Annotated in this window: 46 protein-coding genes and 2 pseudogenes (1 of these 48 only partly in view); 21 read left to right on the forward strand and 27 right to left on the reverse strand. The window is 42.4% G+C overall.

The genetic code is table 11. The features are described from left to right. Positions 1 to 1,882, reverse strand: partial view of a polyribonucleotide nucleotidyltransferase gene (locus AC2VE5_RS05145; RefSeq protein WP_486886702.1) — the 5' portion only. 278 nt of this gene lie to the left of the window's left edge; 1,882 of the gene's 2,160 nt are visible here — the first part of the coding sequence; its start codon is at positions 1,880 to 1,882; its stop codon lies off the left edge, out of view. Between the two features lie 341 nt (positions 1,883 to 2,223). Here AC2VE5_RS05145 and AC2VE5_RS05150 point away from each other — a divergent pair, with 341 nt between their 5' ends. Together AC2VE5_RS05150 and AC2VE5_RS05155 are read left to right on the forward strand one after the other, a co-directional pair. Continuing rightward, positions 2,224 to 5,421, forward strand: coding sequence for a DEAD/DEAH box helicase (locus tag AC2VE5_RS05150; protein ID WP_486886703.1), 3,198 nt, complete (start codon positions 2,224 to 2,226; stop codon positions 5,419 to 5,421). Next, positions 5,421 to 5,942 (forward strand): GrpB family protein, encoded by a 522-nt coding sequence (locus AC2VE5_RS05155; RefSeq protein ID WP_486886704.1) that lies wholly within the window; start codon positions 5,421 to 5,423, stop codon positions 5,940 to 5,942. The genes AC2VE5_RS05150 and AC2VE5_RS05155 overlap by 1 nt, the downstream gene beginning before the upstream one ends. 17 nt (positions 5,943 to 5,959) lie before the next feature. Here AC2VE5_RS05155 and AC2VE5_RS05160 read toward each other — a convergent pair whose 3' ends face one another. The 5 genes from AC2VE5_RS05160 to AC2VE5_RS05180 form a co-directional block, all read right to left on the reverse strand. Continuing rightward, a complete protein-coding gene (locus AC2VE5_RS05160) occupies positions 5,960 to 6,817 on the reverse strand; it encodes an SDR family oxidoreductase (RefSeq protein WP_486886705.1) in 858 nt (285 codons plus the stop codon). Positions 6,818 to 6,873: 56 nt separating this feature from the next. Further along, positions 6,874 to 7,350 carry a zinc-binding dehydrogenase gene (locus tag AC2VE5_RS05165; RefSeq protein ID WP_486886744.1) on the reverse strand — a complete coding sequence of 159 codons (477 nt, stop codon included), beginning with the start codon at positions 7,348 to 7,350 and terminating at the stop codon, positions 6,874 to 6,876. Between the two features lie 210 nt (positions 7,351 to 7,560). Then, positions 7,561 to 8,361, reverse strand: a complete 801-nt coding sequence (locus tag AC2VE5_RS05170) for a cation:proton antiporter domain-containing protein (RefSeq protein WP_486886706.1) — start codon at positions 8,359 to 8,361, stop codon at positions 7,561 to 7,563. A gap of 53 nt (positions 8,362 to 8,414) precedes the next feature. Continuing rightward, positions 8,415 to 9,245 carry a cation:proton antiporter domain-containing protein gene (locus AC2VE5_RS05175; protein ID WP_486886707.1) on the reverse strand — a complete coding sequence of 277 codons (831 nt, stop codon included), beginning with the start codon at positions 9,243 to 9,245 and terminating at the stop codon, positions 8,415 to 8,417. 4 nt (positions 9,246 to 9,249) lie between these two features. After that, the gene (locus AC2VE5_RS05180; protein WP_486886708.1) at positions 9,250 to 9,438 is read right to left on the reverse strand and encodes a hypothetical protein; all 189 of its coding nucleotides are present in this window, start codon (positions 9,436 to 9,438) and stop codon (positions 9,250 to 9,252) included. Between the two features lie 355 nt (positions 9,439 to 9,793). Here AC2VE5_RS05180 and AC2VE5_RS05185 point away from each other — a divergent pair, with 355 nt between their 5' ends. After that, entirely contained in the window at positions 9,794 to 10,336 is a 543-nt protein-coding gene (locus tag AC2VE5_RS05185) for a hypothetical protein (RefSeq protein WP_486886709.1), read from the forward strand. Between the two features lie 236 nt (positions 10,337 to 10,572). Beyond that, a complete protein-coding gene (locus AC2VE5_RS05190; RefSeq protein ID WP_486886745.1) occupies positions 10,573 to 10,710 on the forward strand; it encodes a pentapeptide repeat-containing protein in 138 nt (45 codons plus the stop codon). Between the two features lie 4 nt (positions 10,711 to 10,714). On the opposite strand, the pseudogene AC2VE5_RS05195 reads toward AC2VE5_RS05190, so the two are convergent. The 8 genes and pseudogenes from AC2VE5_RS05195 to AC2VE5_RS05230 form a co-directional block, all read right to left on the reverse strand. Next, positions 10,715 to 11,484 (reverse strand): annotated as a pseudogene (locus AC2VE5_RS05195) (IS1 family transposase). A gap of 15 nt (positions 11,485 to 11,499) precedes the next feature. Then, a complete protein-coding gene (locus AC2VE5_RS05200) occupies positions 11,500 to 11,796 on the reverse strand; it encodes a hypothetical protein (RefSeq protein ID WP_486886710.1) in 297 nt (98 codons plus the stop codon). 2 nt (positions 11,797 to 11,798) lie between these two features. Further along, positions 11,799 to 12,245 (reverse strand): VOC family protein, encoded by a 447-nt coding sequence (locus AC2VE5_RS05205; RefSeq protein WP_486886711.1) that lies wholly within the window; start codon positions 12,243 to 12,245, stop codon positions 11,799 to 11,801. Between the two features lie 4 nt (positions 12,246 to 12,249). Further along, the gene (locus tag AC2VE5_RS05210; protein WP_486886712.1) at positions 12,250 to 12,687 is read right to left on the reverse strand and encodes a DoxX family protein; all 438 of its coding nucleotides are present in this window, start codon (positions 12,685 to 12,687) and stop codon (positions 12,250 to 12,252) included. A 95-nt stretch (positions 12,688 to 12,782) separates the two neighbouring features. Beyond that, the gene (locus AC2VE5_RS05215) at positions 12,783 to 13,265 is read right to left on the reverse strand and encodes a MarR family winged helix-turn-helix transcriptional regulator (protein WP_486886713.1); all 483 of its coding nucleotides are present in this window, start codon (positions 13,263 to 13,265) and stop codon (positions 12,783 to 12,785) included. Between the two features lie 6 nt (positions 13,266 to 13,271). Next, entirely contained in the window at positions 13,272 to 13,703 is a 432-nt protein-coding gene (locus AC2VE5_RS05220) for a salt stress protein, Slr1339 family (RefSeq protein WP_486886714.1), read from the reverse strand. A gap of 96 nt (positions 13,704 to 13,799) precedes the next feature. Beyond that, positions 13,800 to 14,402 (reverse strand): vWA domain-containing protein, encoded by a 603-nt coding sequence (locus tag AC2VE5_RS05225; RefSeq protein WP_486886715.1) that lies wholly within the window; start codon positions 14,400 to 14,402, stop codon positions 13,800 to 13,802. Positions 14,403 to 14,531: 129 nt separating this feature from the next. Next, complete coding sequence (locus AC2VE5_RS05230) at positions 14,532 to 15,653, reverse strand: site-2 protease family protein (RefSeq protein ID WP_486886716.1); 1,122 nt, start codon at positions 15,651 to 15,653, stop codon at positions 14,532 to 14,534. Between the two features lie 175 nt (positions 15,654 to 15,828). On the opposite strand from AC2VE5_RS05230, the gene AC2VE5_RS05235 reads away from it, so the two are divergent. Next, the gene (locus AC2VE5_RS05235; RefSeq protein ID WP_486886717.1) at positions 15,829 to 16,308 is read left to right on the forward strand and encodes a hypothetical protein; all 480 of its coding nucleotides are present in this window, start codon (positions 15,829 to 15,831) and stop codon (positions 16,306 to 16,308) included. 122 nt (positions 16,309 to 16,430) lie between these two features. Here the strand turns inward: AC2VE5_RS05235 and AC2VE5_RS05240 are convergent, their stop codons facing one another. Together AC2VE5_RS05240 and pbpC are read right to left on the reverse strand one after the other, a co-directional pair. Next, the gene (locus tag AC2VE5_RS05240; protein WP_486886718.1) at positions 16,431 to 18,740 is read right to left on the reverse strand and encodes a DEAD/DEAH box helicase family protein; all 2,310 of its coding nucleotides are present in this window, start codon (positions 18,738 to 18,740) and stop codon (positions 16,431 to 16,433) included. Positions 18,741 to 18,820: 80 nt separating this feature from the next. Then, positions 18,821 to 21,130, reverse strand: coding sequence for a penicillin-binding protein 1C (gene pbpC, locus AC2VE5_RS05245; RefSeq protein WP_486886719.1), 2,310 nt, complete (start codon positions 21,128 to 21,130; stop codon positions 18,821 to 18,823). Between the two features lie 214 nt (positions 21,131 to 21,344). Between pbpC and AC2VE5_RS05250 the strand changes: the two genes are divergently transcribed. The 7 genes from AC2VE5_RS05250 (at position 21,345) to AC2VE5_RS05280 (ending at position 28,368) form a co-directional block, all read left to right on the forward strand. Then, on the forward strand, positions 21,345 to 23,591 hold the full coding sequence (locus AC2VE5_RS05250) for a PP2C family protein-serine/threonine phosphatase (protein WP_486886720.1): 2,247 nt from the start codon (positions 21,345 to 21,347) through the stop codon (positions 23,589 to 23,591). Between the two features lie 91 nt (positions 23,592 to 23,682). Beyond that, the gene (locus AC2VE5_RS05255) at positions 23,683 to 24,291 is read left to right on the forward strand and encodes a cytochrome b/b6 domain-containing protein (RefSeq protein ID WP_486886721.1); all 609 of its coding nucleotides are present in this window, start codon (positions 23,683 to 23,685) and stop codon (positions 24,289 to 24,291) included. Positions 24,292 to 24,297: 6 nt separating this feature from the next. Next, positions 24,298 to 25,017 (forward strand): molybdopterin-dependent oxidoreductase, encoded by a 720-nt coding sequence (locus tag AC2VE5_RS05260; protein ID WP_486886722.1) that lies wholly within the window; start codon positions 24,298 to 24,300, stop codon positions 25,015 to 25,017. A 37-nt stretch (positions 25,018 to 25,054) separates the two neighbouring features. After that, positions 25,055 to 25,288 (forward strand): ssr2422 family thylakoid membrane protein, encoded by a 234-nt coding sequence (locus AC2VE5_RS05265; RefSeq protein ID WP_486886723.1) that lies wholly within the window; start codon positions 25,055 to 25,057, stop codon positions 25,286 to 25,288. Between the two features lie 75 nt (positions 25,289 to 25,363). Next, positions 25,364 to 26,470 (forward strand): saccharopine dehydrogenase family protein, encoded by a 1,107-nt coding sequence (locus AC2VE5_RS05270; protein WP_486886724.1) that lies wholly within the window; start codon positions 25,364 to 25,366, stop codon positions 26,468 to 26,470. An 85-nt stretch (positions 26,471 to 26,555) separates the two neighbouring features. Continuing rightward, the gene (locus AC2VE5_RS05275; protein WP_486886725.1) at positions 26,556 to 26,885 is read left to right on the forward strand and encodes a hypothetical protein; all 330 of its coding nucleotides are present in this window, start codon (positions 26,556 to 26,558) and stop codon (positions 26,883 to 26,885) included. Positions 26,886 to 27,015: 130 nt separating this feature from the next. Next, on the forward strand, positions 27,016 to 28,368 hold the full coding sequence (locus tag AC2VE5_RS05280; RefSeq protein WP_486886726.1) for a four-carbon acid sugar kinase family protein: 1,353 nt from the start codon (positions 27,016 to 27,018) through the stop codon (positions 28,366 to 28,368). A 123-nt stretch (positions 28,369 to 28,491) separates the two neighbouring features. On the opposite strand, the gene ctpB is transcribed toward AC2VE5_RS05280, so the two are convergent. The 6 genes from ctpB to AC2VE5_RS05310 form a co-directional block, all read right to left on the reverse strand. Next, a complete protein-coding gene (gene ctpB, locus AC2VE5_RS05285) occupies positions 28,492 to 29,787 on the reverse strand; it encodes a carboxyl-terminal processing protease CtpB (protein WP_486886746.1) in 1,296 nt (431 codons plus the stop codon). Between the two features lie 263 nt (positions 29,788 to 30,050). Continuing rightward, the gene (locus AC2VE5_RS05290) at positions 30,051 to 30,182 is read right to left on the reverse strand and encodes a hypothetical protein (protein ID WP_486886727.1); all 132 of its coding nucleotides are present in this window, start codon (positions 30,180 to 30,182) and stop codon (positions 30,051 to 30,053) included. Then, positions 30,163 to 31,062, reverse strand: a complete 900-nt coding sequence (locus tag AC2VE5_RS05295; RefSeq protein ID WP_486886728.1) for a DMT family transporter — start codon at positions 31,060 to 31,062, stop codon at positions 30,163 to 30,165. The genes AC2VE5_RS05290 and AC2VE5_RS05295 overlap by 20 nt, the downstream gene beginning before the upstream one ends. 154 nt (positions 31,063 to 31,216) lie before the next feature. Beyond that, positions 31,217 to 32,959: an FAD-dependent oxidoreductase gene (locus AC2VE5_RS05300; protein ID WP_486886729.1), complete on the reverse strand. Its 1,743-nt coding sequence runs from the start codon at positions 32,957 to 32,959 to the stop codon at positions 31,217 to 31,219. Beyond that, a complete protein-coding gene (locus AC2VE5_RS05305; RefSeq protein ID WP_486886730.1) occupies positions 32,946 to 34,277 on the reverse strand; it encodes an aminopeptidase P family protein in 1,332 nt (443 codons plus the stop codon). Before AC2VE5_RS05305 ends, AC2VE5_RS05300 begins: the two co-directional genes overlap by 14 nt. 214 nt (positions 34,278 to 34,491) lie before the next feature. Then, complete coding sequence (locus AC2VE5_RS05310) at positions 34,492 to 35,106, reverse strand: TetR/AcrR family transcriptional regulator (protein ID WP_486886731.1); 615 nt, start codon at positions 35,104 to 35,106, stop codon at positions 34,492 to 34,494. A 117-nt stretch (positions 35,107 to 35,223) separates the two neighbouring features. On the opposite strand from AC2VE5_RS05310, the gene AC2VE5_RS05315 reads away from it, so the two are divergent. After that, positions 35,224 to 36,801, forward strand: coding sequence for a M16 family metallopeptidase (locus AC2VE5_RS05315; protein WP_486886732.1), 1,578 nt, complete (start codon positions 35,224 to 35,226; stop codon positions 36,799 to 36,801). A gap of 8 nt (positions 36,802 to 36,809) precedes the next feature. Further along, positions 36,810 to 38,273 carry a M16 family metallopeptidase gene (locus tag AC2VE5_RS05320; protein WP_486886733.1) on the forward strand — a complete coding sequence of 488 codons (1,464 nt, stop codon included), beginning with the start codon at positions 36,810 to 36,812 and terminating at the stop codon, positions 38,271 to 38,273. Here AC2VE5_RS05320 and AC2VE5_RS05325 read toward each other — a convergent pair. From AC2VE5_RS05325 to AC2VE5_RS05335, 3 genes are all read right to left on the reverse strand, one after another. After that, positions 38,245 to 39,135 (reverse strand): SDR family oxidoreductase, encoded by an 891-nt coding sequence (locus AC2VE5_RS05325; RefSeq protein WP_486886734.1) that lies wholly within the window; start codon positions 39,133 to 39,135, stop codon positions 38,245 to 38,247. The two genes, AC2VE5_RS05320 and AC2VE5_RS05325, sit on opposite strands and share 29 nt — an antisense overlap. 80 nt (positions 39,136 to 39,215) lie before the next feature. Next, the gene (locus AC2VE5_RS05330) at positions 39,216 to 39,743 is read right to left on the reverse strand and encodes a DNA-binding protein (protein WP_486886735.1); all 528 of its coding nucleotides are present in this window, start codon (positions 39,741 to 39,743) and stop codon (positions 39,216 to 39,218) included. A 30-nt stretch (positions 39,744 to 39,773) separates the two neighbouring features. Further along, positions 39,774 to 40,031 (reverse strand): hypothetical protein, encoded by a 258-nt coding sequence (locus AC2VE5_RS05335; protein WP_486886747.1) that lies wholly within the window; start codon positions 40,029 to 40,031, stop codon positions 39,774 to 39,776. 302 nt (positions 40,032 to 40,333) lie between these two features. Here AC2VE5_RS05335 and AC2VE5_RS05340 point away from each other — a divergent pair, with 302 nt between their 5' ends. Together AC2VE5_RS05340 and AC2VE5_RS05345 are read left to right on the forward strand one after the other, a co-directional pair. Further along, entirely contained in the window at positions 40,334 to 40,819 is a 486-nt protein-coding gene (locus AC2VE5_RS05340; protein WP_486886736.1) for a YbjN domain-containing protein, read from the forward strand. Next, the gene (locus AC2VE5_RS05345; RefSeq protein ID WP_486886737.1) at positions 40,776 to 41,531 is read left to right on the forward strand and encodes a lipoate--protein ligase family protein; all 756 of its coding nucleotides are present in this window, start codon (positions 40,776 to 40,778) and stop codon (positions 41,529 to 41,531) included. Before AC2VE5_RS05340 ends, AC2VE5_RS05345 begins: the two co-directional genes overlap by 44 nt. On the opposite strand, the gene AC2VE5_RS05350 is transcribed toward AC2VE5_RS05345, so the two are convergent. Together AC2VE5_RS05350 and psaK are read right to left on the reverse strand one after the other, a co-directional pair. Beyond that, positions 41,518 to 42,714, reverse strand: coding sequence for a site-2 protease family protein (locus tag AC2VE5_RS05350; protein WP_486886738.1), 1,197 nt, complete (start codon positions 42,712 to 42,714; stop codon positions 41,518 to 41,520). The genes AC2VE5_RS05345 and AC2VE5_RS05350 overlap by 14 nt on opposite strands. A gap of 205 nt (positions 42,715 to 42,919) precedes the next feature. After that, a complete protein-coding gene (gene psaK, locus AC2VE5_RS05355; protein ID WP_486886748.1) occupies positions 42,920 to 43,189 on the reverse strand; it encodes a photosystem I reaction center subunit PsaK in 270 nt (89 codons plus the stop codon). 122 nt (positions 43,190 to 43,311) lie between these two features. On the opposite strand from psaK, the gene AC2VE5_RS05360 reads away from it, so the two are divergent. From AC2VE5_RS05360 to AC2VE5_RS05380, 5 genes and pseudogenes are all read left to right on the forward strand, one after another. Beyond that, positions 43,312 to 43,950 (forward strand): phosphoribosylanthranilate isomerase, encoded by a 639-nt coding sequence (locus AC2VE5_RS05360; protein ID WP_486886739.1) that lies wholly within the window; start codon positions 43,312 to 43,314, stop codon positions 43,948 to 43,950. 143 nt (positions 43,951 to 44,093) lie between these two features. Then, positions 44,094 to 46,631, forward strand: coding sequence for a nitrite reductase large subunit NirB (gene nirB, locus AC2VE5_RS05365; protein WP_486886740.1), 2,538 nt, complete (start codon positions 44,094 to 44,096; stop codon positions 46,629 to 46,631). 32 nt (positions 46,632 to 46,663) lie between these two features. Continuing rightward, positions 46,664 to 47,011 carry a nitrite reductase small subunit NirD gene (gene nirD / locus AC2VE5_RS05370; protein WP_486886741.1) on the forward strand — a complete coding sequence of 116 codons (348 nt, stop codon included), beginning with the start codon at positions 46,664 to 46,666 and terminating at the stop codon, positions 47,009 to 47,011. 45 nt (positions 47,012 to 47,056) lie between these two features. Further along, positions 47,057 to 47,473, forward strand: a pseudogene (locus tag AC2VE5_RS05375) (Uma2 family endonuclease); the annotation flags it as partial. Positions 47,474 to 47,489: 16 nt separating this feature from the next. Next, positions 47,490 to 47,610: IS1/IS1595 family N-terminal zinc-binding domain-containing protein (locus AC2VE5_RS05380; RefSeq protein WP_486886749.1), on the forward strand; the 121-nt coding region annotated here is incomplete at its 3' end.

A 47,610-nucleotide genomic window follows, 5' to 3' on the forward strand; every position in this document is an offset into this window, starting at 1 on the left:
GCGTCATGCCTTGAATGATATTACGGGCTTTTTTGGCTTTGCTTTCATCGATAGCAGAAATTGTTACCGTACCATCATCTTCGATATCAACTTTTGCGCCTGTTTCCTCGGTAATGCCTTTGATGGTTTTACCGCCAGGTCCAATAATTAAGCCAATTAACTCTGAATCGATCTTAATTGTGAGTAAACGAGGGGCAAAAGGTGAGGTTTCTGTGCGAGGTTTATCAATAACCTCCAGCATTTTTTCAAGAATATGCTGCCGCGCTGGACGTGCTTGTTCGATGGCTTTGGCAATGGTTGCTATTGGTAAGCCAGAAATCTTCATGTCCATTTGCAAGGCGGTAATTCCGGCATCTGTCCCAGCAACTTTGAAGTCCATATCGCCTAAAAAGTCTTCAATGCCTTGAATGTCTGTAAGGACGCGCACTTCGTCACCTTCTTTGATTAAACCCATAGCTGCACCGCTTACAGGTTTAGAAATTGGTACGCCCGCATCCATAAGTGCTAGGGTAGAACCGCAGACTGAACCCATAGAAGTTGAACCGTTAGAAGAAAGAATTTCTGAAACTACGCGAATAACGTAGGGGAAATCTTCTTTGGATGGTAGTACGGGTAAAATCGACCTTTCAGCTAAAGCTCCGTGACCGATTTCGCGCCGACCTGGAGCGCGTAAGGGCTTGGTTTCGCCGACAGAAAAAGGTGGGAAATTGTAGTGATGCAAGTAGCGTTTCTTTTGCAAGTCTGGCTGCAAGTCATCTAACAGAGTTTGGGCATCTCCGGGCGTACCGAGAGTACAAGCTGATAATACCTGCGTTAGTCCCCGGTTGAACAAGCCGCTACCATGCACCCGCTTTGGTAAGAGGTCGATACGACAAGAAACTGGGCGCACTTCGTCAAGTTTGCGTCCGTCAACTCGAACTCCGTCTTCAATAATTTGACGGCGCATGAGTTTTTTGGTTAGGGCTTTGAAATTATTGCCTAAAGCTTTACTGTTTGTCTGCGTTGCAACGCGGATAGAGTCGTCTTCTGGCAATTGCGCGATTTCATATACTACAGACTTTTTGACTTCATCTAGGGCGGCATCGCGGACATTTTTGTCTTTTTCAAATCGCCCAAGAATCTGTTTAACTGAATCAGTGGCGCGATCGCTAATAAAGTTTAGCAAGGTTTGGTCTTCTTCTGGTGGCTCTTCCGTCACCATTTCAATGCCCATTTCAGCAATTAAGTCTAGTTGCGCTTGAATCAAGTCTCGCACTGCTTCGTAGCCAAAATCAATTGCTTCGATAATATCTCGCTCTGGCAACTGGTTAGCTCCAGCTTCTACCATAATTACGCCATCGGGAGAGCCTGCTACGACTAAATCTAGTTCTCCTGCTTCGATCTCTGCGTAAGTAGGATTGATGATAAAATCGTCTCCTACTAACCCAACTCTGACTGCTGCCATTGGACCTTTGAAAGGAATTTTAGCCAGTAGCGTTGCTAAAGAGGCACCAGTTACCGCTAATATGTCTGGCGGTACTAATTCATCCATCGATAAAGTAGTGGCGACTATTTGCAAGTCATCCCGCAACCAAGAGGGAAACAAGGGACGCAAAGGACGGTCAATTAGACGGCTAGCAAGAATTGATTTTTCTGGGGGACGACCTTCGCGCCGCAAATATCCCCCCGGAATTCGCCCTACAGCATAAAGTCTTTCTTCGTAATCTACAGTTAATGGTAAAAAATCAATGCCTTCTCTGGCGGTGGAGCGAGTAGCAGTTACAAGGACTGCGGTATCTCCAGATTGCATTAGAACTGACCCACCAGCTTGAGGAGCTAATAGACCAACCTTCAGTCTAATATCCCGTCCATCAAAGGATATTGACCTATCAATCTCTATCATTCAGTTTTTCTTCCTTCTCTTTTTTCTCTGTCGCAATCCTAGCATCGATGGAGGGGACAAGGGGAGGGCAGGGGATATGTAGGGATTTTAGCGGCGAAATTAAAAATGCGATCGCACTAGGGATTGTGTTATGTGTAAATACTGCAAATATTCGGCAATTTTTAACTGATATTCAAATTAATTGTAGAGCGGTTTATCAAAAGCTTATTAATATTAATATGGAACAAGTCCTGGGCTAGAAACAAGATATTTTCCTAACAAATGTATAAATAATTACTATAAAAATTTAAAAGTAAGTATTTTTTTTAACAGTTTGCGTAAGTCGGAAGTTTTGGAAAAAGATGGCAATTTTACACGGTAGTTGGTTACTGCAAAAGCAAGGTAGTTGCTTATTTATTTGGGGAGAAACTTGGCGCAGTTCAGTAGGGTTATCAGACTTGACAGCGTTGCCCAATCACCCGTTGGCGATGACACCGGAGGAATTGATAGCTTGGGTATCTTTGCAAAACTCCGAAGTCGCTAAATTACTTCCTGCTTCTTTGGTGGCGGTGGCAAATAAACGCCCCCGCAAAGGGACAAGCGCTCAAAAGCTAGATGTTAGCAATAATCGAGTACCTTCTGCTCAGATAATTGCTCTCCCGACATATATCGATAATAATTTGCTTTATCCAGTACATTCTGTTGCCATAGAATTAGAAAATAATAAGTCTTATTTGTTATACCCGTGGCAAGTTGAGGGTTTTTGCTTTAGCCCGTTAGAAGCAATGAAATTACTCACTTCTCTACCTCTAGGTATTGAAGAAAATTCTTATTTGGGTGGAGATTTGCGTTTTTGGGCGCAAGTTGCCCGATGGAGTTGGGATGTAATGAGTAGGGCTAAGTTTTTGCCTACTTTAGAAAGACTTGAAGATAATACGCTAACGACTAAGTGGCGCAGTCTATTGGATAGTTATGTCGATTCGGGGCGCTTGGAACAATTTGCCCAAACTATGCCTTTAGCTTGCCTGTGCTATCAGCAGGGAACCACCCAAACAATAGATTTACCTCTACCACCACAAAAACTAATCCAAGACTTCCTTAGCACTACTATAGACGCACAAGTGCGGACTGTTGTTAGTAGCGATTTGCCTACCTTACCCCCTTTATGGAAAGAGTGGCTGCACAGTCTAACTCGTGCCGATAATACCGTTAAATCGGAACCAGGGCAGCTAGAGCGGCTAGAATCGTCGTTAAATGCTTGGATTGCACCTTTACAGTATCAATTAACGTCGGCTCAAAATCGTTTCCGTACCTGTTTTCAATTAGTACCTCCAACTTCTAGCAATAATGAGTGGATTTTGGCGTACTTTCTGCAAGCTGTAGATGAAGCAGAATTTTTAGTAGAAGCGGCGGCTATTTGGCAGCATCCAGTAGAAAGCTGGGTGTACCAAAATCGAGAGATAGAAAACCCCCAAGAAACTTTTTTGCGCGGGTTGGGTTTAGCGTCCAGATTATACGACCCAATTGCTCCTAGTTTAGAAGATCCTTATCCTGAAAGTTGTACTTTGACTCCGTTGCAGGCTTATGAATTTATTAAGTCTGTAGCTTGGCGGTTTGAAGATAACGGCTTAGGAGTAGTTTTACCGCCAAGTCTCAGCAGTAGCGGGGGCTGGGCGAATCGATTGGGCTTAAAAATTAGTAATGCTGCGCCCCAACAGCAACAACGTTTGGGATTGCACAGTTTACTGACCTTGCAGTGGCAATTGGTCATTGGGGGACAGACAGTATCAAAAACCGAGTTTGACCGCCTTGTAGCGCTTGGTAGCCCCCTTGTAGAGATAAATGGGGAGTGGGTAGAACTGAAGCCGCCAGATATCAAAACTGCCCAAAACTTTTTTGCCGCTCGGAAAAATAGCTTGACATTAACGCTAGAAGATGCGCTGCGCCTCAGTACGGGCGATACGATGGCGATTGAAAAGTTGCCTGTAGTTAGCTTTGAAGCGTCAGGAGTACTTCAGGAGTTGATGACTACTTTACAAGATAATAATGCGATCGCAGTTCTACCGACACCGAGCAAGTTTCAAGGAGAGTTGCGCCCTTACCAACAACGGGGTTTTAGCTGGCTGGCGTTTTTAGAACGTTGGGGTTTGGGTGCGTGTTTAGCTGATGATATGGGTTTGGGAAAAACAGCGCAATTAATCGCCTTTTTGCTACATCTGCAAGAACAAAAAGCCTTGACACAGCCAACTTTGGTAGTTTGCCCAACTTCAGTATTAGGAAACTGGGAGAGGGAAGTTAAAAAGTTTGCACCCAGCTTAAAAGTTATGCTTCATCATGGTGATAAACGCTCTAAGGGTGAGGTTTTTGGCAAAGCAGTACAGAAGCATGAAATTGTCATTACAAGTTATGCGTTAATTTACCGGGATCTGAAGTTATTTGAAAGCGTTAATTGGCAAGGAGTTGTATTAGATGAAGCGCAAAACGTCAAAAACCCCGAAGCAAAACAATCCCAAGCAGTAAGACAATTAAAGGCTAATTTTAAAATTGCTTTAACTGGTACGCCTGTAGAGAATAGATTGGGGGAATTGTGGTCAATTTTAGACTTTCTCAACCCAGGTTATTTGGGCGCTAAACAATTTTTTCAAAGGCGATTTGCGATGCCGATTGAAAAGTATGGCGATGCAGCTTCTTTAAACACTTTGCGATCGCTCGTACAACCGTTTATTCTTCGGCGTTTGAAAAGCGATCGCACTATTATTCAAGATTTGCCTGAAAAGCAAGAAATGACTGTGTTTTGCGGACTTTCTGTAGAGCAAGCAACGCTTTACCAGCAAGTAGTTGAGGAATCTTTAGCACAAATTGAATCGGCGGAAGGGGTACAACGTCGCGGAATGATTTTGGCGTTGCTGGTGAAGTTAAAACAAATCTGCAATCATCCGGCGATGGTAGGAGAAAAAGCAGAGAAAGGCAAGAAGCAAGAGAATTTATTACCTAGCGACTTTGATAAAAAATCAGGCAAATTGCAGCGTTTGCAGGAAATGTTAGAAGAAGTTATCGCAGAAGGCGATCGCGCTTTGATTTTTACGCAATTTGCCGAGTGGGGAAAGTTACTAAAAGCACATTTGGAAAAACAGTTTAATAGAGAAGTGTTGTTTTTATATGGCAGCACTACAAAGACGCAAAGAGAAGAAATGATCGATCGATTTCAGCACGATCCGCAAGCGCCTCCAATCTTTATTCTTTCCCTTAAAGCTGGGGGTGTAGGATTGAATTTGACCAGAGCAAATCATGTTTTTCACTTCGATCGTTGGTGGAATCCCGCCGTAGAAAATCAAGCAACCGATCGCGTATTTAGAATCGGGCAAAAGCGCAATGTTTTAGTACATAAATTTGTCTGTACTGGCACTTTGGAGGAAAAAATTAATGCCATGATTGAAAGCAAAAAAGAACTAGCCGAGCAAGTAGTAGGTGCAGGGGAACAATGGTTGACTGAACTAGATACTAATGGCTTGCGTGACTTATTGATTCTAGATCGAGATGCAGCGATTGAAGACGAATAATGAGTAGTGAAGATCCGATTATAGTAGTCGATTACAATGCTAATTGGTCTAATCAGTACGAGCAGGAAAAACAGCAAATTTTGCTTGCTTTAGGCGATATGATGACAAATATTCAACATATTGGTAGCACCGCCGTACCAGGATTAGCAGCTAAACCTGTAATTGATATGCTCTTAGGTTTAAAGCAAATACCACCTCTACCAATGCAAGTTTCTCGTCTGGAAGCGATTGGCTACAGCTATCACGGCGAGTTTGGTATTCCTGGAAGACACTATTTTCGTAAGGGAATACCTCGAAGTCATCAAATCCATGCAGTGCTAGTAAATAGCGAGTTTTGGGAAAGACATATTTTGTTTCGGGATTTTTTGAGAAACAATCCCCAAGCGGCGCAGAGATATGAAACATTAAAGCGGAAATTGGCTCAAGAATTTGCGGGCGATCGCACTAGCTACACTAATAATAAAACTCCCCTAATTGAGCAGCTACTTATAGACGCTCAATTGTGGCAGCAAACATTGTAAGTGCGATCGCTTTTTACTTATTGCCAAACATCTGCATAATCTTTGACAAACTGCTCAAAACTTATCGGTTGCTTTCCTGTAACTTGCTCTACCACGGGTGATACCACCGCCGCTTGTCCTGCTTTGTAACTAGCATATAATTCCAGCAAGGCATTGACTATTGATTCGGGCATCCCTGCGCCTTGCATTCCTTGACGCACGGCATCGTCAGGAACATCTACATAGTTAATAGTTCTGCCCAAAACTTGAGACAAAATAGAGGCAGCTTGAGCGTGAGACAAAGCTTCCGAGCCTGTAATAGTATAAGCTTGTCCTTCATGACCGCTAGTTGTTAAAGCCGCTACCGCTACCGAGGCAATATCGCGAGTATCGACGAAGCTAACTTTACCGTCTCCGGCATTTAGATAAAAAGCATTGTCAGCTTTAATCGTACCTGCCATTGCCGTAACAAAGTTCTGCATAAATCCATTAGGACGCAAAAAAGTAAAAGGAACACCGGAAGATGCGATCGCATTTTCCATTTCAGAATGCCACTTACTCAGGGCAATTCCTGGCTGTGCTAAGGCAGAGAGTTTGACAATTTGCTGAACATTTGCTCTTTTTGCAGCCTCGATCATCATAGCTGTTAGTTCAACCATATTCGGCACAAAAGGACTGACTAAGAAAACTTTATCCACTCCTGCAAAGGCAGATTGAACCGTCTCAGGGCGATCTAAATCCATCTCAACAGGTTCAGCACCAGCTTTTTTGAGTAATTCTGCTTTATTCATTGAACGCACTGCTACTTTTGGCGTTATCCCAGAAGCAATTAACTGTTGGACAACTTGACTACCTACATTCCCTGTCGCACCAGTAACAAAAATTGTGTTGCTCATTACTTGCTCCTTATTTAGTAAATTTGGGCTGCTACAACTAGCTCCTCGTCACAAGTCTACATATCGGTAATTACGGCTCTAAATCTTACTTCACCGTTTGCTACGCGATCGTAGACGCGGCTGATATCGTCTAAAGAGTAGGTTTCGGCAATTACTTTTACTTTCCCTTTGGCAACATAATCTAAAGCTTCATAAAGATATTCGCTGCCATTTTGAGTTGAACCGATAATGCGGCTGCAATTGGTAACAATGTCTCCAGTTACTTCTAATGGTTCCTCAGAAATTCCCATTAATACCATGCGTCCACCAGGGCGTAAACCTTTCAAGGCGGCGCTGGCAGATTTATAGGAATTACCTGTGACGAGAATTACATCTGCGCCTCCCATTTTCTGTAAAGCTTCACTATCAGATACTACTTCATCAGCGCCCAAATCTCGCACTAGCTTTTCTTTATCTTTAGAGGGAGTAATTGCGATAGTTTCAAACCCGGCAGCTTTAGAATATTGCAGCGCTAAATGACCTAAACCACCAATTGGGTGCGGTCAAAACCTGTTGGTAGAGAGTAGGGGGATCTAACCAATGTAAGGTTTTGCGATTCAGCTTTGTAAGCACATAGAGTAAACGCCTACCCAGCACAACACTTGCACCCTGCGCATAAAGAAATCGGGCGATGCCTCGCCCAAACCGCCGCTCGCGCCCGTGATGAAGACTTTTCCTTCGGTGTTGTTGCTCATCATTTCTCCTTACTCGGTGCCGGGTTCCTGCAAACCTATCTCGCGGACTTTGAATTCTTCCACATCGGTCAATAAAAAATACTTCCTGATCAACGCTTCATCAAACTCGGCACGGCGATTTATTGTGTTCAGTAACTCTCGTCGTCGCTCCAGCACTTCCAGGTAAATGGATTGATAGCCTTTTAATGAGTTTTGCCAAACGAAATTTGATTCTTCGAGTTCGCGATCAAAAAACTTCAGATCGATTTCGAGCTTCGAGAATAGATTATCCAAATGTTCGTTTCGCGGACGCTCCCCGCCGTATTTTTCTTGCAGGAATCGGAGCGAAGCCTGCGCTAATTTCTTCTGAATGATGATCTCCTGCTGTTGTTCGGGGATGAGGGTAAACCTATCTCTGAGGTGTACTTTGCGGATCAGCCAAGGCAGCGTTAATCCTTGAAAAACCAGGGTGATTAGAATGATGATGAACGTGATAAAGAGAATGAGGTCACGGTACGGAAACGGCTGTCCTGCTTGAGTAAGTATCGGGACGGAAAGTGCAGATGCCAACGATACCACGCCGCGCATTCCCGCCCAGCCGAAAATCAGCGGACCTCTCCATCCTGGATTCGGGCCTGAACCCGTGATAAAACGGCTCATGAATCTCATCAAAACAGAAGTTCCTAACGTCGTGCAAAGCAGCCTGGTTCCAATCAGCACGAAAGCGATGATTAATCCATACCAAACGGCACTGCCTAAACTAATATTGCCAAGCTGCCGAATGACAAACGGCAATTCGAGTCCAATGAGCAGAAAAATCAACCCGTTCAAGACAAAGACTAGATTCGTCCATACATTTACGCCTTCAATCCGGCTCCGGTAACTCAGCAAGCGCGATCGCGCTTGCTGGATAAGAGCAGTCCACCAGTAACGACCGCTAGCACGCCCGAATAATGGAAGTGTTCAGCAAAATAATACATACAGTAGGGCGTGACCAGTGTTAAAACGATTTCAATGCTGGGCGTTGTGGGTAATAAACGATGAATGCCGTAGAAAATCAATCCAACCACGAGTCCGCTCAGAATTCCGATTAAAATAACGAGAACAAAGTTGACGGCGGCTGCTGGATACTTGCTCATTCGAGCCACGTAAGTCCGTTTTTCCTTGTCGCTCACTGGACGGACTAAATTTACTCTGACTTCTTTCCAGTCTGATTCACGCTTACGTTTTAGCAATCGACGTTTCTTGGTAACTTCGGCTTTTTCTACTGGCAGCAGAATGCCAGTCCGAATATGGCAACTATCTAGTTCCACAAGTAACTGCTCAATATTTGGTTTAGTAGTGAGAGATTTTAAAGCTCTTAGTCTAGCTATAAATAGTTTGACTTCCACGAATTTCTGTACTTTTTGCGCTGTCTCCTCTACTTCTCGGCGCACAGTAGCACGGTTTATTTCCCAACCATAATGTTCTTCAAATCTCTTAGCTGCTTGTCCAAAAGACTCTTCTGCACCAAAATCCGTTAAAGCTCTTTGCACGGCAAGAGATAGATCACCATGTTCAATCCTCAACTGGTCTTTAACTGGACGCGCTCCTTTCCCCATATTTTTATCCCACAGATAGGGAGAAGGAATTTCAATCGCGCCAAATAATGATAAGTATTTTATCCGCTTGCAGCGATGTACAGTTAAACCTGTTGCTTTAGCCTTTTTGGTCACAACGTTAGCCAATGAGCGTTAAAAGCAGCGATTCTACCAACAATCCTATTCTACGTAGCAGTTGGTTAATTATATTATCAAGCTCACGCACCTTTTTATCCTTATCTGGTTCTTGGTCCCACAGTGCTTGAAACAGTATTTGTCCGACTTTCTGGACAACATCAGTGTATTCAGGATTTTTAACTTTCGTCATAGCAGTGTTAGCAGTTGCTCAAGCTTCATAATTGTCACACTGACATATAAAGAGCCTCTAAGCTTTCCTAAGAGCAACTTAACCTACAACCAACTACTTTTTTTTGACCACACCCTAACTCACATCTTGCACCAATTGATTACCAACTACTGACAAAGACATACTGAACGTTTTAGGGGTAGCGTTAAACTACTACGTGTGATGCCACACTCAGTAATTTTACATGGCAGGACTGCTCCAACCCTAGTTTGTATAATGACCTTCCCGCTACCATTTATTTGGTAAACCGACCATTCTCTGCTGAAACCAAAATGCCATAAATGTTGTTAATAATCTCATGAAAGAATTGATTATTATGAAGAGACTAATTTCAACTATTGCTTTATTGGCAATCGGACTTCTTACATCTTCATGTGAGAGGCAAGCCGAAGCCCAAAACAGCCAGCCAGGTTCTCAACCTTCTCTTATGAATTCTCTTCCTATAGAACCAGCACCAAATCCTGAAGACGCTAAACGCCAACTACCTCCTGCAAACACCGATCCGTTACCAGGGTTTCCACCTCCAACCAACCCGGGTGCTGATATCGGTGAGCAAGTTGCAGCAGAGAAAGCACTCAAATTAGCAGTAATTGACTTTAAAGCAACTAACCCAAAAGTCATTAAGTCTAGTTTAATGAGCTATAAAGAAGCTCGGCAACAACTATCAGAGCCTATAGAAGAAGACCATCCACTTTTTAATACTCCGGTTCGGGTAATAGAAATTTCTGGGACTTTTAAGCGGAGAAGTCATCGACCATCCCAGAAAGAATTACCAACATCTACTCCTACTTTCACAAAAGGGTACATTATTTTAAGGGCAGCAGATGGTTTCCTACTACTTACTAAAGTTGTTAGATAAACGTAAGTTCGACGGAAGCTGTCAAAAACAGTTCATTAGGCGGAGTAAGTGATTAACAGCACTACCTTTAGTTGAACGCGCGCCAGGCAGGTGACAGTCTGGCTTAGCTACCAATAGGTGCAAGATCTGAGCTAATAAAAGTGGGAGCGAGCGTGCAGATCAATTTAGTAACAACTAAAGACTTTAGGAGGCAACCCTTGCGTCCTATGAATCTTAACGGAGTGGATTGGAGTTAGATAGACTTAACTGATGCAGACTTGAATGAGGCAAGCTTGGTTGGAGCTACTTTACTCGGAGCAAAATTGACCCGCGCCAAGCTAAGAAATGCCAATTTGAGGGATCCAAATTTATGGCGTTGCATAACGAAAAGATGAGGAACTAAAAATTAGGAACAGACCAGTATTTTAGATAGTAAGTCAAGAGGTGAATTGAGGCTGCCAGCATTTCAAGAGATTTGGAATAACAGAAAGTTTGACGATGCAAACGCCCTAAATAATCGCGTAAACGAGAACTTTCTCCTTCTACTCGTGTCATGGCTGTTTTGCTAACTAGATGGTCACAATCATCAATAAAGCAAGGATAAACCGGATAGCCGTCGGTAATGTAGAGAAAACAACACCAACCTCGAACAATCCACCACAAGGGAAGAAAGGTTTTACTACTGCGACGATCGCCAATAATCCATTTTAAGATACCTGCTTGATGGGAGTTTACTACTGTCCAGAGAAGGCAAAACCGGGGGAAGATTCCTCCCTTTTATTGCCGCCCAGAAACGGTTTTTTTTTGAGCCAACGAAAGTTTGCAATTCATCAGAGAGTTTTGGGGGGAATTATTCCTCCCAAAATCTCTCCTCTATTTGAGCCGTTTGAGGGATTTCATAATTTTCCTCAGGTATTTGTTGTGCCGCTTGTCTTACCCAATTAATTACTGTGTTGTGACAGACTCCTGTTGAGCGCTCAATCCCTTTAAATCCCATTCTATGACAAATACAAAGTCAAACAGTGTTTTTTAACTTGAGGAGCATAACCTTTAGGTTCATGAGTAGCAATAAACTGGCGACGACAATTGCGACAAAGATAATTTTGTTTTTCCTTGCGCCAGCTATTTTTTACTACATGATTTGATTTACATCTTGGACAAAGCCTCATTCCTCTATCATACTTTTATTGTGCAACGCCAGAAAATTCCCAGCCATTTTCGCCAATTACCGGATCGACAATGGAAAAGCTAATAACATCTTCTAATCCTTGCAATTTCCAAATAATAGCTGTTCGATGCGCCCAAAGCCACCCCAAAGAAACGTACAAATGGTAGCGATTTGCTTCGGCTTTAAAGCCACTAGAACCATCAGTTGTAATCCAGTGGCGGAAATGGGTAGGCATCCGGTTAAACTTGCCTTGTGCATCTCTTTCTGTCCAATCTGTTACCCATTTGCCTTCTACCAACATTCCTAGAGTCATAATTACCTTTGATTTGTTAAGGAATACGCGACATCTCTACTAAACGGCGCGGCTAAATGCGCCCATTCTGCTTGGGGGACATCTACACCTAATTCAATTACGTGGCGATCGGGATCGAGTACATAAAACGATCGCATAATAGTATGGTCAACCGCGCCTAATACCGTCACTCCCGCAGATTTACAACGCTCGTGTAATTTAGCCAAAGCTGGTTCATCGCTGACATTAAAATATAAATGAAATAATCCGGTTTGCTGCCTTTGGGGCGCTGTTGCATGGCTGCCAACTTCTGCTAAAGCTAGGTCGTGATGATGGTTTCCGGCGCTGTAAAACCACATCCCCGTTCGTTCGCCTACTCGTTGCATCCCTAAAATTTCGCGGTAAAAGTAGTCGCTAATTTCTAAGTTTTTGACTTTCAGAACAACGTGGTTAATTCCTTGTAAAGCCATTGTTTTAGTGCTTATCTAAACTAATTCGCCCTGCGCCATACTGAACCAGCATCAGCAAACCGCCAAAAATAGCGAGATTTTTCATAAACATAATTTGCTGAATTTGGTCGGCAAAATTGGTGTGGAAAATTAAAGTTGCTGGGACTAGAAAAATAGCTAAAGCGATCGCGCCAATGCGCGTTTTGTACCCCAGCAGTACCGACAATCCGCCCCCTAACTCAACTACTACGGTGGCGAGGTAAAGTAATCCTACAAGCGGTATGCCATTTGCTGCCATGTACTGCTGCGTACTCGCCGGATTCAATATTTTATTTACCGCCGACCACAGAAAAAGTGCCGATAATAAAATTCGCGCTATTAAAGAAATTACGTTCTTTGAAGTATATAGACCTTGCTCTCGATTGCGCCCATTAATTGTGTTTTCTGGTTCTGAGGTTTTCATAATCGCGGTTTTAATCCTCTTGTAAATGTACTAACACGTACTAATTATTAGATAGCACAAAATTTGTTCGTATGCAAACAGTCGGAGGGAATTTTTTAAAACAAATTCTTCAGTTTTGCCAAAGCAGCCTGAATTTGCTGCAATTCATCACAACTTAAGCTATCAAATCGCTGTTTGAGATGGGCGATATGAGCGGGAAAAGTTTCGCTAAATACTTTTTCTCCAGCCGGGGTTAGCACCGCAAGAAAACTGCGCCTGTCTTCTTTTGGTACTTCTCGCCGTACTAAGCCTTTTTTCTCTAAACGGTCAATAATACCTGTAAGTTCGCCTTTAGTAGTGAGGGTTTTTTCTGCCAGCTTGTTGAAAGTCATGCCGGGAGTGTTGCCCAAAGTGCTGATAATATCAAATTGAGAAGAAGTCAAGCCCATTTGACGAATTTGAGCATCAGAGTAACTTCTAAAACCTTGATAAGCCCAGACTAATTCCCGCACTGTTGCCATAAATGATTCTTTAGCGGCGGCATGAGTTTCAGAATTGCTATTAAATCCTAATAGATGTTTTTCTTGGGGTTGATTCACTTAATTTTAAGATTCTTGGAGGTAATTAATTGCAGCTTCCAGTTTTGTTGGATAGCCTTCAGCAAAGCGTTCAAACCACAACCCTTCTGTTGATAATGGATCTAGTTGTTTTAACCAAGATTTGGCATGAAGCTTTAAGGTTTCAATTTGCTTTAGTTCTTCTGCTTGTAATTGTTGCTGCTTTAATTGCGATCGCGCTTGGTCTTGTTCGTCGTAATTAGCTTTGACTTTGGATAAAATGTTATCAATTGATGATGAATTGTTTGTTGAGGATTTGGATTCTGGTAGATTGGAAAAGTCAGTTTTGACTTCTGCTAAAAGATTATCTATGTCAGCATTGGATTGAAGCGGAGTAGCTTTTGGTTGTTGTTTAGGCAGGCTTGCGGGTTGGCTATTGCTGGCTTTAATTTGAGACAACAGTTCATCAATTGAGTCCATATTTTGCTAGTTCAAAAGGTTTAACGCTGCTATTATAACAGCGTCAAATTAGTTACTGCTAAATCTACTAAGCAAACAAAATTACTTTAATTATAATTAATCATTGATAGCATTGAGTAGAACATCAGCAAGACTCATGTCTTCCATATCGTCAAGAGTAATTGCGTCGCAAATATCAAATTTTGCGCCTACTCCTTGCAATTGATCGTCTAAGGCTTTAAGAAACTTAGTTGCTTGGGGATCGCTACCAACTTGAACCATAGAAATTGCTAATTCTTCATCGATTTCCATTTGTCTTGAAGCGGTAACAATTACTTCCATAACTGCTCGGCGATCGTCGGGTTCGCCATCAGTTATTACCAAAATTGTTTCGCCTGCGGGCTTCGTTTGTCCGCTACTTTTGCGCTTGAAATAATTATTAGTCGCGTCTTGAAGTACCGAAGCCAAATTAGTTGTTCCTGACGGATCGTTTTCTTGAAATACTTGCGCGACTTTGGCAGCAGTTACATCGTCATAACGCTTAAACCGTCCAGAAAATACATAAACGGTAATTCCATCTGGGTCGAATTGCTCGCATTTTCTAGCTAAAGCGAGAGTAGATTCTTGTGCTATTTCCCATCTAGTTCTACCACCTTGCTGATCGGGAGTAGACATACTGCCACTTTTGTCAATGACTAAAGTATAGTCGCGGTCTTGCATATAAATACCTATGAGGTAGTTCGCTTTGAGTCTAGTTTAGCTTTTTGGCGCTAGTAAGTCACGGGCGCAAAAATCAAAGGAGAAAGAGATAATCTTCTCCTTCTCCTTTTTAGGTTTATTTAAGAATAATTAAGCAGGATTTACTTGAGTTTTGTGCTGAAGTAAGTGCAGAACTGCTGCTTTTTCTAATATTCCTAGTAATACGCCATTTTCTTTGACTACAGGTAATGCGGACTTTTGTTGTTGTTCAAGCTGCATTACCGCCTCTAATAGCGACTGATTTGAATGCAAAACTGCTGTATCTGTGGGTTGCATCAAATCTCTGACTTGCATTTCTAACCAGCGAGACTTGGGAAACTTATCTAGGTCACTTGCAGAAATCGCACCAACCAAGAATCCTTGTTCGTCTGTGACTAAAAACTTGCGCCAATGACTACCATTGATAATCAATTCGTCTGCAAAGTCTCTTAGAGACAAAGATGCAGAAACTATCGGGCTATTAGCCGTTACCGCATCCGCCGCCGTCAAGCCTTGAAACTTCTCTTGTACGGTGGCGCTTTGAGCCGACTTACCCGCATTTTGCAGCAAAAATGAACCAATTAACAAGTTCCAAAAGTTAGCAAAGCTACCAGATACTACTAAGGGAATTAAACCACTAGCGATCGCAATCCAACCGACAACCTGACCTGCACGACTGGCAAAGACTACACCTTTGTAAGGATTTCCGGTAATTTTCCAAACTAAAGCTTTTAAAATATTACCGCCATCAAGAGGTAAACCAGGAATCAAGTTAAATAAGGCTAAGGCTAGGTTGACGTAAGCAAGTACACCCAAGATTGCCGCCACAGGGGCAGCAAGGGGAATATTTGTATTAATAGCAGTAACCAGCCCAAATAGTACCAAGCTAACTAATGGTCCAGCGATCGCCACCCAAAATGCTTCTGCGGGAGTTTTTGACTCTTTTTCTAAACTAGCCAAACCACCAAACAAAAACAAAGTAATTGATTTAACGCCAATTCCTTGACGCAAAGCTACAAAACTATGTCCTAATTCGTGCGCCAGTACCGAAGCAAACAACAACAATGCTGCGACCAATCCCAGCAACAATGGTATGGGGTTACTAAGGCTTGGAAACTGCGCCGCCAAAGCGCTACCATAACTCCAGCTTACTAAAGCTAAGACCAAAAACCAAGACTTGGCTATATAAAAAGGAATCCCAAATAAACTACCAACTCGAATAGTGCCGTTCATTTGCACTGCCTCTAATTTCAGCGATGTATCGATCGTAACGAAATATAAAGTAGTTTTAATCTTTTAGACTAGAGTGGTATCCGTCCTAGAAAAGTGCGGTTGTGAGAATAATTTGAGCTTGATTTGCTCACCCCCTTACCAGAGTAAAATTAGTTAGTAGTTATATCTATAAAATATGGTTAAGTACAGCCTTGCTCAAAGTCCTGAAGTTATTTTAGAGGTTCCTGGTAAAGATTCCGCCAAAGCCCGCGAAAAAGCCATGGATCAACTGATGGAACTCATGGATGATGGTTCATTGGCAACAGAATTAGAAGAAGGTTTTAGTCCGCAGCAGCTAATTGAAGTTAAAGATTTACCGCCAGGCGATCGCAGTGATGAAGATGGAATTACACAAGCTGTACAGGTACTAAATAATCTTGCCACTTTAAAATTAAAGGTTCAGGAGTCTCGCAGTGAGGCGCTGGCGGTAAGAGCGGCGGTAGATATATTGTTTACCGATAAGTCTGTAAGTGAGGAAGAAATTGTTAGTTTGAAGGAAGGGTTTAAGGTGCTAAAAACCTTTGCTCAAGCAAATTTGCGCTATCAAGAAGCTAGAGCCAAAGCAGAAGATGCCCGTGCGGTACTCGATCGCGCTCTAAAATCCCCCGGAGGTTGATTTTTTATTTTGTTGCCAGAAAAGGTAACTTTCTTCAGGACTGAATAATTAGACGGAAGCGCGATCGCACGACTTAAAGCAAGGATAAATTTATAGTTCCGAAAAATACGCTCGAAAAAATTTTATTTACTAACAAGATTCTGTTGACGGGTTTTCTCGGTATGAGTTTGTCGTGATAGCACTTGTAAGTTGTCAAAAGTTGATAAGCCACCCTCAGCCATAGGCTTAATGTGGTCAATTTGAAAGTCTATTCTTCTTTTACTTCTAAATCCACTAATGGCACAAGTTATATATCCATTACTATCTGTACGGCTTGCATAGATAGAGTCTTTTAGTCTTCTGTAATAATCAAAATCTCTCTCTTTAATTTCCGACAAAGGTAAACGGTGTATGTCTACGCTATCATGGCCTATTCTTGCTTTTGTAGTGGCTTGTGCATACATTTTAGGCTCCTCTATTTTACAAGTTTCAATGTGAAGTTGGTGTTTAAAATATCTTTTCTCGTAACCAAACAATACTTGCCAGAAAGTTTGTTTATCTTCCCATAGTGAATTTACATACTCAGCTTTTGCGGCTCCACCCAAAGAATTGTCATAAATATAACTTGCTACTTTTGCCAAGTCGCAATCCTTACGATTTTTGAAAGCTAAAAAATCGGGCTTGTTTTCGTTTTGAGCATAATAACGGAGGATATTTGCAATGTCTTCATCTCGATAACCAATTAAATTATTGCAATTTGCAAAGTATTCTATTTTAACTTTAGTCAATAACTTATTCAACTCCTGAGAATTTAGCTCCTCTCTATCACCTATAGTTAACAGTTCAAATAAAAATGGTAAATCGTTAATAAAGTCTTTATAAGCCTGCTCAGTCTCATCATATAGCAGAACCTCGTAATTTCTACTCACCCGATCTTCTGGTGTTTCTACATATTCAAGAATAGAAAACTTATAAATACCCAAAGGCATTCTCTTCAAAAAGTCTAGTTTCTCTAATTCAAAGGTATCAATTGCTATATCCATCATTACGGCAAATTCTTCCATTTTTTCAATAGAAATTAATCGCACAGCGCAAGCCTCGCTTTCTCTGGCATCGTCAATAAAAGTGCCTTCAATGTCAATTAGCTTTTCAGGATTTACCCAACTAATTTTGTTCTTCCATTCATCAAGAAAACTTACAATAAAAGCTCTTTCTGTACCACCAGCTTTTTCACCACGTAATGCTCTACCAATCATTTGTGTCATGAAAATTGTAGAGGTAGTTGGACGAGTTAGAAAAACAGTCTGTAATTCTGGTAAATCTACACCCTCTGTCAAAATATTGACGTTTACTAATACATTAGTTTCACCATTTCTAAAGCGTTGAATTTTTTTAGGATTATCTCTTGCAGAAATTGTAACGCCTGTATCGGCATCTTTAATATTAGATAATACAAACTCCGACTTGATACCTTTAGCTAGTCCTTTTGCATTAAAAAGTTTATTTAAGGCAATTGCATGATCTATATCAATCGCAAATACTACTAGCTGCTTATATTTATCTATGTTGTTTAGGTACTGCTCAACAATCTGATTATTTCGCTGACAACTTGTAGCAATTTTTCTAGCTATATCTTCAGGGATATTATCGAAAGCTTGAATTGCTTTAATGTGTCTTGGTAGTAGGTCGTTGTATATTTCTAACTTAGTAGGCAATTCTTCAAATATAGGATCGGCTAAAATACCTATGGTAATTAAGCTTCTCAAATCTTCCTTAAAAATAATATCGTTAGGAAAAACTTGCTTTAACAAACCGCCCTCGTCTACAGCCGTTCTAAAAGGTGTAGCTGTTAAACCTAACATTTTAAAAGTGTTGGGCTTGCTTTCTTCTAAAGCATGAATAACCTTACGATAGGTTTTAGCAGTAGCATGATGAGCCTCATCTACAACTAAAAGCACCTCATCTAAATTTTTTGCCCATTTGTTTAGCAGATAATCTATGCCACTGTTGAGACTATCTTTGCTGGCAATAATAATGTCATCAGTAGCTTCAATGTTTACAGGTCTGTCATGTTCGTTGCTACCTGATATGATGCGATATCTAAAATCAGTGCGATCGCTCAATAACTCAGAGTAAGAACTATCCACAATTGTATTGAATGCTTGATTCAGTAATTCATGACGGTGGGCAATCCAAAGCACTTTTTTATGCTTATTTGTAAAATTCTTTAATAGCCATTGAACAGCCGTTAAAGTCTTACCGCCTCCTGTAGGCAAGACAAGTAAACCTTTAAAAGGAGCGTGATTTTTGCTATTTAATTCTTGAATTGCTCTATTTTGGTGCTGATATAGGGATTTAGGTAAACTTCCCGAACTTACTTGGATTGTCCCCGAAGCTTTAAATTTAACAGTTTTATCTTCAGCGATCGCCATATTCTTCACCAAAATAGCCACGAATTTGTTAGATCCTAAGCTGGTTTATAGTAAAGAAACGTCAGAGATTCTACGGATCTAGTCTTTTCTTTGGTGGTTCGTTACTTAGGCGCAACAGAAAAACCTCGCCGAGTAGGTGTATTCCCAGGTAACTCTACTTGAAAATTAACGCGATCGCTTTTTTCTCCACTTTTTACTTCTAATGTCCAATTTCCCGGACGCATCACCCAATAAACCGTTCCCGCCGCACCGCTTGCTAATTTTTCACCATTTATCCACCACTCCACAGGCGATTGTTGCAAAGCAGCCAACTTTAATTCCAACCTCTGCGGCGAATTTGGGTAGACCAAAAAAGAGTCGCCATTCCCAGGGGAGACTATTTTTAAACTATCTGGATTGATGACCTGGGGTTGCATTGCCAGCCATTGGTCGTACTCCCCAGGCAAATCAAGCCGAGACTCTCCATTAACAAGGCGGTAAAAAGTATCGTAGTTGCGATCGTACTCGCCCAAATCTTTAGGGAAAAAATACTCTTGTACTACCGTAGGACAAGCCGTTGTAGGTTTCAACCCGGAAATAGCGCAGATAGGACGCTGCACCAATCCTACGGGCGGCACAAACGTCCCTGGATCTTTATGTTCGTGGAGGTGTAACATAATTCGATTCCACAAAGGCGCTGCACCCATTACCCCAGAAACCTGTTTCATTGGTTCGCCATTGAAATTGCCTACCCAAGTAGCAACGGTATAATCGGTCGTAAAACCCACCGTCCAAGTATCTCGAAAATCGGAGGAAGTACCAGTTTTTACCGCCGCCGGAAACGGCAAACTCAATACGGAATCTACGCCAAAAGCTTTAGCACGAGCATAGCGATCGCTTAATATATCAGTAACTAGCCCCCAAGTCGGCGACGCAGCAGAGGCGATCGGGGGAGCAGCTTCAGCAAAGGTAGTAACTAAGGGAATAGCTTGCCCCTGTCTAGCCATCGTTACATAAGCGCGGGCTAGTTCCCAAAGACTTACTTCCCCACTACCCAAAGTCAGCCCCAACCCATAATAATCCGCCGGACGATTCAACTGGTTGAAACCTAGCTGATGCAGGCGGTTTAGAAAAGCAGGTACGCCTACTTTTTCCAATACCTTGATAGCAGGAATATTCAAAGAATTAGCCAACGCTAAACGGACTCTTACAGCCCCTTGAAAATCGCTATAGTCTCTGGGACTATAAAGCTTCGCGCCATCAATAGCATAATGAGCCGGAACATCGGCAAGGACAGTATTTGGGCGAATTACGCCTTCTTCTAGCGCCAACTGATATAAAAACGGTTTCAAAGTCGAACCGGGCTGCCGCAATGCCTGTACGCCGTCATTACGCCCCGCAGCCGCCAAATCAAAGTAGTCTGGGGAACCAACATAAGCCAAAACTTCACCTGTGTGATTATCAACGACTAGCGCCGCAGCGTGATGAGCATTATGGGAGGCAAGATTGCGAACAACTTGGCGTACTTGCGCCTCAACAAACTGCTGCAAAGCAAAATCTATAGTTGTCCGAATCTGGGCAGGATGGTTTTTGGGCAATTGACTTCCTACCCAAAATAAAAAATGCGGTGCGGCGATAATTCCTTGCTGGCGAGGTTGGAGGGCAATTTTTTCTGTGTAAGCGCGATCGCCTTGAACCCGGCTAATGTAACCATCTTTAACCATACGATTGAGAACATACGCTTGCCGCTTTTTTAGCTTTTGCCACTGCGTGTAAGGATTTAGATCGGTAGGATCGTTCGGCAGTGCCGCCAAGATACTAGCTTGAGCAAGATTGAGATCGCTAGATGGAACAGCAAAATAAACTTGAGAAGCTGCTTCAACACCGTAAATATTCCCCCCCATTGGTAGGCGATTAATATAGGCGTGCAAAATTTCATCTTTGTTCATCCCTGCGGCGATGCGCCAAGCCAACCAAATTTCCTGGCTTTTTCCCCACAAATTGCGCGGATGCGGCTCTAACATCCGTGCCAGTTGCATTGTAATTGTCGAAGCCCCAGAAACAAGTTTGCGGGCGCGAATTGCCTCCACCATACTGCGTCCAATTGCCCGGACTTCCAAAGCCCCGTGTTGATAATACTGCCCATCTTCTGCGGCTATAATGGCATGAATAAAGTGTGAGGAAACGTGGTTTAGAGACACAACCGCCGTCTGTTCTTGACTTTGCGTCAGCAAAGTTCCTAAAGGCAACATCTGCCGACTTTTTAGTTCGATTGCTTGGCGATCTTGAGTTAGATTAGTCGCATAAATAGGAAAGATATAAGGTATAAATCGCCCTATTAGAGAAGCCGCTATTAGAACCAATGCCGCCTGCTTTAGTCTCCGAAAAACCTGCCTTGGTCTATGCCTACTCAGTTGTTTGCCTGCTCCCATGCGACTTTACTTAAGATTATCGTTGCTAATAAAGACAAAGTAACAGCTAAAACTGTTGCCAAAAAGCAAAAACTAAAGATTTTGAGGCAAGTCTAGCTCTCGCTACCGCATCCAGGTAGCAAATATAATAAATGTAAATTAGGCAAAGAAAACTGGAGCAATAAAAAGCGATTTTTAACTTAATGTTTTGTTTTTTCCGATCGATGCGAAACCTATGCAAGATGATGTGGCAGCAACAATCCAATGTTCCAACGAAGCCTGCAATGCAACTAATAATGACACCGACAAATATTGTCAGCAATGCGGTATGCCCATAAATAAACGATACTTGTGGGCGGTGGGTGAAGGAATCTCTACCCTTGAAGTTGGCGACATTGTACAATCGCGCTATTTGCTTTTGGGCGATCGCATTTTTTTGGATACCAAACCAGGGATTGAACCAACTCCTCGCTCTACAGAAATTCCTTACGAAATTAAGCCTTATCTAAGACTTGTCCCCTATCGCCTGCAAATACCTCAAGTTTATGCTTGGCTGCCAAGCCAAGAACTAGACACAGCAAAAATTTTGCTTTTAGAAAACGCGGCTATTTATAGTGGCGCGCAAATGGAAGGGCAGCTAATGCCGCAATTAACCGCGCTCTGGGAAGATGCTACTTCTTTGCGCCAATTGCACTGGCTGTGGCAAATTGCCGGATTATGGCAACCCCTCAGCGCGGAAGGTGTGGCTTCGAGCCTACTTGACAACCAATTAATTCGAGTAGAACAATCTATCGTTCGCCTCTTGCAACTCCAACTCGATGTTGCTGGCGTACCGCCCAAACTTTCCCAACTAGGAGAATTGTGGCATTCGCTGTTACCCGCAGCCAAACCAGCAATTAGCGAGTATTTAGACCAAGTTTGTTACGGGTTGATCACGGGAGAAATCAGCCACCCAGACGACCTAGTTGCCTGTTTAGAAAAAGCTCTAACTGAGTGCGGAAAGTTCCTCTCTTACACCATCACTACCAGCACCCTCTCCGATCGAGGTCCCAGTCGCCAGCGAAATGAAGATGCCTGCTACCCTCCTAGCGGTAGCACAAAAACCACAACAAACTCCGCTAATATTATCTCTACGTTAACAATTGTCTGCGACGGCATCGGCGGACACGAAGGTGGAAACGTTGCTTCAAACCTAGCCATTGAAACCATCACCGAGCAAGTAGAGCAACTACAATTGGCAGATATGAGCAACCTCAATAACCCGCTTGTGGGCGCTCTAGAACACGCAACTCACGCCGCCAACGATCGCATTAGCGATCGCAACGATAGAGAGCATCGTCAAGGTCGTCAACGCATGGGGACAACATTGGTGATGGCAATAGCTCATCAGCAGCAAATGTATATCACTCATGTCGGCGATAGCCGCGCTTACCTCATTACCCGCACTGGTTGCCATCAAGTAACTCTAGATGATGATGTAGCAGCAAGGGAAGTGCGACTAGGCTATTCTCTTTACAGTACAGCGCTACTTCAACCCGCCTCTGGTTCGTTAATTCAAGCTTTGGGCATGAATTTAGCCTTACACCCCACAGTAAATCGATTCATATTAGATGAAGATTGCGTATTTCTTTTGTGTTCTGATGGTTTGAGCGATTATGATCGCGTAGAGCAACACTGGGAAGCAGAAATTTTACCTCTGTTTGAAGGTAAAAGTAAAGTTCCTGATGCTGCCGCCCGACTAATTGAAATTGCCAACACTCATAACGGTCACGATAATGTTACTGTCAGCGTTATGCAATACCAAGGCAATTTTGTAGAGTCGCAATCGCCGCTCAATCTGTCTTTAGCACTGTTAGAATCAAATCCCCCTCCTGAAGAAATTGTTGTTGAAAGCCAATTACTGGAAAACCCAGAGCCGATAATAGAACCACCTGCTACTGTTGCCACAGAATTTGTCGCCTCTGTACCCAAAAAATCCTCACCAGTTTCAGCAATACTTTTAGGGCTAATTTTATTGGTCGGGTTGGCTGGATTGGTTTATTTGTTTAAAAAACCCTTTGATAGGTTAGTTAACCCGGAAGTTAGCTCCAACCCCGTAATTACTTCGACTCCTAGAATTGAGCCTACAGAGACTTCGCCAGAAATAGCAGCTAAATCGGTATTTCGCATCAAAACCTCTCCAGGGGTAACAGTAAGTCAAGTTAATAAATTATCACTGCGTCAACAGCCAGAAATAAATGCAAGTAAAAGTATAGTAGGAGCGATTTCTCCTGGTGATGTCGTACAGGTAGTTGCACAAACTAACTTAGCTCGGCAAAAATGGCTATTGTTAAAAGTCTGCAACAGTACCACGCAAGTAGCGGCTTTGAGTGGGTGGATACCAGAAATTGAACTTGTATCCGCGATCGAACAAGCTCCAATTACTACGTGTTTTGCTGCTACTCAGTCCACACCCGCTAATCAGCCTAGTGTAAATAGGTAGCGATTGTTCAGTGTTTACTTAACCAATAATTAGAAACATGGCGATCGCGCTTTTGAGACAATATTAAAATATTCTCGCCTAACTAAAATCTATGGATTCATCTCTATCTGCTGATAAATCTCCCTTTCCTCGCCCCATACATCAAGCTTTATTTGCCAAAATATTTCATTGGGTAAACTTAATTAGCTTAGTTTTGATGATGACAAGCGGATTGCAAATTTATAATGCTAATCCAGTATTTGGCGGGCGCGGTGGCTTGCAAATTCCGCCGATATTTGCCCTTGGTGGTTGGCTGGCGGGAGGTAGACATTGGCATTTTGCCGCTATGTGGTTGTTTGCCCTGAATCTATTATTCTACGGAATTTATATTGCTGTCACTCGGCGCTGGAAGCACAGATTTGTAAGCGGCAAAGATATTAAGGCTATGCAAGTAAGTCATAATCAAAAAAGAAAAAACTACGCTTGGCATCGCTTGGCATACACAGCAATTATTCCGATTTTGTTACTTGCTGTATTTAGTGGTGTGGGGATGTATAAGCCTGCTCAGTTTTACTGGATTGTTGACTGTTTTGGCGATTGGCAAGCCTTACGAATTGTGCATTTTGTTACTGTACCGATAGTAATTATTTTTGCTATAGTTCACTCGCTGCTAGGGCTTAAAGTTGGCGGTTCGCGTTTACAAGAATCAATGTTTTGGTAGTATTTTATGGAACCGATGCAACGCGATCGCGTATTATTACGTCGCCGTTTTTTACAGTTATCAGGTTTTTCTAGTCTTAGCTTATTGTTGAGTGGGTGTGGAATTAGATTATTTGAGGAAGTTGTCGGACAAGCTTTTAAACCTCTAAATCAAAGATTAGAAGAATTATTATTAAATCCACAAAAACCCGTACCAGAATTTAGCAGTAGTGCAATTGAGCCGGATGCTTTGATTGTTAATAGTTTTGATTTTACGCCTAAAATCGATCCAGTAAAGTTTAGGTTATTAGTTGAAGGCGATATTAATAATCCTCTAAGCTTGAGCATGGCAGATATTCAACAAATGCCCCATACATCAATGACAATTCGTCATGTCTGCGTTGAAGGATGGGCGGCAATTGTTCAATGGGGAGGGTTACAATTGCGAGATATTGTTGCGCTTGCCAAACCAAAACAAAACGTCCGCTACGTCTATTTTGAATCAGCAGATGGTTATTATGAAAGCTGGGATATAGCTTCGGCTTTGCATCCTCAAACCTTGATGGCATACGAGAAAAATGGTCAGCTTTTACCAATAGTTAATGGTGCGCCTTTGCGTTTAGCCTCGCCAATTAAACTTGGATACAAACAAAGTAAATGGGTTACACGTATTCTTTTACTAGAGAACTTTTTGCCAATTAAAGGTTATTGGGAAGACCAAGGTTATGAATGGTTTGCCGGACTTTAATAATTGATAAAAAATGTATTTATTGGGTTTAATAAAAATGCAGATTGAAAATGATTTTCAACAACAAGTATTAAATAGATTTGACAAGCTAGATAGAGAAATTCAATCTTTAGAAATAAAGCAGTTAGAGAGTAACACGAGAATAGATGCCTACCAAAAAGCTTCTAATCAAGTAGTGAATTTAGCTTTTGCTTTAATTTCTGCTGCTACAGTAACAGTTATCGTTTCCGCAGTATTACAAAGAGCAGAGACTTCGCACCTATTTTTATAAATTTCATACCTACTATGGACGACATCAGCAACTAAAAACTGTTGCATTAAAGTAGGTTGTTATCAATTCTCAACAATGACAGACCAAGTTTTAATTATTGGCGGTCGGGGACGGATTGGCAGCAGTGTGGCTCAAGACATTGCTACCCATACGCGCTCGCTTATTACAATTACGAGTCGCAACCCAACGGCTGGGGAGGCTGTCAGCGCCCAACTTGGCGATCGAGTTCAATTTTTGGCTATGGACTTGGCAGATACAACTAAGCTAAAAAATGCGATCTCATCCTCTAATCTTGTCATCCATTGTGCGGGACCTTTTCACTATCGCGATACTCAGGTGCTGCAACTATGTATTGAGCAAGGAGTGAACTATCTAGATGTCAGCGATCACCCTTCTTTTACTCGTAAGGCTTTGGCTTACCGCGCTCAAGCTGAAGCTGCTGGAGTAACGGCAATTGTTAATACAGGAATTTTCCCCGGTATTTCTAACAGCATGGTGCGCCAGTGTGTAGAACAGTTAGATACCCCCGAACGCATCCACCTAAGTTACCTAGTGTCGGGTTCGGGGGGTGCGGGAGTAACGGTAATGCGGACTACGTTTTTGGGCTTACAACACCCCTTTGAGGCTTTGATAGATGGGAAATGGCAAGAAATAAAGCCTTATAGCGATCGCGAAATTGTTGAGTTTCCCCCTCCTTATGGTAAAGCGGGGGTTTACTGGTTTGATATGCCGGAAGCTTTTACCTTACCTGAAACTTTCCCCGTCAAAACTGTAATTACTAAGTTTGGCTCGGTTCCCGATTTTTACAATCACCTCACTTGGATTGCCGCCCACTGGTTTCCCAAGAAATTGATGAGACAACGCAGTGCCGTAGAATTTTTAGCTCGTGTCAGCCACTTGATGACCGATGTAACCAATCCTTTTAGCGGTATTGGGGTGGCAGTGCGATCGCAGGTTACAGGGCGCAAGGAAGGGCAAAATGTGGGGTATTGCGCGACATTGGTACATGATAATGCAGCGATCGCCTCTGGTTGTGGTACGGGGAGTATTGCTCAGTTGTTATTAGCAGGAAAGCTGATTAAGCCTGGGGTGTGGGCGGTAGAGCAAGCTTTACCAACGGATTTATTTGAGCAAACTTTAGCTAGTCGTGGCTTGAGTATTCAGCAAGAAAGGTTGCCATAAAGCTATCAATATATCCTGCGACAGAAGGCACGGGTTAAGCGGTAAAAGTAGGATGCGTCTGGTAATGATAAATAGAGATCGTTTTATGCAAGGCTTACTAAAATCATTGGCTCAAAAAGTTGTTATTTTGGGGTTGATGTTCTTAATTGTGTTTTCGAGTGTAGCTCCAAGTTACGCCATAACTGCGTCTAGAGACAAATTGACAAGCCAAGACAAAATCGATCGCGCTTATCAATTTAGAGAAGGTGCGGGGATTTTGGAAGAAGAAAAGCAAGAATCTTCTAGTGCTAGTCAAGTTTTTAAGCCAGAAGATAAAGCAAATCTCAAAAGTGTCAAAAAGTCTCAAGCTACAGATTCAGAAAAAAGCTTGGTGGAGCAAGGCAAAGACTTACTAGAAAAAGTAACAGGTAAGTAGAAATAGCTATTTTCCCAAGAGACGTTTTTGAGAACGTCTCTGCGGTCATTACATATTAAAACCTACCAACCGTCTTGTAGTACGGGCAAGATGCCTGTACTAATGAATGTATGGAGTAGGAATATTTAATATGAAACCGAAGATTATTGTGCTTGATGACGATCCTACAGGTTCGCAGACAGTCCACAGTTGCTTGCTATTAACGGTTTGGGATATAGATACGCTGCGTTTAGGACTGGCTGACGAGTCGTCGATATTCTTTGTTTTAACAAATACTCGCAGTCTTCCCCCAGAGCAAGCAGCCGCAGTAACTAGAGAAGTTTGCCAAAATCTCAAAAGTGCGATCGCCTCAGTAAACTTGCAAGATTATTTAATTGTCAGTCGCTCTGATTCTACTTTGCGCGGACATTACCCGATTGAAACCGATGTAATTGCCGAAGAATTGGGTGGCTTTGACGCTCATTTCCTGGTCCCAGCTTTCTTTGAAGGCGGGCGAGTAACTATTGATAGCGTGCATTATTTAATTGTAGATGGCGTACCTATACCCGTACATGAAACGGAATTTGCCCGCGATTCAGTGTTTGGTTACAGTTACAGCTACTTACCCGATTATGTTGCCGAAAAAACTCACGGGCGTATTCCCGCCAATACCGTAGAAAGATTTTTGCTTGTAGGTATTCGCACAGGTTTTGATATTACCGGGAAGCGTTCTACTTTAGAAAGCTTGATGAAACTTACAGATAACAAATGTGTAGTTGTAGATGGCGAAGTTCAAGAAGATCTAAATATCTTTGCGAAAGAAGTTCTCGCCGCCGCAAGTAATGGAAAACGGTTTTTGTTTCGTAGCGCTGCTAGTATTTTAACGGCTTTAGCAGATTTGCCTCCCCAAAGCGTACCCGCCGAAGAAATGTCTCAGTACGTGCGAGATGGTAAACCAGGCGCATTTATAGTCGGCTCTCACGTCAAAAAAACTACCGAACAGTTGCAAGCATTACTTAAAGAAACTGGGATAGTCGGTATTGAAATAGATGTTGCTCAATTGCTTGATAATTCTGTAGAGCGATCGCATTCCTTGCTTACTCAAACTTTAGCAAAAGTCCAAACCGTACACGCTGAGAATAAAACTCCTGTGATTTATACAAGTCGCCAAGAATTAGCTTTTGCCGACGTGCAGACGCGATTGCAGTTTGGCGCAGATGTTTCAGCTTTGCTCATGGATATTGTGCGCGGTTTACCTAGCGATATTGGTTTTTTGGTCAGTAAAGGCGGTATTACTTCTAACGATGTCTTGAGTACGGGTTTAGCTCTAACTTCAGCGCGGTTGTTAGGTCAGATTTTAGCTGGTTGCTCGATGGTAGTTACTCCTAAAAGTCATCCTCAGTTTCCCAATCTACCTGTAGTGTTATTTCCGGGAAATGTAGGCGATACCGACGCATTGGTGACAATCTACCATCGGTTAACAAGCATGAAAAAATTATCTTAGACTGCCTAGGGTCAAAGTTCCAGGCTAATAATTAAAGTCGGCTTTAGCCGACTTATAAATTCTTGATGTATGGGTTTAATAGTAAGACAAAGAGGCAAGGATAATTTCTTACCTCCTGTCCAATTACTTGCGTGGCGACTGAGCTACAGAATTATTAGATAGGATGGCGATCGCTCTTGTATATTGAGGATCATTTTTAGTTCCGACTAATGTGGGGTTAGAACCCAATGTTTGGGATTGGGCTTCTGTGAGGTCAATTTTGATATTTGGGGTAATTCCCTTGTGGCTGATATCTGTACCCTTGGGAGTATAGTAGTGAGCAATAGTTACAGCTATACCCGATCCATCAGAAAGCGAATGTACCGATTGAACTAACGCTTTACCAAAAGTCTGGCTACCAACAACAATTGCTCGATTGTTGTCTTGCAACGCTCCAGCCAAAATTTCACTAGCACTTGCAGAATTGCCATCTACTAATACTGCTAGAGGCAACTTAGTTAAGGCTGTGCGATTTGCTGCTGATTGTTCGCTACCACCTACGCGATCTACAGTACGGACAATTGCCCCACTATCTAACCACATCCGCGCAATTTCGATACTCGAATTTAACAAGCCGCCCGGATTACCTCGCAAATCTAAGACGTAAGCATCAACTTGTTTGCTGTCCAAGTCTTTAATTGCTCGTTGCATTTGCTCGGCAGCATGAGAGCTAAATTCTCTTAAACTGATGTAGCCTACCTTCCGTTTTCCTTCTTGCTTGAGAGTGTAACGCACGGTTGGTACTTCAATCGTGGCGCGGGTTAGCTTGAGATCGAAAGCTTGTCGTCCAGAGCGTCCAATTTTTAGGGTAATGAGACTTCCAGCTTTACCACGAATTAGACTAGAGGCTTGTTGTACATCTAGCCCTGTGGTAGGTTTGCCGTTAATAGCTAAAATCTCATCTCCAGACTTGATACCTGCTTTCAGCGCTGGGGAAGACTCAATTGCTTCCACGACCGTAAGCTTATTCGTTTTTTCATTTAGTTCCAAGCGAATCCCTACCCCAGAGAGTTCTCCAGAGGTTTGGTCGGTTAGCGCTGCGTACTGTTGGGGATCGAGAAAGCGCGTGTAGGGATCGTTTAGTTTTTCTAGAGCTTGCTTAACTGCCGCATAAGCTTGTTCGCGGGAAGTATAGTTACGGCTTAACAAGTCTTGGCGGACGGCTTGCCAATTAGTTTTGTTAAACGTGCCATCTACATATTCGCTATTGACCAGTTGCCAGACTTCATCCACCAAAATTTTGGGGTTGTTGTCTTGCAAAGAAGTCTGAATCGAACGACTCCAAACAGGAGCATACACAGATAGAGTTGCTGTAGTTGCGATCGCTCCGCTAAACAAAGCGATTTTGAGTGGTGAGAAGCGTCTTGATGGTTGGTGCATTGAAATTGGCGCTTTTTTTGGAGGAAAGGATGTGGAAAGCCGATTCACCCAGGCATTAATTACCACGATTTAATTGTGGTGGTAGTTGTATCGAATATACACCCGACTAGCGGTTTTGTGGGAAAAGAAGTGTTGAAGCTCTATTTTAACAATTAATTATTACTACCATAATCGAACTCTTTGAATTTGGTAGGGACAATCTTCAGCCAGTTTTGTTAGTGTCCTCATTAAATACAGTATAAAAACTTACAATTCCTGAAATTTTAATGTTTATCTACTTTTAGCCAAGCAAAGATTTGGGCGGCGGTAAGCTCTAAATTAGTTTCTGGAGTTGAGAGAACTTGGACTTTGCCTCTACAAATATTTGGCTCACCATTAATTAGCTCCTTTAGCAATAGATAGTAATCCCCAGAAAACTAGCAAGCTACCAATGCCAAACCAAAGCGAAGGAAATTCTTGCAAAGCAACCGATGCAAACAAAACCGCAAATACTGGCTCTAATAGCAATATTGCCGTTGTCACTATTACTGGTAAGCGCTGTGCTGCTACGGTGTAACACAACAATGGCAAAGCAGTAGCTAAGACTCCCAAACCTACTAATACGAGGATAACCTGTTGATCAATTCTGATTCCAATAGATGGCGTGGGAGAAAAAAGTGTATACAAAAGAGAGAGCAAACCTCCAAGTAAACAGGTAACAAAAACAACATTAAATGCTTTGGGCGCAATGCCCTGTTTAGTAAGTGTATTGAACCAAAGGGTATAAAGTGCAACCATAGCAGCAGCACCTAACGCTAGAAGATAGCCTATGATAGTTTGCCAGGAAATAACTTTGCCTGTAGATAGCTGAGGGAGCAAGATAACACAGACTCCCGCAGTAGCAACTAGCATTCCAATACTCTCACTTTGTTTAATCCGCAAACGCCTAAAATACTTGTATGCAATAACAAACAAGGGTGAGGTTGTTATCAGCAATGTAACTTCCCCTATAGGAGCCATTTGAAATGCTGTTGTCCCCAAAACAGAACCCCCAATAGCAGGCAAACTTAACCACCAAATTATGGGGGTGCGGAGGGTACGAGTAAGTTCATATCGAACGCTTGATGCTAAAAAAACTATGGGAATCATTACAGCAGTTGCAAATATAAAGCGACCTGCCAGAACTGCAAAAGGCGACCATCCTGGTAGCCATCGGACAAATACGCCCACCGTACCCCAGGTAGCCGTTGCGCATAACGCCGCTATCAAGCCTTGTTTGTCAAGTTTGGGTGTCATTCAGCTTTGATGACCAATTTTTTAAGCCTTCAAGAGATTGCGTCGCTAATCATTTCATCAATTAGAAGTTGCTGTCAAAAAACAGTCTGTAAAAGCTTTTCTTACCGATACTATGCTTGTAATTACTTTAACTTGCGATCGCACGCTAAATTAATTACGCAATTTCTTCAACTAACAACCATTTTCCTGAGTAGTTGAGAGTTCCCAAAACTTTGAGAGGTTGATTATCGGTATAAATTTGTAATTGCTCGTGGATGTGTGATCGCAATGTCACTAATTGCCATGTAGGCAATGATTCGGTCAAGGTAAGCGTATAATTTTGGTCACTATGACGGTTAAAGATGCCTTCAAAGACGCGAGAATTAGGTGCTAATGGTGGCGAGGCATTTTGAGTACAAGGGCAGTTGCCACTAACGGGATAAGCTTCAAGATGCTCTAAATAATAGCTCTGCCAGTACAACCAATCGGGATGATTTGGAGGCAAATTAAATAAGGGAATGATAGAAGTTTTAGCTTGCAATAAGGCGTTTTGCAGCTTGCTTACAGGTAAGTCTCGCGGTTGACAGCCTAACTTTACACACAGCGCCGCCGCCATTCCCGCAGCTTGCCCAATATTCATTACTACGGGTTGCAACCTAGTTGCACCATTGGCAATGTGAGAAACAGAGATATTTTTTTCACACACCAATAAACCATCGGTTTGTACTGGTACAAGGCAACTATAAGGAATAGTAAAGGGTGTACCCGTCGGGCGACCTCCCCAACGGATAGATTTAGGCTGGAGGGGATAGTTGTCGCCGGGGTAATGATGATCGTTGGCGTAATTGCCTATAGCAATACTATCCGGCTGCAATTGGGCAACATTTCCGCCAGGAACAGGTAAAATATCTTGCTCTGTAACGGTAGCTATTCCTACTAGGCGGCGGCTTTCGCGGTAGTAAGGATGTATTGCATAAGCACCGCCGCCCAGGGATGAAGAAGACGGAAAGATATTCGTTGCAAGCCCGTATTTGCGCCCGAATTGAGTTTGAATAAAATGGGCAAATCCTTGAGTATGCCAGAAGCTTTGTTGCAAAAATTGTTGCTTTGATGTTTCTGATTCAACCAGACGTTCTCCCCCCTCAGCATAATCATTACCGTGCTGCGGCCAGTTAATCATAAATAGATTTTCTGGCAACCGTCCGTAGTTCAAAAATTCTATTTGCCCGTAGTTTGCCCAAGCATCAGTAAACTTTGTGGGGTTGTAATTTGGGGGTGCGGGAATTTGTGGCGCGATCGCACTATCCAATTCTTGCATAATTACTACCCAAGTAGGCGCTTGAATTGGGTAAGTTTTAGTCAATTCATTTTCTGCAACTGGCGCACTAATTTCGCCCCACTGAGCTTGAAATTCCCAACCCCAACGATAGGGAATTTCAGCTAGTGCAAGCAAGTCTCCAAGTTCTGTCGCATCTAAGGTAATCTTGGCTTTAACTGTAAAATTGGCAAATCTTACCCCAGTAATTGCATTACCATCCTTCACAACTTCTAAAGGTACGCTTCCCGCAATCCAACATAAATTTGGTAATTCTTTTACCCAGTCTGCAAATATTTCTGCACCCAAGCGGGGATTGTAGCTAAAGAAACTTACCCAACTATTATTTAATCCGCCTACTTGTCTGTGCTGCAATTGCTGTAAAAATTCACCCCAAAGCCCGGTTTGAAAAGCTTGTAATTCGTTGCCATCAGGGGCAGCTACACCTGCCGAAGTTAGCATTCCACCCAGCCACTCAAATTCGCTGACAAGGATAGTTTTAGCACCCGCCCTCGCAGCTTGAATTGCTGCTGCTGTACCGCCCGTACCGCCGCCGACAACTAAGACATCGCAAGATATTAATTCATTATTAGACAAATTCATTGATATTTGTAGGCAATTGCGCCGTCAAAACTTTGCTACCAGTGGCTGTAACTAATACATCGTCTTCAATCCGAATCCCGCGCACGTCAGCAAACTTATCTAACTGTTGCCAATTTACAACGTCTTTATACTTTGTCCGAGTCTCGGAATTATTTAAAATTGCTGGTACTTGATAAAAACCAGGCTCAATTGTAACTACCATATTGGGACGTAGAGGACGATTTAAGCGTAAATAGCATAACCCAAAGCGATCACTCCTATTTCTTCCGGCTTCGTAACCCGCAATATCTCCCAAATCTTCCATATCGTGGACATCCAAACCCAACAAATGCCCCACACCATGGGGAAAAAACAGCGCGTGAGCGTCCATTGCAACTAAATCCTCTTGTTTTCCCCGCAAAATGCCCAAATCTACCAATCCTTGAGCAATTACCGAAGCTGCCAGCAAATGAATTTCTTGATACTCCACCCCAGGGCAAAGAGCCGCAATACAAGCATCGTGCGCCGCCAATACTATATCGTAAATATCTTTTTGAGTGGGAGAGAATTTACCCGACACCGCCCAAGTGCGCGTTACATCTGCCGCCCAGCCGTTGGCTGTTTCTGCCCCAACATCTGCTAATAACAAGTCTCCTGGGGATAATTCATTGTTATATTGATTATTGTGGAGAACTTCGCCGCGTACCGTAACGATACTAGAATAAGCACAAGTAATATTATTGGCTAATATTACTTGCTCCATAGCCGCGCGGACTTCTGACTCATTTTTGGCGCTTTTAGTTGCTTCTATTCCTGCAAGGTGAGCTTTTACAGTTACTTGCGCCGCTTGTCTCATTTCTGTTAAAGCCGCATCATCGTGAGCAAGACGCAACTGTGCGATCGCCTGAGCTAACTTTAAATCAATACCTTCTAAACTAGCCTTACGTTGCAACCATTTATCTTGTTGTTGTCTAGTAACAATATCCTGCACAGGAATTGTGGCAGTTTTATAGGTACTCAGCCTTAACTTTGCAAACGTGTAAGCGAAATCAGCGCCAATAGTTTCCGCAATTTCCTCACGGTTTGGCGTTTCCCCATGCCATAGAGTATTACTACTAGGCGGATCGTCCATAAATAATTCTAAACTGCCATTTTCTAGCCTAATTGCCGCATTTTCTAGATTTAGCCCCGCAAAATAGAGAAAATGGCTGCTGGCGCGAAAAGGAAAAGTGTTAGCAGCAAAATTGCGCCCCATACTTTTACCCGACCACAGAATAATCGGAAAATCGATGAGTCTAGCTAATTTTTGTCGGCGATCGCGTAAAGTATCTTTCAACATAATTACGGCTACTACAACACTTACTAACTAAACTAGGTCTTACCAGAATTTAGCGGTTTACAGATTTAGTTGGCATCACCCGCAAAGAGGTATATTGCTCAGGAACTTCCGTACCTAAAGATAAGACACTTTTGCAGGGGGTTTGGGGGAGCAACTCGTCCCCCAATGGGGGGTTTGGGGGGCAGACCCCCCATATCCGGTTTTTCTTAGTTATTTAACTTTTCACCAACACACCATTGAGAAAAATCTCCGCCAAACCCTCCGCCATCTCCTTCATAACTTGAGGCGACGCATCCGGCTCCATCAGCGTATTGTGACTAAATCCAGCCACCACAAACATTCCTAAAAACACCTGCGCCACCAATTTCGGATTCATCGGGCGATAGATACCTTTATCCATAGCCGATTGAAAAAAACCTTCAGCAACATGGGTCATTTTGTCAATTACTTCTAACTGAATGCGATCACGCAAATCCGGGTGAAATTGGGCTTCCATAAAGCAAACTCGCATTAAATCGGCATTTTTTCTAAAATCCCATATTCTGCGCCGCATAACCTGCGCTACCGCCTTGTAGCTGCCCATTTCGCTTAGTTCCGTCAGCAAATCGGTCAGAATATCTATCCATCCTTGAGTAGCTACTTCAATTAAAATTGCTTTTTTGTTGTCAAAATGGCGAAATAGAGTACCTTCGGCAACCCCCGCCGCCTCTGCCAACTCGCGGGTAGTAGTGCCATCAAAGCCACGAGCAGCAAACAACTTTATTGCAGCTTTCTTGATGCGATCGCGCGAAGAATCTTCTGATTGAGAAGGACGGTTGAAAACTTGCATATAATTGTATGTTTAGATTACCGCAATGCTTCTGTAGCATTATTGTCTAATATTGCGCTCAGGCAGTCGCAAACTTTAACGGATTTTATTGTTACATCGTACTGCAAACTTTTACTTATGAGTCAGCCGATTAGTCGTTCTCGTCCGTTATCTATGCCGTACAAATGGTATCGGCTTTTAATTGCCTTGCTCGTAGTCACGATGCTAGGCTGCGGGTTATTTCCAGGGACAGCATTTGCCCTTACCGAAACTCCACCCAAAGTTAATAAGTCCATTACACCGTACTTCGATCGCGTTGCCGATAAATTAACCGAGTTTCGCCTAGATAATGGCATGAAATTTTTGGTTTTAGAGCGCCACCAAGCGCCAGTAGTCTCTTTTCTGACTTACGCCGATGTAGGCGGAGCAAATGAGCCGACGGGTAAAACTGGTGTAGCTCACTTTCTCGAACACTTGGCGTTTAAAGGTACGCAGCGCATTGGTACTAAAAACTATACCGCCGAAAAACCCCTGCTCAACCGCTTAGATACTTTATCCGAGCAAATCGAAGTCCGAAAAGCTAAAGGCGAAGAAGTTGCAGCACTGCAAACAGAGTTTAAAAAAGTAGAAGCCGAAGCCCTCAAATTAGTTAAAAAAAATGAATTAGGGCAAATTGTCCAGCAATCTGGGGGTGTAGGCTTAAATGCTACTACTTCTGTCGAAGCTACGCGTTATTTTTATAGCTTTCCCGCCAATAAGTTAGAGCTTTGGATGTCGCTAGAATCAGAACGATTTTTAGAGCCAGTATTTCGGGAGTTTTACAAAGAAAAAGATGTAATTCTAGAAGAGCGGCGCTTGCGGGTAGATAATTCCCCCATTGGTAAAATGATTGAGGCGTTATTGGACAAAGCCTACACCCTCCATCCCTACAAGCGTCCAACCATTGGCTACGAGCAAGATATCCGCAATCTAACGCGCCAAGATGTCCAACAATTTTTTGATACCTACTACGTTCCGAGTAATATTACGATCGCTCTTGTCGGAGATGTCAACCCAAAACAGGTAAAACAACTAGCTCAAACTTATTTTGGACGCTTTAAAGCCAAACCTTCACCACCTAAGCTAAAAGCTGTAGAACCCAAACAAACAGAAGTTAGAGAAGTTGAATTAAAGCTACCTTCCCAGCCTTGGTATTTGGAAGCTTACCACCGCCCAGCGATTACCCACCCAGATAATGTAATTTATGGACTAATTGGCAGTTTGCTAAGTGATGGACGCACTTCAAGGCTGTATAAGTCTTTGGTAGAAAAGCAGCAATTAGCCCTAAATGCTCAAGGATTTAGCGGTTTTCCTGGGGATAAATACCCAAATTTGCTGCTGTTTTATGCTCTAACTGCGCCTAATCGAACTGTTGAGCAAGTGGCGACAGGGTTAAGAGCAGAAATTGACAGGTTAAAAACCGAGCCAGTGTCAGCAACAGAGTTAGAGCGGGTGAAAACTCAAGCACGAGCGGGATTATTGCGGAGTCTTGATTCTAATTCTGGCATGGCTCAGTTATTGCTCGAATATGAAGTAAAAACTGGCTCCTGGCGCAATCTGTTTAAGGAATTGGAGCGTTTGAGCGCGGTAACGGCGGCGGATGTGCAGAGAGTCGCAGTAGCTACTTTTAAGCCAGAAAATCGCACAATTGGGCGTTTGTTGCCAAAAGAAAGTTAAAGGAAACTATGAAATTATCTATTAAGTGGACAGTAGCATTCGTCTCGATGCTGCTAGTTGTATTGCTGGGTTTGCCTAGTATGGCAGCCACAGCACAGCATTATGACCAATTGAAGTTTGCACCCTTACCAGAAATAAAGTTGCCTAAGTACGAGCGATTTGTACTGGATAATGGCATGATCGTGTACTTGTTAGAAGATCGAGAATTGCCTTTGGTAGGCGGTACGGCGCTAATTCGGACAGGCGATCGCTTTGAAAACGCGGATAAGGTGGGTTTAGCGGGGCTTACAGGTACAGTAATGCGTACTGGTGGTACTACAAAGCATTCCCCGGATGAACTCAACCAGCTACTCGAACAACGGGCGGCTAGTGTAGAAACGGGAATTAGTACGACTTCCGGTAGTGCTAGTTTTAATGCTTTAAGTGAAGATTTACCAACCGTGTTTGAGTTATTTAGCGAGGTATTGAGAACTCCGGTTTTTGACCAGCAACAGCTAGAATTAGCCAAAACTCAGGTACGCGGAGGAATTGCCAGGCGTAATGACGATCCTCAAGGTATAGCAGAGCGAGAGTTTCAAAAGTTGCTTTATGGCGATGCGAGTCCCTACGCCCGCACGGTAGAATATGCAACTATCGATAATATTTCCCGCGAGGATTTAGTAGGGTTTTATCAAAAGTATTTTCACCCCAACAATATAATTTTGGGAATTGTAGGCGATTTTAACTCCGCTCAAATGCGATCGCTTATTCAAAAAAACTTAGGCGATTGGAAAGCTAACCCCAAGCTAGTCAAGCCCACTTTACCAGCAGTTTCCCAAGCGAAAACGGGCGGTGTTTTTGTTGTCAATCAGCCCCAACTTACCCAAAGTTACGTGCAAATCGGTCACTTAGGCGGAAAGCTAGATAGTCCAGATTATGCGGCGTTAGATGTGTTGAGCGGGGTGTTAAATGGGTTTGGCGGACGATTGTTTAATTCCGTGCGATCGCGTCAAGGACTTGCTTACACTGTTTACGGTAGCTGGAATCCTAACTACGATTACCCTGGAACTTTTTTGGCTGGCGGACAAACTCGCTCTGATGCTACCGTGCCTTTTATTAAAGCAATTGGCGCAGAAATTGAGAGATTGAAAGCTAAACCCGTCACCCCGGCAGAGCTTGCCTTTGCCAAAGATTCAACTTTAAATTCTTTTGTATTTAATTTTGAAGATCCTAGTCAAACTTTGTCTCGACTGATGCGTTACGAATATTACGGCTATCCGGAGGATTTTATTTTTCGCTACGAAAAGGGTGTAAAAGCAACTACGGCGGCGGATGTACAGAGAGTAGCTAAAACCTATCTCAAGCCCGAAAATCTGGTCACTTTGGTTGTAGGCAATACTACCGCAATCCAACCGCCATTAAATCAACTTGCAACTCAAGTAACTCCGATAGATATTACTATCCCTAGCGCAAAACCTGTAGTGATGAAATAGGTTCTACCCAACAATCTCGATAATCTTCTACAAACTGTCGCATACTGATCGGCGCTCTTTGGAGAATATCTTGGGTGTTGGTTGTCAATTTACCTGCAAGCCCCAACTTTGCCGTCGTGTAGATACCAATCATGACGGCAATAAATTGAATATCTAAACCTCGTTTGTACATACTGAGGGCAAATTTAATAATTGAAGGATTTTTGTACAATATTGGTCTGCCAAGTACCTCTGTAAATATTTCTGCTACTTGGTAGTAGTCTAAAGCTTCGCTACCTGTAAGACTGTAAGCTTGGTTTTGATGACCAACTTCTGTTAAGGCTTTAACCGCAACTGCGGCAATATCTCGCACATCAATAAAACTTGTTTTCCCTTTTCCTGCGGGTAAAAATATCTCATTACGCTCTTGAATATCTTGGCGATGCGTTGTGCTTAAGTTTTGCATAAAGAAACTAGCGCGCAGAAAAGTGTAAGGTATACCAACCGATTGAATATACTTTTCTACTTTGGCGTGGGGTACGATAGAGTTGCTTTCGGCTCCAAGTATAGATAAAAAAACAATTTGTTCGACACCGGATGCGATCGCACTATCAATAGCTGGATAGAGATAGGTTTTTACTTGAGAAATAGCAGGCGGACGGATCAAAAAGACTTTTTTAACGCCTTGAAAAGCTTGAGCAAAGGTTTGTGGTTGTGTGAGATCAAACTCAACATACTCAATAGTTGAGTCTGGCGACCAGTTGCTACTGTGTTGGAGATTTCGTTGAGCAACTCTAAAATGATACTCTCCTGCCCTCAGTTGGCGCACGATTTCCGCTCCGACGTTGCCTGTAGCACCTGTAACTAGAATTGGATTGCTCATAGCTGCGGTTCGTAGTGCGTTACCTCGATTGTGGCATAGTCATAATGGGTAAATTGTAGAAAGTGCGATCGCTTCTTAATCTAAAAAAACAAACACTTAATATTTTCCTGGAAACCTGGCTCAATTTTTTGATAACTTTTAGCAATGTTAAAGTTCATAGTGGTTTTAGCAACCTCTAGTAACGAGTCATCAATTGAGTACATTTTGACTTCACGCAACCAAATCAAAATTTCTGCTAAGTGCCAAATAGAAGGCGTACCTTCATAGACAGGAATCGGAGAAATCTGTTCGCTGTTGAAAATCAGATTTCTCATATTTTGTCGAGTGCATCCAAGAATTTTAGCTGCATCTGTCAAACCAACAAAATCCGGTGCTGCTTCAATCAAAGTAGCGGATGGAATAACGGTTTTCACATCAGTAATCGCACTAGCAATAGCTTCATAGGCTGAGGATGCCTCACGGATGAAGTTTAGTAAAATATATCCTTTCAAGCCAACTCCAATTAAGGCATCGTCACAGCCACCTGCATATAGTCTCTCAACATAATCGTCAGGATCGGTCTGAGGCTCTTGGAGATTAAACTTTAATGTGAAATCATAATCTTTCATTGTTTATTTTTCTCCCTCACAAGGATCTTCTCAATTTTTGTGGATCGTACAGTTATCAACTATCCGACGAATCTGTTTTGCATGATTCCCTGAGCTTTGTGGCGTACTCCAAATACTAGATATACAAAAATTCCCACATCTACACTCTTTGTCGTTATATGGACAGTAGATTTTACCCCAAGCATGAGATCCGCCAAGCTCAACGCGCCATCCATTTTGTTCGGCATACTTTAAATCAGCCTCAATTTCTGGCTTTAAGTGAGTTCTTCTTGGCGTATAAACCTTTATATATTTATAGGTTAAAACTTAAGCAATTAGTTGTCACTTGACAACTAATTGCTTATTAGTTTCATGAATTTACAGACAATCAGCTTCGTAGGTTTTGTAGCGCAATAGAGAGGCAACTTCTTTACTGACTTTAATTATTAAAATAGTTAGGATCTAAATCATAGGATTGGGGATGTAAGACAGGTGGTAATGCTTGCAATCCCTGCTTAAATCCTGAATCCCGCGCGCTTCAGCCATGGGAGTGGCTCAAAGACGATAGAGTAGGTCTAAGCAATTAAAAATAAGATATTTTAGGAGTTATTATGACAAACGCAGAAACAGCTACAACTCAATCTATACCCAGCGAACAATTGGTTGACGAATTGCTCGAAGAAACGCCATCTAGTCATGTAGACGTAATTCAAACCGTAATTGCCAGCCTCGAACAAGACGATAGCGCAATGGTGAGCAATACAGGTACAGCCTATTTATGGAAATTTAAGTACGGTAGCGTAGAAGTATTTGTACAACTGACGGGATTAACAGATGAAGACACGCTGACAGTTTGGGCTAAGGTATTGAATTTGCCTACCAAAGATGATGCGGGGTTGATGCGGAAGCTGTTAGAAATGAATTGGGCTAATACCTTTGAAGCTTGTTTTGGCATTTTTAACGAGCAAGTTGTCGCCCTATCGACACGTACTTTAGCAGAATTGTCACCAGGTGAGATTTCTCGCATCATCACAATCGTCGCCACGATCGCCGATGACAATGATGAAGCCTTGCAAGCGGAATTTGGCGTTGCCTAAACCTCTTTGGCGGCTAATACCGCTACTCGCAGCATCGGGGCGGGTGCAAATGGCAATTGACAGGTGGTTATTAGAGCAACATCTGTTAGGTTTGCATCCGCCAACTTTGCGTTTTTATACTTGGTCGCCTGTAGCAATTTCCTTGGGTTATCATCAATCTAGTTTTCCTACCCATTGGCAGCAAATTACCTGGAATGGCAAGCTTATAGACTTGGTACGTCGTCCTACGGGTGGAAGGGCGGTACTGCATCAAGGAGACTTAACTTATGCGGCGATCGCATCAGGATTCAAAGGTAGTCGAATGCAGGTGTATCAGCAAGTTTGCGAGTTTTTGATTAGAGGGTGGCAAACTTTAGGCGTAGAGTTGCACTACGGCAATGCTGGGCGGGGATACATTCACAACCCCAACTGTTTTGGTACGGCTACTGGGGCAGATTTGGTGCTACCAGATGGTAATAAGTTAATTGGTAGCGCTCAGTTGAAGCGCGGGAATGCAGTATTGCAACATGGTTCGATGCGTCTCGCGCCAGATAAGGAGTTATTTGCAAAAGTGTTTGGTGAAGAAGTTTTCCAGCCCATAAATTTACCTCTAATTGAACCAGTCGCTGTAATAGAAGCTTTGACTGCTGCTGCTAGAAATCGCTTTAACATTCAATTAGAGGTACAGCCTTTGTCTTCCGTAGAATGGGAAGCAATATCTAGCCTTTTGTAGATTTAGCGATCGCACCCAATTGTAATGTTGGGGGAAAACTACCATCATCTTTAACCCGCTTGATATCGGCTTCAGAAAATGGTTTATTGAGCTTTGCACCCACCGCCCGGACAATATCGCCGCGATCAATTACTCCTGCTACCGCATCGGCGGGAGATAGAACTACAATCCGTGGCAATTGCTGGGTTTCTAACTGATTAATTACTTCGACAAGCGGTGTAGACTCTTTAACCGAGGGAACTTCTGCTAATGGATGCAATATATCTTGCAATGTTTTGTCTTCCCACTCGCCACGCTCTACAGCCCGCAAATCGTCAACCGATACCATGCCTCGGTATCTGCCCTCAGAAGCCGCAAAATAGACCTCTGGAGTGGTGGTTTGGAGTAAATAAGAGTCTGCAAAAGAACGCAAGGTTTGATCGGCATCAATGACCCGAAAATCGCTGCTAATCGCATCACTAGCAACTAACTTCAGCAAAATTTCTTGTAAGGAAGTTACGCTATTGTAGGCGTTGGCATTGCGAATCCCAAACCAACCTAGTAAGGCAATCCACAAGCCAGTAATCAGTTCGCCTGTAAAAAAGTCAATTGCTAAACCCGCCGCGATCGCACTCCAACCCAAAATTAGCCCCGCTCTTGCTGCCCAATGTACAGCTTTAAAGCGATCGCCTGTGGCTTTCCATACCGCAGCTTTCAAAACTTGTCCGCCGTCTAAAGGTAAGCCAGGAATTAAGTTAAATAGGGCAAGAACTATGTTGATTTTGGCTAAGTCTCCAGTCATGGCGCTGACCAAACTACCGCTTGGCAATACTTGACTGAGTAAGCCCAAAATAACGAATAACCCAATACTAACGGCGGGTCCTGCGATCGCAACTTGAAATGCTCCACCAGGAGTTTTTGATTCTTCTTCAATCGCCGCGATTCCACCAAAGAAAAATAAAGTAATTGATTTAACCTTAATTCCTTGTTTTTGCGCCACTAAACTATGACCTAGTTCGTGCAACAATACTGAACCAAACAACATCAGAGCCATTACTAGCCCCGCACTCCAAGAGAGTACACTTCCCCACTGAGTATAAGCAACGCCAAAATTTACTGTAGCGATCGCTAAAATCCCAAACCATAGCGGGTCTAAAAATAAGGGTATTTCAAATAAAGATCCAACTCGCCAACCTGTTTGCATGGCATTAATTCCTAAAAATAAATATTTCCAAGCGACTAATATATATTTAGCTATTGCAGCCTGTAACTCCTAGGATAGACAATTGACTGTCCGCAGCGCGACAGATAACTATTCGCATAATCCGTACTTGCAAGCAATTGCGAGAATGTCTAACCAATAAAGGCGCAGGAATGCGCCTTTACAGTTAGGAATTTTTTAAAGGGACTTACTTCAAGACACCAATATTTGTCAGCCCCAAGACGGTAGCAATACCAAGAATGTGACCGAAGCTCATTGAAGCTAGAAACGTACCAACGCTGGGGTTATTGAACAGCGCAGGGAACGGTAAAGGCATCTTAGGACCAGCTTGAGGATAACGAATAGTTCTACTCGCAATAAATAGGATTACTAAACTAATACCTACAATAATCCCCGTTCCTGTCCAACTCCATCTCACAGTATCAGGAACCGTTGGCTGGACAGCAGCTAGTAACATCAAATTAATCAAGGTGATTCCTCCCGAAAAAAGGATATTAACAACTTAAGGATTATCAAAATAGACTGGCACAGAACTAAAATCTGTTTTAAAAGTTAATTAAAGTTTTAATAACAATTGCAATGCGAGTCAAAATTTGCGGGATTACTAGACCAGACCAAGGAAAAGCGATCGCCTCTTTGGGTGCAAACGCCCTTGGGTTTATTTGTGTACCAGCTTCACCGCGTTATGTTACTTGCAAGCAAATTCAGGCGGTAAGGGAACAGTTACCAGACAATGTAGAGCGGATTGGCGTTTTTGCAAATTCCACTATTGCAGAAATTGAGCAGATATTGGCGGAGGCTAGTTTGACGGGGGTACAGTTACACGGCGATGAATCTCCAGACTTTTGCTCCCAGCTTCGCCAAGTTTTGCCAGATGTAGAAATTATCAAAGCGTTGAGGGTGAAAAACGCTCAAGCGCTAGAACAAGTACATATTTACACAAGCTACGTTGATACGTTGCTGCTTGATGCCTACGATCCTCAGCAACTAGGGGGTACGGGTAAAACTTTAGATTGGCAAACTTTGCAGGAATTTACCCCTAAATGTGCCTGGTTATTAGCTGGAGGATTGACACCAGTGAACATACTTGATGCTTTAAGTCAAGTAAAACCAAATGGAATCGATTTATCTAGCGGAGTTGAACGCAATCCTGGCGATAAAGATTTAAGCAAAGTATCTCAGTTATTTGAGCAATTAAAAGCTGGTTATTTTTCTTAAGACTTAATTAAATGCAGAAATTGAATTAATTGAATTCAATTTCTGCATCAATAACAGATTTTTGTTGTCTTTGATACAAATTAACTGAGGAATTATTCTAAATGTCTTATTAGGATAATAAAACTTTAAGGCAACCAAAATCAATGACAGCAAAAAAGAACCTTGTGGTAGTCGGAAATGGCATGGTAGGGCATAAGTTTCTAGAAGAAATTATTGCCACTGGTGCGATCGCAAATTGGAACATAATTACATTCTGCGAAGAACCCCGCGTAGCCTACGATCGAGTTAATTTAAGCGGCTACTTTTCGGGCAAAACCGCCGCAGATTTAACGTTAGTTACACCAGGCTTATATCAAGAAAACAATATTAATATTCATATAGGCGATCGCGCTATTGAAATCGATCGTCAACAAAAAGTAGTTCATAGTGCCAATGGTTTAGCAATTAATTACGATAAATTAGTATTAGCTACAGGTTCTTATCCTTTTGTACCGCCAATTAAAGGTAAAGAAAGTGCGGGAACGTTTGTTTATCGCACGATTGAAGACTTGGAAGCAATGTCTGCGTATGCCAAAAATTGCCAAACTGGGGTAGTAATTGGCGGTGGATTATTAGGCTTAGAATGTGCTAACGCGCTGAAAAATATGGGCTTAAAAACTCATGTAGTAGAGTTTGCACCGAGATTAATGCCAATGCAAATAGACGACACGGGCGGTAATGTTCTTCGCAACAAGATAGAAGAATTAGGTGTTAGCGTCCATACTAATAAATCGACCACAGAAATTGTCAGCATTGACGGTAAAGTTGCCAAAATGACCTTTGCTGATGGCTCCGAGCTACAGACAGATATGATCGTATTTTCAGCAGGTATTCGCCCCCGCGACGAAATTGCCAAAGAATGCGGCATAAAAGTAGGCGATCGCGGTGGTATTGTAATTAACGAGCATTGTCAAACCTCCGATGCTGATATATATGCGATCGGTGAATGCGCCCTTTATCAAAACCGAATATATGGCTTAGTTGCGCCTGGTTATACAATGGCAAGCGTAGCCGCAAAAGTAATAAGTAATATTCCTGATAGTACGTTTGTAGGCGCTGATATGTCTACAAAGTTGAAACTTTTGGGCGTAGATGTAGCTAGTTTTGGCGATGCTTTTGCTAAGACTGCTGAGGCTAAAGAAATTACAATTACAGATACAATTACTGGAGTTTATAAAAAACTCGTTGTCAATTCTGATGGTAGCCGTTTATTAGGTGGAGTTTTGGTCGGCGATGCTGCAAGTTACGGTACATTGCTGCAATTTGTCCAAAATAGTATTGCTTTACCACCTCACCCAGAAGATTTATTATTACCACCACGAGAAGGTAAAACCACAACAGCAATGGGAGTAGAAAATCTCCCAGATACAGCACAAATTTGCTCTTGTAATAATGTGAGTAAAGGACAAATTTGCACGGCGATTCAAGAAAACAATTTCACCGATATAGGTAGCGTCAAAAAGTGTACTAAAGCAAGTACAGGTTGTGGTGGTTGCGTCCCATTAGTAACAGATTTGCTTAAGTACGAAATGAAAAAAGCCGGGATAGAAGTAAAAAATCATCTCTGCGAACACTTTGCTTATTCCCGTCAAGAAATTTACCACTTAGTCCGCAGTCAAAAAATTATTACTTTCGATGAATTGCTAGAAAAGCACGGACAAGGTAGAGGATGCGAAATTTGTAAGCCTGCGGTAGCTTCGATTCTCGCCTCAACTTGGAATGATTACATTTTGAATCAGCCTCATGTAGGTTTGCAAGATACCAACGACGCATTTTTAGCCAATATTCAAAAAGACGGTACTTATTCGGTAATTCCTAGAGTTCCCGGCGGTGAATTGACTCCAGATAAATTAATTGTCTTAGGAGAAGTAGCTAAAGAATTTGGGCTTTATACCAAAATTACTGGCGGACAAAGAATCGATTTATTAGGAGCGAGAGTCGATCAATTACCTCATATTTGGCGCAAATTAATTGAGGCGGGATTTGAATCAGGACACGCTTACGGTAAGGCATTAAGAACAATCAAATCTTGTGTAGGTAGCACTTGGTGTAGATTTGGAGTACAAGATTCTACAACACTAGCAATCGATTTAGAATTGCGTTATCGTGGATTGCGATCGCCTCACAAGCTAAAATCGGCTGTATCTGGCTGTACGAGGGAATGTGCGGAAGCGCAAAGTAAAGATTTTGGCATCATCGCTACCGAAAAAGGCTGGAATTTGTATGTATGTGGTAACGGCGGAATGAAGCCACAGCACGCAATTCTACTCGCTGAAGATATAGACAGAGAAACATTGATTAAGTATTTAGATCGTTTCTTAATGTTTTATATTCGTACCGCCAATAGATTAGAAAGAACCGCAACTTGGTTTAACAAGCTTGAAGGTGGAATTGACTATCTTAAGCAAGTAGTAATTCATGATTCCTTGGGAATCGCCGCAGAATTAGAACAAGAAATGCAGTATTTAGTAAATACCTACGAATGCGAGTGGAAAGCAACCATTGAAGACCCTGAAAAACTCAAGCGATTCCGCCATTTTGTTAATTCCGATACACCAGATCCAAGCCTAATGTATGTAGAAGAAAGAGAACAAAAACGCCCCGCTTACGAATCGGAGAAACTAACAGCCCCAATCTCGTAGTATTGTTAGGAAAAAATTATAGGAGACATAAAATGGTTCAAGCTTTACCTAAAACTAAATGGGTTGATATTTGTGCAATTGCAGACATTGCCCCAAATACCGGAGTATGTGCATTAGTTGCAGGAGAACAAGTAGCAATTTTTAGAGTAGGAAATACTAATGATGTGTATGCGATTAGTAACTACGATCCATTTAGCAAAGCCTTTGTGCTATCACGAGGGATAATAGGCGATCGCAATGGCATAACTAAAGTAGCATCGCCAATCTATAAGCAAAACTTTAACCTTGCAACCGGACAGTGCTTAAACGATGAAACGGTTAGCATAACTACCTATGCAGCGAGAGTTGTGGAGGATAGAGTACAGATAGCTACAAGCTAACTGCATTATCCTAAAAGATAACAATGCCGGGATAAGTAAAATGCCATGAGTCAGAATACAACCGACAGAGTGCGCTGGACTACTACAGACATTGACCTCCTAGCTAGTAGCGACGATAAGCGCTATGAAATCGTTGATGGAGAATTGTTTGTAACCAGAGCGCCCCATGGGACACATCAAGAAACTTGTGGTAATATTTGCATTGAGCTAGAACCTTGGTTAAGAGTTAAAGGCTTAGGGCAGACTAATATCCATCCTGGCATCATATTTACAGATAACGACAGCGTAATTCCTGATGTAATTTGGATTACTAATGAACGATTAGCAATTTTGCTAAATGAGGATGGACATTTAACAGGCGCACCAGAATTAGTTGCAGAAGTATTATCCCCCGGTGCAGAACAAGAGCGCCGAGACAGAGAAGCTAAACTCAAACTCTGGCGTTGCATAAAAAAGGGATGGAATGAATAAGGGAGAAATGGAATGTCAACATTGCACCTCAACTTATGTGACCAAGAATGGTCATCGTCGCGGGAAACAGAACTATCATTGTCAATCTTGTAGTCGTCAGTTTGTTGACGCCTACTCAGTCAGGGGCT

The organism is Aliterella sp. E5.1, from assembly GCF_057473825.1.

What these genes read in the sequence shown, in the direction of transcription:
- AC2VE5_RS05150 (WP_486886703.1), top strand. Translation starts at nt 2,224, where the DNA reads ATGGCAATTTTACACGGTAGTTGGTTACTGCAAAAGCAAGGTAGTTGC.
- AC2VE5_RS05155 (WP_486886704.1), top strand. Translation starts at nt 5,421, where the DNA reads ATGAGTAGTGAAGATCCGATTATAGTAGTCGATTACAATGCTAATTGG.
- AC2VE5_RS05160 (WP_486886705.1), bottom strand. Translation starts at nt 6,817, where the DNA reads ATGAGCAACACAATTTTTGTTACTGGTGCGACAGGGAATGTAGGTAGT.
- AC2VE5_RS05180 (WP_486886708.1), bottom strand. Translation starts at nt 9,438, where the DNA reads ATGACGAAAGTTAAAAATCCTGAATACACTGATGTTGTCCAGAAAGTC.
- AC2VE5_RS05185 (WP_486886709.1), top strand. Translation starts at nt 9,794, where the DNA reads ATGAAGAGACTAATTTCAACTATTGCTTTATTGGCAATCGGACTTCTT.
- AC2VE5_RS05200 (WP_486886710.1), bottom strand. Translation starts at nt 11,796, where the DNA reads ATGACTCTAGGAATGTTGGTAGAAGGCAAATGGGTAACAGATTGGACA.
- AC2VE5_RS05205 (WP_486886711.1), bottom strand. Translation starts at nt 12,245, where the DNA reads ATGGCTTTACAAGGAATTAACCACGTTGTTCTGAAAGTCAAAAACTTA.
- AC2VE5_RS05210 (WP_486886712.1), bottom strand. Translation starts at nt 12,687, where the DNA reads ATGAAAACCTCAGAACCAGAAAACACAATTAATGGGCGCAATCGAGAG.
- AC2VE5_RS05220 (WP_486886714.1), bottom strand. Translation starts at nt 13,703, where the DNA reads ATGGACTCAATTGATGAACTGTTGTCTCAAATTAAAGCCAGCAATAGC.
- AC2VE5_RS05225 (WP_486886715.1), bottom strand. Translation starts at nt 14,402, where the DNA reads ATGCAAGACCGCGACTATACTTTAGTCATTGACAAAAGTGGCAGTATG.
- AC2VE5_RS05230 (WP_486886716.1), bottom strand. Translation starts at nt 15,653, where the DNA reads ATGAACGGCACTATTCGAGTTGGTAGTTTATTTGGGATTCCTTTTTAT.
- AC2VE5_RS05235 (WP_486886717.1), top strand. Translation starts at nt 15,829, where the DNA reads ATGGTTAAGTACAGCCTTGCTCAAAGTCCTGAAGTTATTTTAGAGGTT.
- pbpC (WP_486886719.1), bottom strand. Translation starts at nt 21,130, where the DNA reads ATGGGAGCAGGCAAACAACTGAGTAGGCATAGACCAAGGCAGGTTTTT.
- AC2VE5_RS05250 (WP_486886720.1), top strand. Translation starts at nt 21,345, where the DNA reads ATGCAAGATGATGTGGCAGCAACAATCCAATGTTCCAACGAAGCCTGC.
- AC2VE5_RS05255 (WP_486886721.1), top strand. Translation starts at nt 23,683, where the DNA reads ATGGATTCATCTCTATCTGCTGATAAATCTCCCTTTCCTCGCCCCATA.
- AC2VE5_RS05260 (WP_486886722.1), top strand. Translation starts at nt 24,298, where the DNA reads ATGGAACCGATGCAACGCGATCGCGTATTATTACGTCGCCGTTTTTTA.
- AC2VE5_RS05265 (WP_486886723.1), top strand. Translation starts at nt 25,055, where the DNA reads ATGCAGATTGAAAATGATTTTCAACAACAAGTATTAAATAGATTTGAC.
- AC2VE5_RS05270 (WP_486886724.1), top strand. Translation starts at nt 25,364, where the DNA reads ATGACAGACCAAGTTTTAATTATTGGCGGTCGGGGACGGATTGGCAGC.
- AC2VE5_RS05275 (WP_486886725.1), top strand. Translation starts at nt 26,556, where the DNA reads ATGCAAGGCTTACTAAAATCATTGGCTCAAAAAGTTGTTATTTTGGGG.
- AC2VE5_RS05280 (WP_486886726.1), top strand. Translation starts at nt 27,016, where the DNA reads ATGAAACCGAAGATTATTGTGCTTGATGACGATCCTACAGGTTCGCAG.
- ctpB (WP_486886746.1), bottom strand. Translation starts at nt 29,787, where the DNA reads ATGCACCAACCATCAAGACGCTTCTCACCACTCAAAATCGCTTTGTTT.
- AC2VE5_RS05295 (WP_486886728.1), bottom strand. Translation starts at nt 31,062, where the DNA reads ATGACACCCAAACTTGACAAACAAGGCTTGATAGCGGCGTTATGCGCA.
- AC2VE5_RS05300 (WP_486886729.1), bottom strand. Translation starts at nt 32,959, where the DNA reads ATGAATTTGTCTAATAATGAATTAATATCTTGCGATGTCTTAGTTGTC.
- AC2VE5_RS05305 (WP_486886730.1), bottom strand. Translation starts at nt 34,277, where the DNA reads ATGTTGAAAGATACTTTACGCGATCGCCGACAAAAATTAGCTAGACTC.
- AC2VE5_RS05310 (WP_486886731.1), bottom strand. Translation starts at nt 35,106, where the DNA reads ATGCAAGTTTTCAACCGTCCTTCTCAATCAGAAGATTCTTCGCGCGAT.
- AC2VE5_RS05315 (WP_486886732.1), top strand. Translation starts at nt 35,224, where the DNA reads ATGAGTCAGCCGATTAGTCGTTCTCGTCCGTTATCTATGCCGTACAAA.
- AC2VE5_RS05320 (WP_486886733.1), top strand. Translation starts at nt 36,810, where the DNA reads ATGAAATTATCTATTAAGTGGACAGTAGCATTCGTCTCGATGCTGCTA.
- AC2VE5_RS05325 (WP_486886734.1), bottom strand. Translation starts at nt 39,135, where the DNA reads ATGAGCAATCCAATTCTAGTTACAGGTGCTACAGGCAACGTCGGAGCG.
- AC2VE5_RS05330 (WP_486886735.1), bottom strand. Translation starts at nt 39,743, where the DNA reads ATGAAAGATTATGATTTCACATTAAAGTTTAATCTCCAAGAGCCTCAG.
- AC2VE5_RS05340 (WP_486886736.1), top strand. Translation starts at nt 40,334, where the DNA reads ATGACAAACGCAGAAACAGCTACAACTCAATCTATACCCAGCGAACAA.
- AC2VE5_RS05345 (WP_486886737.1), top strand. Translation starts at nt 40,776, where the DNA reads ATGACAATGATGAAGCCTTGCAAGCGGAATTTGGCGTTGCCTAAACCT.
- AC2VE5_RS05350 (WP_486886738.1), bottom strand. Translation starts at nt 42,714, where the DNA reads ATGCAAACAGGTTGGCGAGTTGGATCTTTATTTGAAATACCCTTATTT.
- psaK (WP_486886748.1), bottom strand. Translation starts at nt 43,189, where the DNA reads ATGTTACTAGCTGCTGTCCAGCCAACGGTTCCTGATACTGTGAGATGG.
- AC2VE5_RS05360 (WP_486886739.1), top strand. Translation starts at nt 43,312, where the DNA reads ATGCGAGTCAAAATTTGCGGGATTACTAGACCAGACCAAGGAAAAGCG.
- nirB (WP_486886740.1), top strand. Translation starts at nt 44,094, where the DNA reads ATGACAGCAAAAAAGAACCTTGTGGTAGTCGGAAATGGCATGGTAGGG.
- nirD (WP_486886741.1), top strand. Translation starts at nt 46,664, where the DNA reads ATGGTTCAAGCTTTACCTAAAACTAAATGGGTTGATATTTGTGCAATT.